This window comes from Enterobacter sp. BNK-14, assembly GCF_047456095.1.
Lineage (GTDB): Bacteria > Pseudomonadota > Gammaproteobacteria > Enterobacterales > Enterobacteriaceae > Enterobacter > Enterobacter kobei.
In genome coordinates this window covers 919070-976740 of record NZ_CP179897.1, presented here as the reverse complement: position 1 = coordinate 976740, position 57671 = coordinate 919070, and the positions used below count along the sequence as shown (strand labels likewise).

Below are 57671 nucleotides of genomic sequence, written 5' to 3'. Positions count from 1 at the left end.
CGGCATCCGCGTCAGGCGGTGCTTGATATAGAGCACCAGCATTACCACCAGAAACAGCACCGTATAGATAAAGATAAACTTCATGTTCGGGTTATAGGTGAGGTGGAAAAACTCGTGAAAAGGCACGCCGCCTTCTTTTGCGCGTCGTCCAAACTCAAGGCCGAAAAAGGTAGGAGGAGGGGCCGACACGCCATTAGGCCCGCCGGTGAACGTCAGCCAGTTGTTCAGGATCAGGCGAATGATCTCCCCGAACCCGAGGGTGACAATGGCCAGATAGTCACCGTGCATGCGCAGTACCGGAAAACCGAGCAGGGCGCCCGCGGCAGCGGCCATAATGGCCGCCAGCGGCAGCATGCTCCAGAAGCCTAAGCCGAGATACTGATACCCCAGCGCCAGGCCGTACGCACCAATCGCATAGAAAGCGACATACCCCAGATCCAGCAAACCCGCCAGACCCACGACGATGTTCAGCCCCAGCCCGAGAAGCACGTAGATCAGTCCGAGAATGGCGACGGTCAGCACATATTTGGTGGCGACAAACGGGAAGCAAATGGCAACGGCAATCACCAGGGGAATAATCCAGCGCATGCGGCTTTTGTATTCCGGTGGCCGGACATAAACACCTGCGCTGTCGGCTTCAAAACGTGCCTGAAAACGTGCACCTGGGGCGGTACTTAAAAAAGCGCTCAGCAGAAAACGACCCAGCATAACGATGCCGACTATCCATGCGAGTCGCTGCCCGGCGAAGTTAAAGCTGTATCCGTCCAGCACCACGCCGGCAATCGGGCCAAAAATGATTAACGCAATCAGGCCGGAAAAAATGGCGTCCAGAATACAGCGCTTAAGCGAAAAGCCGTGAGAGGTCATCGTATTCTCCTTCACACTTTGGCGACAATCGGGCGGCCAAGCAGACCCTGAGGGCGAAAAATCAGGATCAAGACCAGCAAGCCAAACGAGAACACATCTTTATAATCGGAGTTCACCATGCCGGAAAATTGCGCCTCGGCGACGCCCAGAATCAACCCACCGAGCATCGCGCCCGGCAGGGAGCCAATCCCGCCGAGCACCGCTGCGGTAAACGCCTTAATGCCAATCACAAACCCGACGTAGAAATCAAAGGTGCCGTAATTCATGGTGATGAGCACACCTGCCAGGCCCGCCATGGCCGCACCAATGACAAAGACCAGGGAGATAATCCGGTCGGTGTTGATCCCCAGAATGGAGGCCATTTTACGGTCCTGCTGTACCGCGCGGCACATCCGCCCCAGCCGGGTATGGTTGATTATCCAGGTCAGCACCAGCATGCCGGCAAACGAGGCGACCAGGATAAATACTTTGGTATAAGTTATTTGCACAAAACCTTCGCCCAGATGCAGACGAAGTACGCCGTCGAGCATGGTTGGCACCCCTTGCTGGCGCGGCCCCTGGCTCAGCTGCGCGTAGTTTTGCAGGATAAGCGACATCCCGATGGCAGAGATAAGCGGCGCCAGGCGCGTAGAATTCCGCAACGGCTTATAAGCAATACGCTCGATGGTCCAGCCGTACACCCCCGTAACGACAATGGTGAATACCAGCGTTCCCAGTATCAGCAGGGGGAATGACTGCAGGCCGAAGAAAGAGAGTAGCGCCAGGCCAATGGCGCAGAGGTAAGCGGAAATCATATACACTTCGCCGTGGGCGAAATTGATCATCCCGATAATGCCATACACCATGGTGTAGCCGATGGCGATGAGGCCGTAGACGGAGCCCAGCGTTAAGCCATTGATTAACTGCTGCAGGAAGAATGTACTCATCTTAGCGCGCTCGTTTTATAGGCTGCACATGGTGTGCAGCCTGATGTTTATTACGCGCCGGCAGGCAGGCCCGCCGACGTTGAGCGTGATTCCGTCCCGTTACTGCACTTCCTTATATTTTCCTTTGTCGTCCCACTGGTAAACCACGTAGTCGGAGACTTTCAGATCGCCCTTGCTGTCCCAGGCTTTTTTACCCATCACCGTGTCGACCGTATTCGCTTTTAGCCACTCGCTGGCTTTGGCGGAGTCCTTGCCGCCCGTGGCTTTAAACGCAGCAGCAATGGCCTGCACGGAAGCATAGGAGTAGAGGGTGTAACCTTCCGGTTCAAATTTAGCGGCGCGGAATTTCTCAATCACTGCTTTACCGTCCGGGATCAGGCGAGGATCTTTACCGAAAGTCATATAAATGCCGTTGGTATACTGTGGACCGCCCGCCGCCGTCACCATCTCTTCATTAACAATGCAGTCGCCGGAGAAGAATTTCGCCTGCACGCCCTGTTCACGCATCTGGCGAACCAGCGGACCGGCTTCCGGGTGACAGCCACCGAAGAACACCACGTCCGGTTTTTGCGCGCCAATCTTCGTCACCAGCGCGTTAAAGTCTTTTTCACCGCGCGATAACCCCTCGTACATCACATCCTTGATCCCGCGTTTCGCCAGTGCCGCTTTGGTGGCGTCTGCCAGCCCCTGCCCATAGGTGTCTTTATCGTGAATGATCGCCACGCGTTTGGCTTTCAGCTTATCAATGATGAAGTCGCTGGCAACCTGGCCCTGCTGGTCATCGCGGCCGCACATGCGGAACATATCGCTCATACCGCGTTCGGTGATCAGCGGGTTCGTCGAGCCGGGGGTAATGGAAATGATCCCCGCATCGCTATACACCTCAGAGGCGGGCATGGTCGATGAGGAGCAGAAATGGCCGACAACGGCGTTGACTTTATCCTGGTCGACTAAGCGGTTGGCGACAGCCACGGCCTGTTTAGGCTCGCACGCATCATCACCCTGAACCAGCTTGATTTTCTCACCGTTAATCCCGCCGGCAGCGTTAATATCTTCAGCGGCCTGCGTTGCGCCGTGCCAGTACTGATCGCCATAGGTGGCATTGGGTCCCGTAAACGGCCCGGCGACACCAATCACGATATCTGCCCGGGCGGAAAACGCCGTCACCAGACAACCAGCTAACACAAGAGACAGGGGAGTTCTGATTAATTTCAGCGACATTATTATGTTCCTTAGCAAAGAGGTTTTTGCACCACGGCGTAAACCTGAACGCCCAGGGCGCAGCCAATCCAAAACACGGGCAAGAACAAAATGCACTAAACGAACGGCATCCTGCATGATACGGCGAGGTTTCCATGCGCAGCGTCGCGCGAAGAACAGCAAGCAAAAACGTTGCCAGAATGGTTAACCCCTTGACGGGGTTATGACATCTTTGAGTATAGAGCGCCGCGTTCTGCCGCCCTGCGGCAGGAGAAGAAATTACAGCGGAGATCACATATCGTTAACATTAAAGCCCATAAGTTGTGCAAGGGTCACGATTTGCACACTTTTGCAGCAATAAAGACCTAAACTTCAGCCGGGAACGGCGTAAGAACTGTGTTAGGATCTTTTCCTTTTTATCAGGAGTGTCCGCGATGACGGAAGGTCCATTAAATGAAAGCGAAATGGCATGGCTGGAAGAGACTCTCATGTCTTACGGCCATGACGATGCGTCCGTGATTGATGTATCCGAACTGGACGGCATGCTTACCGCAGTGCTTTCCGGCCCTGTTGTCGTTGAGCCAGATACCTGGCTGGTGGCCGTGTGGGGCGGGGAGAAATACATTCCGCGCTGGAAAAACGATCGTGAAATGAACCGTTTTATCGATCTCTGCTTTAAGCATATGAACGACATTGCTGAGCGGCTGAGCGAATACCCGGACCAGTTTGAGCCGATGTTTGGATATAACGACGTCGACGGTGAGAGCTACACCGTGGTGGAAGAGTGGTGCTATGGCTATATGCGCGGCGTGGCGTTGACGGACTGGTCAGCCTTGCCGGAGTCTCTGAAGGCCGATCTCGAGGTGATTGCCCTGCACGGTACGGAAGAGAACAGCGAGAAGCTTGATGAACTGAGCGAAGAAGACTATATCGCCAGCATTGAGCGCATCCAGCCAGCGGCACTGCGTTTATATCAATACTGGGTAGATAACCCGCAGCAGCCGGAAGCAAAGAAGCCGATTGTGAACGGCACGAAGGTCGGGCGTAACGATCCGTGTCCTTGCGGCAGCGGGAAGAAGTTTAAGAGCTGCTGTTTGCATTGATAAAAAAGGGGCTAAAGATAGCCCCTTTTTTTATTTAACCCACTTCCGGCAACATGCCGGCGGCAATCAATACCTGCACCAGAATAATCACCACCCCACAGCTAAACACAATGCCCAGCAGCGGTTTTCCTCCCGCCACGCGGTACCCCTGCTGAGGATGCTGCTGGCGGCTCTTCCATGCCAGCAGGGAAGGGAGTAACAGTGCCAGGATCGACAGCGCCACGCCGGCGTAACCCAGCGCCATCACAAACCCGCGTGGGTAAAACAGCGCAAACGCGAGCGGCGGCAGGAAAGTAATTACCCCCGTCTGCAACCGCCCGCTAACCGTATTGCGACGCTGGAACAGGTCGGCCAGGTAATCAAACAGGCCGAGCGCCACGCCCAGGAACGAGGTCGCCAGCGCCAGGTCGGCAAACAGGTGGACCGCCAGCTCCACGTGAGGAGACGTGACGACCTCGCGAAGTGCCAGCAGAAAACCATTCAGGCCAGCGTGCTGCGCCATGAGTCCAATAAAGGTTGAAGAGTCAATGCTGCCCAGCGTCACCAGTTGCCAGAAAATATAGGCGATGAGCGGGATCGCGCTGCCGATAACAAACACGCGGCGCAGCTTGCGAATATCACCGTTCATATAGCTGACAATACTCGGTACGCTGCCGTGGAAGCCAAACGAGGTGAAAATCACCGGGATAGCGGAAAGCGCGAGCCCTTTTTCCAGCGGCAACGTCAGCAGATTAACCTTGTGCACATGCGGTGCCAGCAGGACCAGCATGACAATCAGAAACAGAATTTTGGCGCTGAAGAGAAAACGATTGAACAGATCGACCAGCGAGGTCCCCACGCAGACCACGCCGCCGCCGATGAGCGCAAAGAAGATTGCCCCCGTCGCCGGGGTAATGTCAGAGCCAAACCAGTCATTGACGCTGGAGGCGATGAGCTCCCCGGCCCCGCTAATATACGCGGCAGTCAGGGCGTACATCAGGAACATCATGCTAAAGCCGGTTATCCACTGACCGTAGCGTCCCAGGTAGCGCGCCGCCAGTGAACCCAGACCGGTGTCGGCGGGCACGTGCTGGTAAACCTCAAGCAATAGCAGCGCGGTGTAACACATCAGCGCCCAGAGTGTGCCAAGAAGCAGCAGCGTCATCCCGAATCCCACACCTGCAGCAGCCAGGGGCATTGCCAGCATTCCTGCGCCAATCGTCGTTCCGGCGACGATAAAAATACTTCCCAGGGTTCTGTTTTTCACGCTTTCCTCTACAACGATGGTGAATCGCGACAATTTCTGCGGCGCAGAGTAAGGGAAAAGCCGTAATTCGTCAAATCACCGTTACAAGGTGTGTAATTAAATATTTACAGGTTTGGCGTACTGTGATCCTTAATGGGGCGATGCCTACTTCATAAGAGCAATGTCACGGCGCAAATTTCAGGCGTAACGTAAACAACTCGTGCAAATAATAAAATAATGTGAGGATTTTTTATGGCGGGGGAGAATCCATTTACGGCGGCATGGAGCCGGGGAGGCAATCTGTTGTGCCATGGACACTGGATAATAAGCTGGCAGAACCAGCCTCTGACGCTGCCTGAGTCCCGCCGTGAAAAGGATATGGGCACCTGGGCAATCTATTCGGTTATTGATCCTGAAGATGAAACCTTTGCACAAGGCTTACAGGAAGATGAGTGGATTATCGAAAACGTTGACTGGCTGACAGACCTGTTTTTCGAGGTGGGTATTCCGCTTGAGACGGCCAGCTACCGCTATTTTTATCAGGCCGTCAATCCCCATGACTGGCGCTGTACCAGCTGCGCAGGATGTATGTAAATTAACGCGGTGCAGGAAACCCGCACCGCGTTGAAATTAATTCTGTGTATCGAGAGTGGAAAGTTCTTTATCAATAAAGTAAAGACCTTCACCTGATTTACCCACCAGGGATAATTTATCCAGCACGGATTTAAACAGCTTCTCTTCTTCATGCTGTTCTGCCACATACCATTGCAGGAAATTAAAGGTTGGATAATCCTGGCTGGTCATTGCCGCATGAACCAGTTCGTTAATTTTCTGCGTGATCAGCTGTTCGTGCTCGTAGGTGGCGCGGAACAGTTCATCGAGAGAATTATACTCGGCAAAAGGCGAGGCCACGGTCTCAATGCGCGGCAGGCTGCCGGTGTCGGTCAGATAATCAAACAGGCGCTGCATGTGGGTCATCTCTTCCTGCGCATGGCGACGCAGAAACGCGGCCGCACCTTCAAAGCTGTGGTAGCTGCACCAGGCGCTCATCTGCTGGTAGAGAAGGGATGAAAAGAGCTCAAGGTTCATTTGCGCATTGAGCTTGTCGATCATTTCAGTTTTCAGCATGGTGACGCTCCGGGTTATTATTACTGGTTCACAATGAGCGACACTATAATTTGTTATTTAATTATTTGCAAAACGTAAAATAAATATTCATTACTTCAAAATACGAATGGGAATAAAACGCATTGTCGGTTTTATATTAATGCGAATTGTTTTTGTTCTTAGTTAAATAAAGTGCCAGCAAACGCTGGCAGCTTGGATTAATACCAGGGATTATTTGACTTAGGGTTAACGGCATAACCCATGCATTTATACTGAATGGTCACGCTTTCGTTAAGACACAAAGAGCCGCTTATCAGCGTACAGGTTTTGACGGGTTGCCCGTAGGCAGAGGCGGTGGCATACCCCATACCCTGGCAGGCTTTCACTGCGGTGCCGTTATTTACATATTCGTCAGACCAGGCATTTTGCAGCACGGCCTGACCGTAATCGAGGCGGACAATGCCGTTTGGCGCGTCGAGGCTACTGATTTCCGCCTGACGGTTAACGCTGCATCCCGCGAGCAGCAGGATCGTACCGGCTACGATGACTCTTTTCATGGTTCGCTCTGAGTGGATGGAGATACGTTATCGTACCCGCAGAGACGTAGCCCAATGCCAGGAATAGCCGGACGATCTGCCTTCTCTCTTTGATTTTGTTCGCGGTTTTGCTGGCTAACAGGTGTTGCAGTAAATTGAATTGTGATGCACATCACAAAAACATTGATTTTTGTGATGGTGGTCATATTATAGGCGCATTGACGATAAAGCTGTATGACAAGTTAATGGAGCATCACAATGAAACTGCGCAAAATCCTCAAAAGTATGTGGGCCAATTACTGCCGCACCTTTAAAGACGTGCCGCCGGGCGCCATGTTCTGATAAAAAAAACCTGCTTCGGCGGGTTTTTTTGTCCCTGCTGGTGACGAAGGGGAGATGTCAGGGGCTGCGTTTTGATACTATGGCGGCCTTTAAATAAGGAGAAGCCCCATGTCACAAAACCTGAGCGCCGATCAGGAACTGGTCTCTGACGTTGTTGCCTGTCAGCTGGTTATTAAGCAAATCCTTGATGTTCTGGATGTCATTGCCCCGGTTGAAGTCCGCGAGAAGATGTCCACGCAGCTGAGAAACATTGATTTCACCAGCCATCCTGCCGCCGCTGACCCGGTGACGCTTCGTGCGATCCAGAAAGCCATCGCGCTGATTGAGCTGCGCTTCACCCCGCAGGGCGAGTCGCATTAATATCTGCACACGGGCGACCGCGTAAGTCGCCCGTTGATGCCTTTAAAAGAAAGTCTGTACCAGCAGGTAGCTCGCCGCACACGCGCAGCTCACACCGATTAACCCAGGCAGAATGAAGCTGTGGTTAATGATGAATTTGCCGATGCGGGTGGTTCCTGAGCGATCGAAGCCGATGCAGGCTAAATCACTGGGATAGGTCGGCAGAACAAAATAGCCGTATGACGCCGGGAAAAAGGCGATCAGCATTTTTGGATCGATCCCCAGCATCAGCCCCATTGGCGCCACGGCCGTCAGGGCAGCCGCCTGGCTGTTCACCAGCTTCGACACCAGGAAAAGCACGATGGCATACGTCCACGGATGGCTTTTCACCACGCCTTCCAGCGCCAGTTTTAACTCGTCGAGATGCGCCTGGAAAAAGGTATCGCTCATCCACGCCACCCCGAACACCGAGAAAATCGCCACCATACCGGCCTTAAATACCGCGCCGTTAGAAATGGCTGAGGCATTGACCTTGCAGGCCATCAGCATCACGGCACCGGCAATGAGCATCATCATCTGAATGACCAGGTTCATCGACAGCGCCGTCATTTTGCCTTTCAGCTCGAAGGCGGGGCGCAGTTCGGGGAAGGCCCCGAGCAGGACAACCACGGCAATACCGGCAAAGAAAATCCAGGTCGACCAGTAAGCCTGCTTCGGAAAACGTTGATTCATTAACGTCTCCGTACCGCCATAGATAAACTCACGCTGCTTTGGATCTTTTAGTTTTTCCTGAAACTCCCTGTCGTCAGACAAATCTTTCCCGCGGCGTAAACTCCACAGGGCAGCAATGGCGACACCAAAAAGTGAAGCGGGAACCGACACGGCGAGTATTTCCAGGATCCCCCACGCGTGACCGATCCCATGCTGGGCGGCCAGGATGGAGACCAGCGACACGACGGCGACGGAAACCGGTGATGCCGTGATTGCCATCTGCGATGCTACCGATGCCACGGCCATTGGGCGCTCGGGTCGGATCCCTTTTTTCAGGGCGATATCCGCAATGATGGGGAACATGGTGTAGACAACATGGCCGGTACCGCAGAGAAAGGTCAGCATCCAGGTGGTAAACGGGGCGAGAAGCGTGATGTGCTGCGGATGTTTGCGCAGGAGGCGTTCGGCAAATTGCATCATGACATTGAGCCCACCGGCAGTTTGCAGGGTGGCTGCACAACCAATCACGGCGAGAATGGTCAACATCACGTCAACCGGCGGCTTGCCGGGCTGGAGACCAAAGACAAAACACAAAATAAAAAGGCCAATCCCGCTGATTAACCCAAGCCCCATGCCGCCGAAACGTGTACCCGTCAGCAGGCAGAGAAGAATGACAATAAACTCAATGGTGATCATGCTGCTCCCTCGTCAATGATTATGTAATTAAATAAATCATTACATGTTGTGTGGTTAATCATTGGGAGCGAGATCTGATTTGTTAAATCTCAGCAAAAGCAGAAGGTTGGCGCAGGGAAGGTAACCTGCTCCGAACGGGAGCAGGTCAAAAGCGTCAGTGATGCTGCACTGTGACAATGTCGAGCAGGTGGCGATCGGTTTGTTCCGGGCACAAACCTGCCTGTTGCGCATTATGGATCTCGTCCGCAAGGGTTTTCAGCAGCATTCCGTCCTGCTGCTGCTCTTTATCCATATCGCGCAGGAATTTCAGCGTGGTCATGTCATGCTGCGCTCTGGCTTCATCGGCCAGCTTGTTGAGCGTCGTGCAACGCTGTTCATACTCTTCCAGCGTCTTTTCAAACAATTCTTCCAGAGAAGAGTAATTATCGTTGATCCCCTCCAGGGCTTTAACAACCGGGTTTGCCCCCGCCGCTTTCAGGAAATTAAAGACGCGCATCATGTGGGTGACGTTGCTTTGGGCCTGTGAACGAAAGAACGTGGCAGAGCCCGTAAGGCTTTTCTCGGAACACCACGCACTGAGGTAAAGGTGCAGATTTGAGGCGTAAAACTCAAGGTTCATCTGCGCGTTAAGTTTTTGCATCATCGTTTGGGTAGCCATACTCATATCCTTATAGACTGTGGGACGTGATGTCCGTTGCTTAACCTGAGCGCCAGGCAAATACGAAGAAATAGAGCAGAAAAAGAGATTCTGCAGAGCCAAAGCTGACCGAAATTCACTTCCTGTGTTCGATATAAATAAGCATACCGTTGTCTTTAATTTAAGAAAAGTCTTAATCCCGCTGTTTTTACCATACATTACAAAATTTAATATAGTACAAATATGCAAATAGATTCCCATGAAATGAAATCTCACTATCTTACTGATAATAAAAAGATAGTCTGTTTTTAGTGCTGCGGTTTGTGTTTCGGGTGTATTGCGCCGGAATAATTATCTGGGAAAGCAATAAATACAGATAATTCATTTCGCATATATGATGTTTCATTAAAATTGCGCTAAATCAATTTTTGCCGGAAAATATATTTTCAGCGCGAGTGTGTTTTTTTGATGGAAAGCAGGATGTTCCTTTCAACCCTTAGCCCCGGCGTGACCGGTCTAATGGCATCGGGGACTTCTTAGCTAATCTTATGGATAATTCTGCTCACCCCTCTTTTATTTGTCTGACAAATCCTGCCTTTTTTATGTCATTTTTCGCTGAATTTATGTACGCAATTACTGTAATTCTGCGGTGTGATGGGGCTCTCTTATGGATGATTAATTTCCCGCTAAAACTATCACCAGCAATAACGCTTATGACGAGGTAAGCGCTAATGCCTTGTTTTAAGTCCGATTAAATAAGAAGCACGCAAATATTCCCTACAGAAAAGAATGCTAAAGCTGGAGTTAACCATGCACAAATTTACTAAAGCGCTGGCGGCCATCGGTCTGGCTGCCGTTATGTCACAATCCGCTATCGCTGAGAATTTAAAACTCGGTTTTCTGGTAAAACAGCCCGAAGAACCCTGGTTCCAGACCGAGTGGAAATTCGCAGATAAAGCCGGGAAAGATTTAGGTTTTGAAGTGATTAAAATCGCCGTGCCCGACGGTGAGAAAACGCTGAACGCCATCGACAGCCTGGCGGCCAGCGGTGCAAAAGGTTTTGTTATCTGTACACCGGATCCGAAACTGGGGTCCGCCATTGCGGCGAAAGCCCGCGGTTACGACATGAAAGTCATTGCCGTTGACGATCAGTTCGTGAATGCCAAAGGCAAACCGATGGACAGCGTGCCGCTGGTCATGATGGCGGCGACCAAAATCGGCGAACGTCAGGGTCAGGAACTCTATAAAGAAATGCAGAAACGCGGCTGGGATGTGAAAGAGACCGCCGTCATGGCCATTACCGCTGATGAGCTGGACACAGCACGTCGTCGCACGACGGGCTCAATGGACGCGCTGAAAGCGGCCGGTTTCCCGGAGAAACAGATCTATAAAGTCCCGACCAAATCCAACGATATCCCAGGGGCATTTGACGCCGCGAACTCCATGCTGGTTCAGCACCCGGAAGTGAAGCACTGGCTGGTGGTCGGTATGAACGATAACACCGTGCTGGGTGGGGTCCGTGCGACAGAAGGCCAGGGCTTTAAAGCGCCCGATGTGATCGGAATTGGCATCAACGGCGTTGACGCCGTCAGTGAGCTTTCCAAAGCGCAGGCCACCGGCTTCTACGGTTCTCTGCTGCCAAGCCCGGATGTCCACGGCTACAAATCCAGCGAAATGCTCTACAACTGGGTAACCAAAGGCGCTGAACCGCCGAAATTTACCGAAGTGACCGACGTGGTGCTGATCACCCGCGACAACTTCAAAGAGGAACTGGCGAAAAAAGGACTGGGCGGTAAGTAATACGCTGTGATTGTGCCCCTTACTCGCCGTAAGGGGCCAGACGTACAGACTACAGGAATCACGGAGTCGTTATGCAACAGTCTCATCCCTATCTCTCTTTTCGCGGCATCGGGAAAACGTTCCCCGGTGTTAATGCGCTGACCGATATCAGCTTTGACTGCTATGCCGGACAGGTTCACGCCCTGATGGGGGAAAACGGAGCGGGGAAATCCACGCTGTTAAAAATCCTCAGCGGCAACTACGCGCCAACAACCGGCACGCTGGCTATTCGCGGCGAAGAGATGGCCTTTGCCGATACCACGGCGGCGCTTAATGCCGGGGTGGCCATTATCTATCAGGAATTGCACCTTATTCCCGAGATGACCGTGGCGGAAAATATCTATTTAGGCCAGCTTCCGCACAAAGGCGGCGTGGTGAACCGTTCGCTACTTAATTATGAAGCGGGGCTGCAGCTTAAACATCTTGGTCTGGATGTCGATCCCCAGACGCCGCTGAAATATCTCTCCATCGGCCAGTGGCAGATGGTTGAAATTGCCAAGGCGCTGGCGCGCAACGCCAAAATTATTGCTTTCGATGAACCCACCAGCTCGCTCTCCAAGCGTGAAATCGAAAACCTGTTCCGCGTGATCCGCGAGTTGCGACAGGAAGGACGCACCATTTTGTATGTCTCGCACCGCATGGAAGAGATATTTGCCCTGAGCGATGCCATTACCGTTTTTAAAGATGGGCGCTATGTGCGCACCTTTAGCGATATGCAGCAGGTTAACCATGACCAGCTTGTTCAGGCGATGGTCGGGCGCGATCTGGGCGATATCTATCACTGGAAGCCGCGCGAGTATGGCCCTGAACGCCTGCGGCTGGAAAACGTGAAAGCGCCAGGCGTGAGAACACCGGTTTCATTATCCGTCCGCAGCGGCGAGATCGTCGGGCTGTTTGGCCTGGTAGGGGCTGGGCGCAGCGAATTAATGAAAGGCTTGTTCGGGGGTACCCGCATTTCCGCAGGGCGGGTCTCCATCGACGGTGAGCAGGTTGATATCCAGAAACCCGCCCACGCAATCAGGGCAGGAATGATGCTCTGTCCGGAAGACCGCAAAGCGGAAGGGATCATTCCGGTGCATTCGGTGCGTGACAACATCAATATTTCCGCCCGCCGTAAGTTTATTCGCGCGGGTTGCCTGATAAACGACAGCTGGGAGTCGAGCAATGCCGACCACCATATTCGCTCGCTGAATATTAAAACACCCGGCCCGGAACAGCTGATTATGAATTTGTCAGGGGGGAACCAGCAGAAGGCCATTTTAGGCCGCTGGTTGTCGGAAGACATGAAGGTCATTTTGCTGGATGAGCCGACGCGCGGTATCGATGTGGGCGCAAAACACGAGATTTATAACGTGATCTATGAACTGGCAAAACGCGGCGTGGCGGTACTTTTCGCCTCCAGCGATCTGCCGGAGGTGCTTGGCGTTGCCGACCGCATTGTGGTGATGCGTGAAGGCGAAATCGCCGGTGAATTACTTCATGAACAGGCGAATGAACAACAGGCGTTGAACCTCGCCATGCCTAAAGTCAGCCAGGCAGTCGCCTGAGTAAGGAGTTAATGATGTCCTCTGTTACTACATCCGGAGCGCCGAAGTCGGCTTTTAGTTTTGGTCGTATCTGGGATCAGTACGGCATGCTGGTGGTCTTTGCCGCACTTTTCGTCGCCTGTGCGATCTTCGTCCCTAACTTTGCCACTTTCATTAATATGAAAGGATTGGGCCTGGCCATTTCCATGTCCGGCATGGTGGCCTGCGGTATGCTGTTCTGTCTGGCCTCCGGTGATTTCGACCTGTCGGTGGCCTCTGTTATCGCCTGTGCGGGCGTGACCACCGCCGTGGTGATCAACATGACAGAAAGCCTGTGGATTGGCGTGCTGGCGGGTCTGTTACTCGGCGTGCTTAGCGGCCTGGTGAACGGTTTTGTCATTGCTCGTCTGAAGATTAACGCCCTGATAACCACGCTTGCGACGATGCAAATTGTGCGAGGTCTGGCCTATATCATCTCCGACGGTAAAGCGGTCGGGATTGAAGACGAGCGCTTCTTTACGCTGGGTTACGCTAACTGGCTGGGCCTGCCTGCGCCAATCTGGCTCACCGTGGCCTGCCTGATCCTGTTCGGCTTCCTGCTCAACCGGACCACGTTTGGCCGCAATACTCTGGCGATCGGGGGCAATGAAGAAGCCGCACGTCTGGCCGGTGTGCCGGTGGTGCGCACCAAGATTATTATCTTTGTCCTCTCGGGACTGGTTTCTGCCGCCGCCGGGATTATTCTGGCCTCGCGTATGACCAGCGGCCAGCCAATGACCTCGATTGGTTATGAGCTGATCGTCATTTCTGCCTGCGTTTTAGGGGGTGTTTCCCTCAAGGGCGGCATCGGAAAAATCTCATATGTGGTGGCTGGTATCCTGATTTTAGGGACGGTAGAGAACGCCATGAACCTGCTGAATATTTCGCCGTTCTCTCAGTACGTGGTGCGTGGTCTGATCCTGCTGGCGGCGGTGATATTCGACCGTTACAAGCAAAAAGCAAAGCGTACCGTGTAACCCCGACGCTGACTTTTTATTGCTCAACTTATAACCATAGTTGACCCCTGAACCGCCTCGCCAGTTTTGCTGGCGGGGCGGTTGTCAAATGGCGAGCCCCATCACACTGTCTATACTTACATGGCTATGAAAGAGGTAAAGGCGTTTACCTCTCATCAACTGTAAGGAGGAAAAGGGTGGCTGACTCGTTAACCGCACCGCCTGTACTGCCCGGAAAATATGCTTTCTTTTTTGACCTCGACGGGACGCTCGCCGGGATCCAGCCGCATCCTGACGACGTGGTCGTACCGGATACGGTGTTAGAGAATTTGCAGCAGCTCTCTCGACTGAACGAGGGCGCATTGGCATTGATTTCAGGGCGCTCAATGGCCGAGCTGGATGTGCTCGCCAGTCCTTACCACTTTCCGCTAGCCGGTGTACACGGAGCGGAGCGCCGCGATATCCATGATCAACTGCATGTTGTATCACTCCCCGATACCTTAATTCAGGCGTTACACACTGAACTCTCCTCGGCGCTGGCGTCACTCCCGGGTACGGAACTGGAAGCGAAAGGCATGGCATTCGCCTTGCACTATCGGCAGGCACCGCATCACGAAGCAGCGATATTTGCGATTGCCCGTAGCGTGGCCGATGCACACCCGCAGCTCGCGCTGCAGCCGGGGAAGTGTGTCGTTGAGATAAAACCTGAGGGCATTAATAAAGGTGCTGCTATTGCGGCGTTTATGGCGGAACCGCCATTTAAGGGACGTATACCGGTATTTTTAGGCGATGATCTGACCGACGAGGCCGGATTTCGCGTGGTGAATCAGGCCGGAGGGATCGCCGTTAAGGTGGGGCCTGGTAACACTGTCGCAGAATGGCGTCTGGCAAATGTCGACGCCGTCTGGCAGTGGATATCTGATATCGCTAACCAGCAACAACAACAAATAGCGCAAAACAAAGGGGGAAACCATTATGGGTCGCTTAGTCGTCGTCTCTAACCGAATTGCACCGCCTGATGATAAAAAATCCAGTGCAGGTGGCCTGGCGGTAGGGGTGTTAGGTGCCTTGAAAGCTGCTGGTGGGCTGTGGTTTGGCTGGAGTGGTGAAATCAGTGAAGAAGAGAAACCGCTTAACAAAGTGACGCGTGGGAATATCACGTGGGCATCCTTTGCGCTGAAAGAGAAAGACTATGACGAGTATTACTCGCAATTCTCCAACGCCGTGCTGTGGCCTGCGTTTCATTATCGTCTTGACCTGGTCAAATTCCAGCGTGAATCCTTCGAAGGCTACTCGCGCGTCAACGCGCTGCTGGCGGATAAACTGCTGCCTCTTATAGAGGAAGACGATATTTTATGGATCCACGATTACCACCTGCTGCCCTTCGCCCGAGAGCTGCGTAAAAGGGGAGTAAACAACCGGATTGGCTTCTTCCTGCACATACCGTTCCCGACGCCGGAGATCTTTACCGCACTGCCGCCGCATGAAGCGCTGCTGGAGGGGCTGTGTGATTACGATTTATTGGGCTTCCAGACCGAAAATGACCGCCTCGCGTTCCTGGATTCGGTGTCAGGTAAAACGCGACTGATGACAAAAGGCGGCAAGACCCATACGGCGTGGGGGAAAACCTTCCACACCGAAGTGTATCCGATTGGGATTGAACCCGACGAGATTGCGGATCAGGCTTCCGGCCCGCTGCCGCCGAAGCTGGCGCAGCTGAAGAATGAACTCAAGCATGTGAAGAATATCTTCTCGGTAGAGCGTCTGGATTATTCCAAAGGGCTACCGGAACGCTTCCTGGCCTATGAAACGCTGCTGGATAAATACCCTCAGCACCACGGTAAAATTCGTTATACCCAGATAGCGCCAACGTCGCGCGGTGAAGTTCAGGCCTACCAGGATATTCGTCACCAGCTGGAAACGGAAGCGGGGCGCATCAATGGTCGCTATGGTCAGCTTGGCTGGACGCCGCTCTTTTACCTGAATCAGCATTTTGACCGCAAAATCCTGATGAAAGTCTTCCGCTATGCAGACGTGGGGCTGGTCACCCCGTTACGTGACGGGATGAACCTGGTGGCAAAAGAGTATGTGGCGGCTCAGGACCCGGCGGACCCGGGGGTACTGGTGCTTTCCCAGTTTGCCGGGGCGGCGAATGAGCTCACGTCAGCGCTTATCGTGAACCCTTACGATAGGGATGACGTGGCTAATGCCCTCAACCGCGCGTTGACCATGCCGCTGACGGAGCGCATTTCACGCCATGCTGAGATGATGGAAACGATCCGTAAGAACGATATTAATCACTGGCAGGCGCGTTTTATTCAGGATCTCCGCGAAATAACGCCGCAAAGCCATGAAGGCGATCTGCAAAAAAAGATCGCAACATTCCCTAAACTCGCCTGATATTCCTCCGGGGGGTTTACGACCCCCCAAGCGGCACTAACAGCACATCAACCTGGCTTGACGCGACAATCGATTTTGCCGCGCAAGCTGCGCGAGATAAAAAGCTGTGGTTATGGTTCCCGCAAATTACTAAATCAATATTCTGTTTGCGACACATGTCGAGAATATGAGCATTAAGTTCACCGGTCGCAATTACGGTCTCGTAAACAGGATATTGTGCCTTTTCTACCAACTCTCGCAGAAATTGCTGTGTTTCTTCCTGCAATACCTCACGAATATCTTCCAGCATGGGGGCTGCCAGCTGATTATACATCTCGGGTTCGGCTGCAAGCGTGATGAGGCTAATGCGCGCATTGCTGGGCCTGGCGATGGACACGGCCCGGGAAACAAGCAGATGGCTTTCGGGAGAAACAGCAACAGATACAAGCAGATGGGAGTAACTCATGTCGCACTCCTTAGATGTCTGAAAGACAGCGTGTGATCACCATTACCGCGAATGACCAGGATCTGCAAGAGGGGATTACGACATTAGTGTGAAGCTTATCATAATTATTCATTAATTATTCTTATAAGAAGAATAACTGAAAAACGCGTCTAAATGAAAAAAATTAACAACTTAACGTAAATCACACAATTTCCCTCTTTTGCCGTTAAATCGTTTTAACCCGTTATAAACATATTTCGAATGATCACGCTCTGAAACAATTTTTATGGGCGGCTTGCATAACTCTATGTTTTTTCACGGTAAGAAAAATGTTTCCTTAAGATGAGCATCTTGTGAAGGATTCCGGGGCGCGCTCACGGCAGGAAAAGCACGATACATGCCAGTTCGCTTCACCCTTCTGCATGACTATTCGTCGATTAAGAATACAAAACTGTGCCAAATGGGCAAAAAATGAACAAACTACAAGTCATACTGATGGATTTATGGAGGATATTCACTTAAATTGTGTGACGTGGATCACATTTTTTTTAAATTTGAGGGTGGCTGCATTGTATGTGGCAAATCTGACGAGTAGAGTTTGCGTCGAATTAGGAAAAATCTTAGTTATTTGTAAGAAATGATAAACCACGTAAGAGACGTTACTGCGTTTCGACTCTTGCGCGTTTCGATGAATACAAACCTAGATTCAACTATGCATTTAGCCTTTTCTTTTTATACCGGGTGATTTCCCGGCGACATCACGGGGTGCGGTCTTTCCGCATAAAAATAATAGTTGGTTATTCGGGATGGGAACAATGCATACATCCGAGTTGCTAAAACATATCTATGACATCAATTTGTCATATTTACTGCTCGCGCAGCGTTTAATTAGTCAGGACAAAGCGTCCGCGATGTTTCGTCTGGGTATTAACGAAGAAATGGCAACCATGCTGGGTGGTTTAACCCTCCCGCAGATGGTAAAACTGGCCGAAACGAATCAACTGGTTTGCCAGTTCCGTTTTGACAATCCGCAGACGATCACGCGTCTGACGCAGGAATCCCGTGTTGACGATCTGCAACAGATCCATACCGGTATTCTTCTCTCCACTCGCTTGCTTAACGAAATCAGCCAGCCTGATGACGCAGCCCGTAAGAAAAGGGCCTAGCAATGAGCGAGAAAAGCATTGTTCAGGAAGCGCGTGACATACAGCTTGCCATGGAGCTGATTACGCTGGGTGCTCGTTTACAAATGCTGGAAAGCGAGACTCAGCTGAGCCGTGGTCGCCTCATTAAACTGTATAAAGAGTTACGTGGTAGTCCCCCGCCGAAAGGCATGTTGCCGTTTTCGACAGACTGGTTTATGACGTGGGAGCAAAATATCCACGCATCGATGTTCTGTAACGCCTGGCAATACCTTCTGAAAACCGGTTTGTGTAGCGGCGTCGACGCCGTGATCAAAGCGTATAAACTTTACCTTGAACAATGCCCGCAGCAGGACGAAGGCCCCCTGCTGGCACTGACCCGAGCATGGACGCTGGTACGTTTTGTTGAGAGCGGAATGCTTGAATTGTCGCGCTGCAATTGCTGCGATGGCAATTTTATTACCCATGCTCATCAGCCTGTTGGCAGCTTCGCCTGTAGTTTATGCCAGCCTCCATCCCGCGCAGTAAAAAGACGTAAACTTTCCCGGGATGCTGCCGATATTATTCCACAACTGCTGGATGAACAGATCGAACAAGCTGTTTAACCCGAACGTGTGGGCAAGATTCCAGCAGCGGTAAGTCATTACCGCTGCTTTTTTTTACCCCTCAAACGGTAAACGCTACGAACTGAACGTCCTTGCCATAGTCACTAGCGGAAGGATGATGTCGTGCTTATCTTATTAGGTTACCTGGTAGTTCTCGGTACAGTTTTCGGCGGTTACATGATGACCGGCGGGCACCTTGGAGCACTCTATCAACCGGCTGAACTTATTATCATCGGCGGCGCAGGGGTAGGGGCTTTTATCGTTGGTAACAACGGCAAATCCATCAAGGGCACGTTGAAAGCCATTCCATTGCTGTTCCGTCGCTCGAAATATACCAAAAGCATGTATATGGATCTGCTGGCGCTGCTCTATCGCCTGATGGCGAAGTCACGTCAGCAGGGGATGTTCTCTCTTGAGCGGGATATTGAAAACCCGAAAGAGAGCGAAATTTTTGCCAGCTATCCGCGCATTCTGGCTGATGCCATGATGCTGGATTTCATCGTCGATTATCTGCGACTCATCATCAGCGGCAATATGAATACCTTCGAAATCGAAGCGCTGATGGATGAAGAGATCGAAACCCACGAAAGCGAATCTGAAGTGCCTGCCAACAGCCTGGCGCTGGTGGGTGACTCGCTTCCGGCTTTCGGTATCGTTGCGGCGGTGATGGGGGTGGTACATGCCCTGGCCTCGGCGGATCGTCCGGCGGCCGAACTGGGCGCGCTGATTGCCCATGCGATGGTAGGGACCTTCCTCGGTATTTTGCTGGCTTATGGTTTTATCTCTCCGCTGGCCAGCGTCCTGCGCCAGAAGAGCGCGGAAACCACAAAAATGATGCAGTGCGTGAAGATCACGCTGCTCTCAAACCTCAACGGTTATGCGCCGCCGATCGCGGTTGAATTTGGCCGTAAAACGCTTTACTCCAGCGAGCGTCCGTCGTTTATCGAACTTGAAGAACACGTGCGCGCGGTGAAAAACCCAAACCAACAGACGACAACTGAGGACGCATGAAAAATCAGTCCCATCCGATCGTCATCGTAAAAAAACGCAAGCACAAGGGCGGTGGGCATGGCGCGCACGGCTCGTGGAAAATCGCGTACGCCGACTTTATGACTGCAATGATGGCGTTCTTTCTGGTGATGTGGCTGATCTCCATCTCCAGCCCGAAAGAACTGATCCAGATTGCCGAATATTTCCGTACGCCGCTGGCGACGGCAGTGACCGGTGGGCCGCGTATCTCTAACAGCGACAGCCCCATTCCTGGCGGCGGTGATGATTACACCCAGCAGAAGGGTGAGGTGAAAAAAGAGCCGAACATCGACGAGCTGAAGAGGAAGATGGAACAGGCGCGTCTGAAAAAACTGCGTGGCGATCTCGATCAGCTGATTGAGGCTGACCCCAAACTGCGTGCGTTGCGACCGCACCTGAAAATCGATCTGGTGCAGGAAGGGTTGCGTATTCAGATCATTGATAGCCAGAACCGTCCGATGTTTAAAACCGGCAGCGCTGAGGTTGAGCCGTACATGCGCGATATTCTGCGCGCTATTGCACCGGTGCTGAACGGCATTCCTAACCGAATCAGCCTGTCAGGCCACACGGATGATTTCCCGTACGCCAGTGGGGAGAAGGGATACAGCAACTGGGAGCTTTCTGCCGATCGTGCCAACGCCTCGCGTCGCGAGCTGGTGGCCGGTGGGCTTGATGATGGCAAGGTACTGCGCGTGGTCGGCATGGCAGCAACCATGCGCGTCTCCGACCGCGGGCCGGATGACGCCATCAACCGTCGTATCAGTCTTTTAGTGCTGAACCAGCAGGCGGAGCAGGCCATCCTGCATGAAAACGCCGAAAGTCAGAATGAGTCACTGGACGATTTAAAACAGCCTGGGGCCGTTCCTTCGGCTGCCGTTCCAACATCGCCACCAGCCAATCCGAGGTGATAGCGTGAGCATGGATATTAGCGATTTTTACCAGACATTCTTTGATGAAGCCGACGAATTGTTGGCCGATATGGAGCAACATTTGCTCGACCTGGTGCCCGAAGCACCGGACTCCGAGCAGCTCAATGCCATCTTCCGTGCGGCGCATTCCATTAAGGGCGGAGCCGGAACGTTTGGATTTACCATCCTGCAGGAAACAACCCATTTAATGGAAAACCTGCTGGATGAAGCACGACGCGGTGAGATGCAGCTCAATACCGACATTATCAACCTGTTTTTGGAAACCAAAGATATTATGCAGGAACAGCTCGACGCCTATAAAAGTTCGGCAGAGCCTGATGCCGCCAGCTTTGAATATATCTGCAATGCGCTTCGCCAGCTCGCTCTGGAAGCAAAAGGTGAGGTCGCAGCAGCCGTTGTCCCTGCTGCAAAACTGAGCGTTGTCGATGCGGTTGGTGCCGGTGAAACCGCGCCAGCCGCTGCGCAAGCGGGCAAATTGCGTGTTGTGCTTTCACGCCTGAAAGAGAATGAGGTTAACCTGCTGGAAGAAGAGCTGGGTAACCTGGCGACGTTAAGCAATGTCGTGAAAGGCAAAGACAGCCTCGCCGCTACGCTTGATGACGGGATTGGTCAGGACGATATCGTGGCGGTGCTGTGCTTTGTGATTGAAGCCGACCAGATTGCCTTCGAAACCGAAACCGAAACCGCCGAAGCGGAAGCTCCAGTAGCGCAGGAAGAGGTGGCCGTCATCGCTCAGGCTCCGACCCCGGCTGTCGCGCCTGCGGCCCCGGCGCTGAAAGCGGTGCCAAAAGACGCTGCTGCACCTGCACGTGGTGAAAAACCGGCCGCGCGCTCCAGCGAATCCACCAGTATTCGCGTTGCCGTTGAGAAGGTTGACCAGCTGATCAACCTGGTGGGCGAACTGGTGATCACCCAGTCGATGCTGGCACAACGTTCTAATGAACTGGACCCGGTTACCCATGGCGATCTGATCACCAGCATGGGTCAGTTACAACGTAACGCCCGCGATCTGCAGGAATCGGTCATGTCCATCCGTATGATGCCGATGGAATATGTCTTCAGCCGCTTCCCGCGCCTGGTACGCGATCTCGCGAGCAAACTGAATAAACAGATTGAACTGACGCTGATGGGTAGCTCCACCGAGCTGGATAAGAGCCTGATCGAGCGCATTATCGACCCGTTAACGCACCTCGTGCGTAACAGCCTCGACCACGGTATTGAACTGCCGGAAAACCGCATTGCTGCCGGAAAATCGCCGGTGGGCAATTTGATTCTCTCTGCGGAACATCAGGGCGGGAATATTTGCATCGAAGTGACCGATGACGGCGCGGGTCTTAACCGCGAGCGTATTCTGGCGAAGGCGATTTCGCAGGGCATGGCGGTCAACGAAAACATGACCGATGAAGAAGTGGGGATGCTGATCTTCGCGCCCGGCTTCTCTACCGCAGAGCAGGTGACTGACGTTTCCGGGCGCGGCGTCGGCATGGACGTGGTGAAACGTAACATCCAGGAGATGGGCGGCCACGTTGAGATCCAGTCTAAGCAGGGTTCCGGCACCACCATTCGCATCCTGCTTCCGCTGACGCTGGCGATCCTCGACGGGATGTCCGTGAAAGTGGCAGACGAAGTGTTCATTCTTCCGCTGAACGCGGTGATGGAATCCCTGCAGCCACGTGAAGAAGATCTGCATCCGCTGGCGGGCGGTGAGCGCGTGCTCGAAGTGCGCGGGGAATATCTGCCGCTGGTGGAACTGTGGAAAGTGTTCGAAGTGGACGGCGCGAAGACCGAGGCCACGCAGGGCATCGTTGTGATCCTGCAAAGTGCGGGCCGTCGCTATGCGCTGCTGGTTGATCAGCTGATTGGTCAGCATCAGGTGGTGGTGAAGAACCTCGAAAGCAACTACCGCAAAGTGCCTGGTATTTCTGCTGCGACCATTCTGGGTGATGGTAGCGTGGCGCTGATCGTCGATGTGTCGGCGCTTCAGGGATTAAATCGTGAACAACGTGTGGCGTACACAGCCGCCTGATTAAGTAGAAGGTAAAAACATGACCGGTATGAGTAATGTAACGAAACTGGCGGGCGAGCCATCAGGACAGGAATTCCTGGTATTCACTTTAGGCGATGAGGAGTACGGCATCGATATCCTTAAAGTGCAGGAAATTCGTGGTTACGATCAGGTTACCCGCATCGCTAACACGCCCGCTTTTATTAAAGGTGTCACCAACCTGCGCGGCGTCATTGTGCCCATCGTCGATCTGCGCGTGAAGTTCAGCCAGGGCGACGTTGACTACAATGACAACACCGTGGTGATCGTCCTGAACCTGGGGCAGCGCGTGGTGGGTATCGTGGTGGATGGCGTATCTGACGTGCTCTCTCTGACCTCTGACCAGATTCGCCCTGCGCCGGAGTTTGCGGTCACCCTGTCGACCGAATACCTGACCGGTCTGGGTGCGCTCGGCGAGCGTATGCTGATTCTGGTGAACATTGAGAAGCTGCTGAACAGCGAAGAGATGGCGCTGCTGGATATCGCGGCGAATCACGTAGCGTAGGTAAAAGCAAAACGGCAACCCGGTTGCCGTTTTTTATGTTTGCTCCCTCTCCCTGTGGGAGAGGGTCGGGGTGAGGGCATCAGGCCTCACCCCTTTCATATCCTTACGCTTCCTGCTTTACCAGCTCAGCTTCCGCTTCCCGCGCCCCTTCATTCTGCGACAGCATCGCGGTCGCAATCCCGTTCCCCAGCACGTTAATGGCTGAACGCCCCATATCCAGGAAGTGGTCAATCCCCATCAGCAGCAGAATGCCCGCTACCGGGATATTAAAACTTGGAATGGTCGCAGCCAGCACCACCAGGGACGAACGCGGTACGCCCGCAATCCCCTTTGACGCCAGCATCAGGGTTAACATCAGTACCGTTACCTCTGAGAAACTCAGGTGAATGTTATACGCCTGGGCGATAAACATCGACGCGAACGAGCAGTACACCATCGACCCCACCAGGTTGAAGGAGTAGCCAATTGGCAGAACAAAAGAGGCGATATTGCGTGAGCAGCCAAAACGCTCCAGTTGCTCCAGCGTTTTAGGGTAGGCGGCTTCAGAACTGCTGGTGGTGAACGCCACCAGTACCGGGTCTTTCAACATGCTGACCAGGCGAAACACCTCTTTTTTCAAAACCATATAGCCCACGGCGAGCAATACCAGGCAGGTGAGAAGGATGGCAACATAGTAACCGCCAATAAAGGAGGCATAGTTCAACAGAATGCCTAAGCCCTGAGTGGCAATGACGGAGGAGATCGCCGCAAAGATGGCCAGCGGCGCAACGTACATCACGTAACCGGTTACCTTCAGCATGATATGGGAAACCACATCCAGCGCGGCAACCAGCGGCGCGTTGAATTTCTGCCCCAGCGACGCACCGCCGATACCGAAGAACATTGAGAACACTACAATCTGCAGGATCTCATTGTTCGACATCGCGCCTGCGATACTGGTTGGAATAGTGTGAGACAGAAACGCTTTCAGCGTCATGCCTCCAACGGCCAGACCGGTATCTACCGCCTCGGTTGGGATCGTCAGGTTCAGACCACTTCCCGGATGCTCCAGCGTGACGATAAACAGTCCGACCAGAATGGAGAGCACCGATGAGCTGATAAACCACACCATCGCTTTACCGCCAACGCGGCCAATGGTGGAGGTTTCGCCCAGTTTCATAATGCCGACGGTCAGCGTACTGAAGACCAAGGGTGCAATAACCATTTTGATCAGACGAAGGAAGATGTCGGTCAGCAGGGTAATATTATCCGACCAGGCTTTAATGGCATCCGCAGATGCGTATTCATGAATTGCTGCCCCTGAAAGAATACCCGCCAGCATGAATATCACGATGAAGAGTGTGAGTTTGTTTGCACTTGCCACGAAAAAAGACCCTCTATGCGCTTTAGATGTCGCCCGCGCCGATACATATAGATTTTTTATTACTGCGCGGGAAATTATTCGGCACATAAATTGACGCAAAGCGTAGGGGGATACAACAAGTTTTTAAGTTTTATTAATTTTGTTGTTACTGTGCAGACGATATATTGTGACGCTTATCACACTTTTGCGGATATATCCTCAGGCTTCGCGCCCGAATATTCTTTTATTTCGGTTTAACTTTCTGTTTTTAAAAAATAAATGCTGTCAATAAGACATAGGTTGTGACTACCCTGCGTCGGGTGGTCGAAGCGATATCCGTAAACTAAATTCTCAATAACCCCCTCAGAGGAACGTTAAGCGGGGCTAACATCTTGAACGTTAAAAATAAAATGTTGCAAGGGAACGGAGACGTCTTCTGGAGGGTGGTAAATGAAAAGAAAACTCCTTTTGATCTGTGCAGGCACATTACTGACTACGACCGTAGTCCATCAGGCACTGGCCGTTACCAGCAGCGGCACCATCGGGGCGACGCTGACGCTGACAAACGGCTGCCTGATAAACGGATCGCCCACGCAAAGTGGTATTAACTTCGGGACGCTCGATTTTGGTACCCATCCCGCAACGTTTTCCACCCTTACGACGCAGTTGAGCGGCGCCAGCGGCGGAAACACCTTTACCGTCCAGTGTACGACCGCCAGCTATACGGTCGCGATAACCGGCAATACCCATTCCACCGCCCCTGGCTCCGTGGTGGGGTCGCCAGGGACGCCTGAGCGCTACCTGGTCAATACGGCCAACGCGGCACAGGGCGTGGCGTATAGCCTGTACAGCGACAGCGGGTTCAACTCTGTGATTGCCAATAACACCGCGTTGCCGATCGCGTCTACGGCAGGTGGGGTCGACAGTTATACCCTGTACGGCCGCATTACCGGAGGCGGGAACAGCGTAACGGTGGTACCCGGCACCTATACCGACACGATTAACGTCAGCGTGACCTATTAGATCTGCCCTGCCATGAAGGCCCCTTTTACAGGTCTGCGCAAACGCGCAGAGGGAAGCGTGCAGCCTTTTTTCGCGCTGATCGTCGGGCTGTTGCTGATACCTGCTGCGGGGGCGGTGACATCGCAGTCCTTTAAGGTCAGCGCGACCATTGTACCGGGTTGCGCGGTGGCCACCGGTAGCGGGGGGCTTCTCGGTACGCTGGATTTTGGCACCCATAACGGGGTGGAAAGCGCGCCAGTCAGTACCAGCTTTGTGCCAAACGGGGCGTTGTCTATCGCCTGTACGCCTGGCGTGGCGCTGAGCATGAGCATTAATGGCGGTCAAAATTATTCATCCGTCCGTCGGATGAAGCGGTCCGGAGGAACAGAACTGGTGCCGTACCGGCTCTACAGCAGCAGCTCGCTGGCCGCCAACAGCGAAATTGGCGTTAACCAGGCAATACCGGTGACCTATACCAACAGTAATAACATCGCGCTGCCGCTGTTTGGCGTGGCGCTACTGACCGGCTTTAGCCCGGCAGGAACCTATACCGATCAGCTCACCGTGACCTTGTCATGGTAATAAAGGGAGAGAGTCGATGAAGCCATTGTTCCGGCAGTTGTGTCTGGCGGGTGTTTTATCAGGCGTCGCGGCCACAGGCGAGGCGCAGGCGGCGGCCACCATTCTGCTCTGGCCCATCGATCCCTGGCTTGCCGCAGATGCCAACGCCACGGAGCTTTGGATCCAGAACCAGGGAAACAGCGCAACGACGATGCAGGTGCGTATTGTGCGCTGGAAGCAGGAAGGGGGATACGAACGCTACAGCGCGCAGCAGGACGTGGTCGCCAGCCCGCCCATTGTCACCATTCAGAAAGGCAATAAACAGCTGATTCGCCTTATCAAACAGAGCGCAGTCCCTGTCGGGGTCGAACAAGCCTACCGCATTATTGTTGATGAAATTCCCCAGCCCGACGCGAAAGCCGAACCCTCCATCGGCCTTAAATTACAGATGCGCTATTCCATTCCGCTGTTTGTCTACGGACAGGGTATCCCGACCCTTAAAGAGGGGGCGCATCATGCCCTGGCCGAGACCCGAAACCTGAGCTGGCGCGTGACCCACGAGGGAGGACAGCCTGCATTACAGGTACGTAATCAGGGGGATGTGCACGTCAGATTAAGCCAGGTGTCACTGGAGCAGGGCGGACAGAAACGCACCGTAGCGGAGGGATTACTGGGTTACGTCCTCCCGGGTAGCACCCGCAGCTGGCCAATACCCGCTGGCGTTCGTCAGCCGGACCGGATGAGCGCGCAGATTAATGCCAGGGATGAACAATGGCAGTCGACGCCCGTCAACTGAAGCCGGCAATGATGCTACTGCTTTGCGTCAGCACCACAACCTGGGCCGATCCCGGTGACGACAGTTTACCGCCGCCTCCTCAGGCGCAGGCGGTAAATGATGAGGCGGTTTTCCAGCTTGCCCTCGTGCTCAACCACTACGACACCGGTCTGGTGGTACCCGTGACGCAACGTAACGGCGCTTTCTTTATCTCCAGCGCCGATTTGCTGCGCGCGGGGCTCCCCCCGGAGCATGTGCCCGCCGGCGAGGTGAATCTCGCCTCACTGAGTCAGGTTCGTGTGGCGTATGACAGTGCCGCACAGCGCCTGTTGCTGACCGTTCCCCGCGACTGGATCAGTGCCCGGGTGACGCCTTTCAGTGCCCAAACGGCGCAGACCAAACCGCACTATGGGCGCGGGGCGCTGCTGAATTACGATCTGTATACCAACCACACGGAACATATCGGCGGTCAGGCGTCGCTCTGGCATGAATTCCGCTACTTCAACGAGAACGGCTCGTTCTCCTCCACCGGCTACGCCCGGAAAAATTTCACCGGAAACGACGGTCAACAGGAAGGGTATGTTCGCTATGACACGACGCTGCTGATAACCCGTGAGGATGACGCGACCACCTTGAGCGCGGGGGACGTGATCAGCAATGCCCTGAGCTGGACCTCCAGCGTGCGGATGGGCGGTATTAGCTACGGACGTGATTTCTCCCTGCGCCCGGACCTGGTGACATGGCCGCTGCCGGAGTTTTCGGGTGAAGCCGCGGTGCCTACCTCGGTGGATCTGTTTATCAACGGCTATCGCTCTGGCTCAACCCAGCTTCAGCCTGGCCCCTTCACCCTGACCAATCTGCCCTATATCAACGGTGCCGGGGATGCGGTGCTGGTCACCACCGATGCGCTGGGCCGTCAGGTGAGTACCACGCTACCGTTTTATGTCACCAGCGATTTGCTCAAACAAGGGCTGAGTGACGGCGCCGTGACGCTCGGCAGCCTGCGCCGTAACTATGGCATCAGGAATTTTGACTACGGTCCTGCTGCCGGTAGCGGCTCGTATCGCTACGGGGTGACCGACTGGCTGACGCTGGAGGGCCATGCGGAAGGGGCGCAGGAGCTGGCGCTGGGCGGGGCAGGGACGGTGATCAAACTCGGCCAGTTTGGCGTAGTGAACACCTCTTACTCACAAAGCCGCATGCGCGGAGACAACGGCGGGCAAATCAACTGGGGTTACCAGTACAATACCAGCGAGTTCAGCGTGGCCACCCAGCACACGCGTCGCGATCGCGGTTTTGGCAATCTTGCCCTTTATGACCAGCCGACGGTCTATGACGAAAACGACAAACCCATCGCCAGCTTTAGCCGCAATACGGACCAGTATTCCCTGACGTTTAATATGGGGCAGTACGGCAATATTGGCGCGGCCTGGATCGGCGTAGAGAGCTTTGACGGCCAAAAAACGGAGCTGCTGAATCTCTCGTGGAGCCGAAATCTGTGGGGCGCAAGCAGTATTTACCTGGCCGGCAGCCGGGACCAGCAGCGGGGGGACTGGACGGTTGCGCTCTCGCTGCAGGTGCCGCTGGGCGCACGCGACAGCGCTGCCGTCACCGTTGAGAACACCCCGGATGCGGGCAGCACGCAGCGGATTAACTATAACCACTCCATGCCTTCTGACGGTGGTTTTAGCTGGAACATGGCCTGGGCAAATCAGTCAAAATCCAGTGATTATCAGCAGGGTACGCTGGGCTGGCGCAATAACAACATCGAACTGCAGGGCGGTGGCTACGGCGAAAGAGACACCATGACCTGGTGGGGCGAGGCAATGGGCGCGATTGTCCTGATGGACGGAGAGCTGTTTGCGGCGAACAAAATCAACGATGCGTTTGTGGTGATCAGCACCGACGGTCATCCGGACGTGCCCGTCAGCTATGAGAACCAGCCCGTGGGTAAAACGAATAACAACGGTTACCTGCTGGTCAGCGGGGTGTCGGCGTATTACCCGGCAAGCTACCGGATTGATACGCTGAATCTGCCTGCGGATACCCGGCTGAAAGAGACAGAGCGGCGGATTGCCATCCGTCGTCACAGCGGTTATCTGGTGGATTTCCCGATGGAGCAGGAGAGAGTGGCAAGCGTCATTCTACATGATGCGCGCGGGCAAGCGATTCCGGTTGGAAGCCAGGTGCGGCGAGCCTCGCGCAGTAATGCGGTGGTGGGCTATGACGGGATCGCCTGGCTGGAGAATCTCAGCGACGTCAATCCGCTTGAGGTGATCACGCCTGCCGGGAAGCGCTGCACGGCGACCCTGAACGTGGGGCCTAATCCGCAGCATAAGCTGCAAACCTACGGTCCGCTGGTGTGTCGGGAGGGCCCGTGAAACGCTGGCTGCTGTTGATGCTGCTGCTGTTCTCCTGCGGGGGCTGGGCGGCGTGTACCATCAGTACGGTCAATGCCTCGTTTGGTAGCGTCACGTCGTTTGCGCTTAGCGGCACCGGGGAGGTGGAGACCACCGGTACGCTGGTGGTGGCATGCGATGCGGTACTGAATGTTCTGACCAACGATTCGGTGACGTTGAATTACACCGCGGCGTCGGTTTCGGGCAACAGCCGCGCCAACCTGAAACGCACCGACGACACGAGTATTACGGATGTGATCCCCACCCGGCTGTGTGGATTATCGGGTTGTGCGAGCAGTAGCGAAGTGCAGATAAGTAAATCGTATACCTGGAGCGGTAACACCCTGCTGGGGTTGCTTGGCTCAAAGCGGTACAACATACCGCTCTATTTTCGCACCGTCGCCGGGCAAAACGTGACGGCCGGGCCTTACCAGGTGCTGTTGACCTTCAGCATCAATTACAACGTCTGTGCCGTCGGTCTTGGAAGCCTTTGTACGTCTCCCCAGTCGGGAACCGCAACAACCAGTATTCTGCTGAACATGACCGTCACCAATGACTGCAGCGCCATGACCACGCCGGACGTGAACTTTAACAGCGCGCCGCTGGTGCAAAGTTTCCCCACCGTCTCGCAGGCCATTGCCGTGACCTGTACTAAAGGCAGCACCTACACCATTGGCATTAATAATGGTGCCAACGCCCTGAACAACGTACGGCGTATGGTGAGCGGCAGCAACTTCCTCAGTTATGACATTTATAAAGAAGCCACCACCAACCGCTGGGGCGGCAGCGGTGCCGAACGCTGGACCAGCGCGACCGCGTCCCAGGTCAGCACCGACGGTTTACTGCGCACCTACAACTACACCGCGAAGGTCCTGACCAGTCAGACTACGCCGCCCGCTGGCACCTACACCGATACGCTGATTGTTGACGTCGCGTTTTAGTCCACGCTTTTCCCTTTCGCAAATGTAAAGTTCCTGTGGCCTGTGCCGATAACACCGTTAATAAATCTATGAGAAGGTGTTGTATGTTGAACCGTATCCGCGTTGTCACAATGCTTATGATGGTGCTGGTCATTTTCGCACTACTTCAGCTTATCTCCGGCGGGCTTTTTTTCTCGTCATTAAAACAGAACCAGGACAGTTTCGCCGCCTCGAACGATCTTCGCCTGCAGCAGAGTGAACTCACCTCGACGTGGGATCTGATGCTGCAAACGCGTATCAACCTGAGCCGCTCGTCCGCGCGCATGATGATGGACCCTAACAATCAGCAGAGCAGCGCGAAGACCGATCTGTTGAAAAATGCCCGCGCCACCCTGGCTGACGCCGCAAAACACTACGCCGCCTTCAAACAGATCGCGCCGCAGCCTGCTATGGCGCAGGTTAGCCAGAATATTGATGAAAAATACACTGCCTACTTTGCTGGCCTGACGGAGCTGATCCAGTTCCTGGAGAGCGGCAACATGGACGCCTATTTCGCACAGCCCACGCAGGGGATGCAAAACGCACTCGGCGCCGCGCTCGGGGAATATGCGAAGGCCAGTGGCGATCTGTATCACTCGGCCTTTACGGAAAGCCAGAATGACTACCGCTTTGCGAAATGGCAGATGGCGGCGATGGCGCTGGCGCTGGTTATTGTCCTGGTCGCGGTGTGGTACGGCATTCGCCACATCCTGCTGAATCCTCTCGGTCGCGTCATTGCCCACATTCGTGAAATTGCCAGTGGCGATCTAACCAAAACGCTGGCCGTTTCCGGGCGCAATGAGATTACCGAACTGGCTAACAGCGTTGACCATATGCAGCGTTCGCTCATCGATACCGTCGCCAACGTGCGTAGCGGCACGGATGCCATCTATACCGGCACCAGCGAAATTGCGATGGGGAATAACGATCTCTCATCCCGTACCGAGCAGCAGGCGTCCGCGCTGGAAGAGACCGCTGCCAGCATGGAGCAGCTCACCGCAACCGTGAAGCAGAACGCCGATAACGCCCGTCAGGCCTCTCAGCTGGCTGAAAGCGCCTCCGAGACGGCGCAGCGCGGCGGCCGCGTGGTGGATGGCGTGGTGAAAACCATGCACGAAATTGCCGACAGCTCGAAGAAAATCGCCGACATCATCAGCGTCATCGACGGCATCGCCTTCCAGACCAATATTCTGGCGCTGAACGCCGCCGTGGAAGCGGCGAGGGCGGGTGAGCAGGGTCGCGGGTTTGCGGTGGTTGCCGGGGAAGTGCGCAACCTGGCCAGCCGCAGCGCCAACGCGGCGAAAGAGATTAAGGCCCTGATTGAAGACTCCGTCTCCCGCGTGGATACCGGCTCGGTACTGGTGGAAAGCGCCGGGGAGACCATGAATGACATCGTGAATGCTGTTACCCGCGTAACGGACATCATGGGTGAAATCGCCTCTGCATCTGATGAGCAGAGTCGTGGTATCGACCAGGTTGCCCTGGCGGTATCGGAAATGGATCGCGTGACACAACAAAACGCCGCGCTGGTGCAGGAGTCCGCGGCCGCGGCCGCTGCACTTGAAGACCAGGCGAGCCGTCTGAAGATGGCCGTCTCGGCGTTTCGTCTCGCTTCACTCGCTGGAAATACGGTCACTGCGCAAGCCACGTATAAAGCGCCTGCCGCCGAATCGACGGCAACTCGCCTGCGTGCTGCACCGACCGGACAAGATGAAAACTGGGAAACATTTTGACTGACAATTAAACCGCGGCTGCTTGCCGCTTGATGGGAGCGTGGATGTTAAATCGTATTCGTATCTCGACCACACTGTTTTTGATTCTGATCCTTTGCGGTGTGTTGCAGGTTGGCAGTAACGGGTTGTCTTTTTGGGCGTTTCGCGATGGCTATCAGAATTTGCAGGAAGTTGAGGCGAGTAATCAGCAGCGCTCCGCACTGGCACAAACGCGTGCCGTGCTGTTGCAGGCAAGCACTGCGCTGAACAAGGCAGGCACCTTAACCGCGCTGAGCTATCCGCCGGATGACATTAAAGCGCTGATGGCCACCGCGCGAAGCAGCCTGAAACAGGCTGGCGCACAGTTTAACGCTTTCACGGCGCAGGCGGCGGGCAGCGAGAAAGAGCACGCGCTGAAAGCCGCCATGAAGAAGAACTTTGAACAGTGGTACAGCGATCTGGACCACCAGGCGACCTGGCTTGAGAACAACCAGCTCTCGGACTTTATGACCGCGCCGGTGCAGGCCTCACAGGATGCGTTCGACGGCAGCTTTAACGCGTGGCAGCAGGATATTAACCAGTCTGTTCAACGTGCAGAGGAAGACAGCCGTATCAGCTATCACATGTCGGGTGTGATCTTTGGCGTCGTCGTGATTCTGGCGGGGCTACTGACCGGTGGGGCACTGCTCTGGTCACGCAAAATGATTGTGCAGCCGCTGGCGATTATCAGCAGCCACTTCGACAGTATTGCGAAGGGCGATCTGGCGCGTCCGGTGGCGGTGTTCGGTAAGAACGAAATTTCGGCGATCTTTGCCAGCCTGAAGGCGATGCAGGGTGCCCTGCGGGAAACCGTCTCCGATGTGCGTCAGGGCAGTTATGCCATGCACACCGGGATCTCAGAGATTGCGGCAGGCAACAACGATCTCTCTTCCCGCACCGAGCAGCAGGCGGCCTCGCTGGCGCAGACGGCGGCCAGCATGGAGCAGCTGACCGCGACGGTCAGCCAGAACGCCGATAACGCGCGTCAGGCGTCTGACCTGTCAAAACAGGCGGCAATGACGGCGAAAAAAGGGGGCGATCAGGCCTCTCACGTTGCCAGCACCATGCAGGAGATTGCCACCAGCTCGCAAAAGATTGGTGACATCATCAGCGTGATCGACGGTATCGCGTTCCAGACCAACATTCTGGCGCTGAATGCCGCGGTAGAAGCGGCGCGCGCCGGTGAGCAGGGGCGTGGGTTTGCGGTCGTGGCGGGGGAAGTGCGTAACCTGGCCAGCCGCAGCGCCAACGCGGCGAAAGAGATTAAGGTCCTGATTGAAGAGTCGGTATCACGCGTCCAGCAAGGCTCAGCCCTGGTGGATACGGCGGCGCATACCATGCATGAGATCGTCACCTCCGTCACGCGGGTTAACGACATCATGGGCGAGATTGCGTCTGCGTCGGACGAACAGCGTCGCGGCATTGAGCAGGTAGCTCAGGCCGTCAGCCAGATGGATCAGGTGACGCAACAGAATGCCTCGTTAGTTGAGGAAGCGGCAGCGGCAACCGATCAGCTGGCCAGCCAGGCGGATCGTCTCACCGGACTGGTCGCGGTATTTAATGTGAAAGAGCACGTTGAAGCAGTAACAGAAGTCGGGCGGTCGCAGGCCGTGCCAGTTGTATCCTGAATGTAATTAAGAAGGCGCTATGACATCACCAATGCCCCCTGGGCAAACGTCATTATTGTTGCAGATGACACAGCGCCTCGCGCTGTCCGACGCGCATTTTCGTCGGATATGTCAGTTAATCTACCAGCGTGCAGGGATCGTGCTTGCGGATCATAAGCGGGACATGGTCTACAACCGTCTGGTGCGGCGCTTGCGTACGCTGGGGCTGGATGATTTTGGTCGCTATCTGAGCATGCTCGAAGCCAACCAGAACAGCGCAGAGTGGCAGGCTTTTATCAACTCGTTAACCACTAACCTGACGGCCTTTTTCCGCGAAGCCCACCACTTCCCGGTACTGGCCGAGCACGCGCGGCGTCGTATCGGGGAGTATCGCGTCTGGAGTGCGGCCGCCTCGACCGGTGAAGAACCGTACTCGCTGGCAATCACACTTGCCGACACGCTTGGGATGGCGCCCGGGCGCTGGAAGGTTTACGCCAGCGATATCGACACCGAGGTGCTGGAGAAGGCGCGCAACGGCGTGTATCGCCAGGACGAACTGAAAACGCTGTCGCCGCAGCAGTTGCAGCGATATTTCATGCGTGGGACAGGCCCGCATGAAGGCCTGGTACGCGTACGCCAGGAGCTGGCGAATTGCGTCGAATTCGCGCCCGTTAACCTGCTGGACAAGCAGTACAACGTGCCGGGGCCATTCGACGCCATTTTTTGCCGTAACGTCATGATCTATTTTGATAAAACGACGCAACAGGACATTCTGCGTCGGTTTGTTCCGTTGCTCAAGCCTGACGGTTTACTGTTTGCCGGGCACTCGGAAAACTTCAGCAACCTCGCGCGAGAGTTTAGCCTGCGTGGGCAAACGGTATATGCGCTGAGTAAGGAAAAAGCATGAGTAAAATCAGGGTATTGTCTGTCGACGATTCAGCGCTGATGCGTCAGATCATGACTGAAATCATCAATAGCCACAGCGACATGGAGATGGTAGCAACGGCGCCCGATCCGCTGGTCGCGCGGGATTTAATTAAAAAATATAACCCCGACGTGCTCACGCTGGATGTCGAGATGCCGCGCATGGATGGCATCGATTTCCTGGAGAAATTGATGCGGCTGCGGCCGATGCCGGTGGTGATGGTCTCCTCCCTGACCGGGAAAGGATCGGAAATCACCCTGCGCGCGCTGGAGCTGGGGGCGGTAGATTTTGTCACCAAACCGCAGCTCGGTATTCGCGAGGGGATGCTGGCGTATAGCGAGATGATCGCGGAGAAAATTCGTACCGCATCGCGGGCAAAACTGGCGGCCCATAAGCCAATGGCCGCCCCGGCAACCCTGAAGGCCGGCCCGTTACTCAGCTCGGAAAAACTGCTGGTGATTGGGGCGTCAACCGGAGGAACAGAGGCAATTCGTCATGTACTCCAGCCATTGCCGCTTTCAAGTCCGGGTATTCTGATTACCCAGCATATGCCGCCAGGCTTTACCCGCTCGTTCGCCGAACGCCTGAATAAGCTGTGTCAGATCAGCGTGAAAGAGGCGGAAGACGGCGAGCGAGTGCTCCCGGGACATGCCTATATCGCCCCGGGTGATAAGCATATGGAGCTGGCGCGCAGCGGTGCAAACTATCAAATCAAAATTCATGACGGACCGCCGGTCAACCGGCACCGTCCGTCGGTGGATGTGCTGTTTCATTCGGTGGCGAAACATGCGGGGCGCAACGCCGTTGGGGTGATCCTGACGGGGATGGGCAACGATGGTGCCGCCGGAATGCTTGCAATGCACCAGGCTGGCGCCTGGACGATTGCGCAGAATGAAGCAAGTTGTGTGGTGTTCGGCATGCCGCGCGAGGCCATCAATATGGGTGGCGTGAGCGAAGTGGTCGATCTTAGCCAGGTAAGCCAGCAGATGCTGGCGAAAATCAGTGCCGGACAGGCAATACGTATTTGACTCAGGAGTATTATTTTATGGCGGATAAAGAGCTTAAGTTTTTGGTTGTGGATGACTTTTCCACCATGCGTCGCATTGTGCGCAACCTGCTGAAAGAGCTGGGCTTCAACAACGTTGAAGAAGCAGAAGACGGCGTTGATGCGCTGAACAAACTGCAGGCGGGTGGGTTTGGTTTTGTTATCTCCGACTGGAACATGCCAAACATGGACGGTCTGGAGCTGCTGAAAACCATTCGTGCCGATGCGGGAATGGCGTCCTTGCCGGTTCTGATGGTCACCGCAGAAGCGAAAAAAGAGAACATCATTGCTGCTGCACAGGCGGGCGCAAGCGGCTATGTGGTGAAGCCATTCACCGCGGCAACCCTGGAAGAGAAGCTCGGTAAGATCTTCGAGAAACTCGGCATGTGAGGTGATGGAAATGTTGCAACCTGCTATGAAACCCGTTGAAGAACACTCGCCGAGCGATATCATCGTCCGTATTGGCAGTCTGACGCGCATGCTGCGTGACAGCCTGCGTGAGCTGGGTCTGGATCAGGCGATTGCGGAAGCGGCGGAAGCGATTCCTGACGCGCGAGATCGTCTGGACTACGTTGTGCAGATGACCGCCCAGGCGGCAGAACGTGCGCTGAACAGCGTTGAAGCGTCGCAGCCCCATCAGGATGCGATGGAAAAAGGCGCGAAAGCGCTGACCCAACGCTGGGACGAGTGGTTCGAGAACCCGATCGAGCTGGCGAATGCCCGTGAGCTGGTGACCGATACCCGTCAGTTCCTGGGGGATGTGCCGGGCCACACCAGCTTCACCAACGCCCAACTGCTGGATATCATGATGGCGCAAGATTTCCAGGACCTGACGGGTCAGGTGATCAAGCGCATGATGGATGTGATTCAGGAGATTGAACGCCAGCTGCTGATGGTTCTGCTGGAGAACATCCCGGAACCGGCAGCCCGTCCAAAACGCGAGAACGAAAGCCTGCTCAATGGCCCACAGCTCGACGCCAGCAAAGCGGGCGTGGTGGCAAGCCAGGATCAGGTTGACGATCTGCTGGACAGCCTCGGCTTCTGATTGGTGCCGTTACCCTCAGGTTGCCTGCGTAACCTGAGGGTCTGTTCTAGCGCAGATCCATCTTCACCGTGACGTTTCCTTCGAAGCTCCCCGGTGCGGGCGTGGCATCCGTGGTGCTGACGGGAACCGCCTGTATTTTAACGCTGCCGTTTCCCTGCTCGTCCAGATTTACTGGAAATGCATAAGTCCCATCCAGCGCCACGTTCTGGCTATTTTCGTCGTACACCCGCACGCCCAGATCGTCCCTTTCAAGCAGCTTAGCAATGTAGGGCGTACTGCTATCCACTATGCCCTGGTCGGCCGTCAGGGTGAGCTTTATCCGGTCATTATTACCAACGGCGTTATCGTCACAGTGGTAGTTAATATCGACGCTTTTTAGGGCATAGCCCTGAGGCGGTTGCCCTTTGCGGGTAAACTGTTTACTGACGATGCTGCCAAACTGGACTTCAATCGTGCTGCCTGCGTTGATGGTGCAGCTCAGCGGTGCAGAAAGGGTGCCGCCAAACCAGATATCAGAGACATGTTCTGCCTGAGTGGCGTCGCAGCTTCCACCGGTGCCAATATAAAGGCAGGCGTAGTTTTGGGCGATGAGCGTCGCCGGGATCACCTCTTCACCCAGTATCGGTTTTTTTATGTGCAGCAGCACGGCCACGACGTTCCAGCGAAACTTGCGTTTCGATGCGGCACCACCGTCAGGCCGGGAGTCATTGCTGCATACGTCGCTTTCTTCTTCTGTTTTGGACAGGCTCGATTCGAGCACGGTAAGCATATTTCCCCGCGGGGTCGGGTACTCATTGATCGGGATTGGGGTGAGCGAGCTGCCGTCCGGGGAGTTAATCGCATCCGCATAGCCAGTAATGTGGGCATCAATTTTATCCGTAAGATAGCCAGTACCGCTGGTGCCGGGGTTAAGGGGGCTGCCAGCCAGGGTTTTTTCGTAGACGGTGCTTGACGAAAACATGTTTCCCGGGCACGTGCAGTTTGCTTCCAGGTCGGCACCTGCGCCGACCAGGTGACCCGGAATATCATAATCGTTGTTTGCAACGTTTTCCGTCGATGTAAATTCATGATGGTAATCAATGGAATACGTCTGTGGGGCTCCGAAACAATTTTTGAGTACCGTGACGGCGCCGAAAGACCCCGTCGATACCAGCATCAGCGTGCTGGTCAGAGAAACCGTAAGGGTCCGTCTTTTCATTTTAGTGAGCATAAGCTGTTTCCTGCTGACAAAGCGCGCGGGTTGAACGGATACCGTTAGGGCTCTCCGTGTATCCCTCTGCCTGCTGTAAAATATGGGCGACGCACTGTTGGTCTGGCGCTTTTCCCCATTTCACCGTGAGCTGTGTGGGCTCGCCGACGCCGGCCAGGTATACCGTGCTGGTATCGTCCACGATGCCGCTCAGGTCCGCGTTCGCGCTGGTGACGATTGCGCCAAAGGGGACGCGTTGATTGCCGGGGCGGGTTAACGCGATCAGCATCCGATAACCAACGTGCGCATCGAACCGGCTTTCAACGGCGGCATTACGTGAAGGGATCACCCGGATTGACGTATCGCTGCTCTCCACGTTTTCGGGCAGGCTTGCGGTGTCGATACGAATCGCATTTTCCTGATACGGCGTCAGGGACGGGATAACGGCGTTACCCAGCCAGTCTGTCTGAATACCCTGCTGGTTCTGGAAGCGTACACCGGAGGCGCCGTTGGCATTGACAATGGCAAACTGGCTCCCTAACGGCTGCGCCAGCGTAACGCCGCGCGGGTGTGCAACAATGGCCCCGCTGATCCCGTAGTTCATCTGCTCCGCGCTGCCGGAAGAGGCGTAATAACCGGCATTCAGGTTGGCGTATTGAGAACGATAGGTACCATATACGCTGCTGGTATCCTCCCCATCGTGATTAGAATGGCTTTGCTGCAGCGAATAGCTTAAACGTTCGTCGTCCAGCAGCGTTCCGTTGACGCCGATATTGTGTCGGGTGTAGCCATTTTTGGTGTTGCTGATGTTATAGCTACTCCACGCGCGGGGGAGCCAGCGAGTTAGCGGCACGCTAAAGCCGAAGGAGACCATCCGGTCTGCCTCCTCGTCGTTCGTTTTACTGTAGGTATATGCCAGGTGATAACTCACCCCAGACAGAACGGTGTTAAAACCTAACGACAGGCTGCGTTCTTTTTTCGACGTCCCCCAGTAGTCCTGCTGGTAGCCGTTAAGATAGAGACTGACGCCAGCAAGGTTCTGGCTGATACTGGCCTGAACGCGGTTGCGTTTGTTATAGCGGAAGAGCAAATCGTTATCGTGTCCGTCCTGCTTCTGATTAGCGTCAGCAAAGCTGTAATACCCGCGACTCGAGTAGCGATAACTGCCAAGCGTGAAATTGGTATCGGTGGCGTCAATTTTCCCCGAATAGAGTACGCGCCAGGACTGGCCGACATGCTTGCTGCCGTCGTCAAGCGTGGTATCGGCGGCGGTGACGTCTGTAGAGAGCGAACCCAGCGGCCCCAGCGCGATGCCAGCGCCCGTATTGAGGGCATTATAGTCTTGCGAAAGGGTTAGCCCGCCAAACCAGGTCAGCAGATTGTTGACGCCGTAGATGACGCTCCCCTGAAGGAAGTCGGGCTCCTTTTGGTCACTCCCGCTGTCTGCGCGATAACGGCCCGCCGTCAATTCATACTTCATGTGCCCCGGGCGCTGCATAATGGCGATGCTTGAGTAGGGTTGAGTAAAGTGATGTTCGGTGCCGTCGGCCTCTTTCACCGTCACTTCCAGGTCGCCGCTGTTGGTGGTGGAGTAAAGGTCGTTGATCTCAAACGCCCCGGGGGCAACGTTCTGCTGGTAGATGAGATATCCGTTCTGGCGCACCGAGACGACCGCATTCGAGCTGGCGACGCCGCGAATGACCGGTGCATAGCCGCGTTGGCTATAGGGCAACATTTCTTCGTCCGTGGCGAGATTGACGCCCCGATACTGCAGGCTGTCGAACACTTCGCCGCGCGTGCTGCTCTCGCCCGCGGTGAACTGCGCTCTCAGCGCGTCGATGTCGTGCTGCAGGAACGTGTTGATGTTATCCCACTGTGAATCGCCGTCCGATTTGCTCCACGTTGAGTAGTTTCGAAGACGCCAGCCGCCCAGGTTCGCCCCGGTACGCAAATTCAGATAGCGGCTTTCTGTGCTGTCCTCGCGATCTTCTTTGCTTTGCGAGCCCGACAGCGAATAATCGCTGAACAGGACGGGAACACCATCGTCCCAGCGCGAGGGATCGATAAAATCGCGACCGTTATCAGCCAGCGCGGCCTGGGGGATGCTCAACCTAAGCGTCATTGTTGAGAAATCAAGCTCTGCAGACGCCTGTGGAATATAGTTATCCAGCGACTCTGGGAGCGTTTCCTCCGCCGGACGCTTCAGCAACGGAGGATAACGGTCGATATTAATGCCCCAGGCGCGCAGCATCGCGGGGCTCAATTGGGGGATCAGGCGCCCGTCAGATCTGCTGACGTAGCGAATGTTGGCATCCTTCAGCCTGCGATCGTTGATTGTGATGACGGAAGAGTAGGTGCCGGGCAACTGGGCATTCGATTTTGTAAAAAGCGAGAGGTCGATATCCTGCTGCATCAGCATGTCCCCTTCGAGTGAGGAAGGGGAAAAGAGATACTCCCGGGCATCTGCGGAAAAAATCATTAACATCAGGGTACTCGCCAGACAGCGGGTAACCGAATTCAGCCGAAAGGTTCCGCCAACAGGCAAGAAATTACGTCCTGCAATCATTCTGTCGTTTATCCCCTGGTCAGATTGAACGTGTATTTTTCGGAGGCATTGCCGTAATCGGTAATGCACCGCCAACTGACGTCATTCGCCGATGCAGCGTCGGGAAGAGGGATATCAACGCGTGATGCTGGCCCCACCATATCGGCGCTTTCGAGCTTCTGCGAGCCTAGCGAGAGAGAGTCAAAAACGGTGTAAAACGCACTGTCGTTTATCACCGTCAGCTGCTGTCCCTGGCGAACGAAGCGCAGATTCTTGCAGGACTCGCCTGGCGTCCCGTTGAGCCCCACGGGACGCCAGAACAGCTTCAGTCGCGTTTTGTAGATGAGTCGTAGCACGTTTTTATCGGCATCCTCTGCGGCGGTTGCGGGCACCGTGCGGACATTCAAATAAAACAGCGACTCTTTGTCTTTCGGTAACGGGCTGCCGTTCCAGGTGATTCGCAGGCTTTGCTCTTTTTGAGGATCGAGACGAAAGAGGGGGGGCGTGACAATAAAGGGCCCACGCGTTTTGCCATCGCCAGTGTCGGTCCAGGTCTGGATCAGCCAGGGCAATTCTTTTTCACTGTTCGTAAGCGGCAGGGCAACTTCCTTTTTTGCAGCATCGTAAATTATGCGGGTGCGGCCGATTTGTATTCCCGCGGCGTGACAAAACGAACTTGTTATGACGGGAAGGCATAATAAAAACAGCAGGGATGTGCGCACGGGAAACCCTTATTGGAGCAGGTTGAAATAATGATAATAGTCCGCTTTCGGACTATTATCGGAGCATGACGCATTACGTGTCATTATCTAATCAGTGGCATGCTGAATATTAGATAAACAGGTATTAACGATATAAAATATTCACCGTCATATCCGCATCGGCAGGGCCAGCGGTCACCGTTGCGGCAAATGACTTATAGCGGGCGTTAAAGTCGGCTTTAATGGTATCGGTAGTACGGGTGGCCAGTTGAATATAAACCTGTCCTTCTGCCCCATCCATGGTGATAAGTTGAGTGTCTTTGCCCGCCGGGCTAACGGCGACGCCGATACCTGTGGCGGCGGTCTCACCGGTGGTGGTGATTTTGCTGACATCCAGCAGCGTAGAGGTATTGGTAAGGGTCGTCGTACCGTTAAAGGTGAGTTGTACTGCCGGCAGCCCATCGCTCTTTACCGGGCAGTTTGCGAGCGTAATCGAGAACGGGGTCAGGGAAGATTCAGTTCCGACCGCCTTAAAAAGAGATTTAGGGTACGTCCCCAGAGGGACCGTACTGTCCGTGCCGCTATCACCCTGAATGGTGCAGCTCGGTTCAATAATTTCTCCCGTAAAGTGGACCGTCCCCGCATTCATTTCGGCAGCAAAACTGCCCATCGAAATGGCCGCAAGTACTGCGCCAGCCATAAAGTTATTTTTGAAATCCATCTGCAAAAACTCCTGAGTTTAAAAACATGTTAGGTATTCAATTTAATATTTTGGCTCAATTGACACCGTGCAGAAGTATAGCGGGTAATTTCCTTCAAGTAATTGCGGGTCAAGATTAATATTAATTATTATAACCGTCATGAAAAATATTTTAATACTGGAGAAAAACCATCATTGATATAAATCAATTATAATTTTTTCGATTTAATATTATCCATAAGTATATTTTGATCAAAAAATAGACGTATTTTGATGATGAAACAGGCCAACTCAGTTTTTAAAAATTTTATATTTATTTTTATTAAAAACACTTTTAAAAAATAATCAGTATTAAAAAGTGATTGCCAAACTTGAGTTGTGCGTTTTTTGAACGGCAAACGGCCTCGCTACAGCGTTTAATCGTTAAAGTGGTTAACAGGGCATGATTATAGGGGTTTATCTACCCATTGGCGATAACCTCCCGTGGCAAGATAACCGTGACGTAATGGGCTGAGCATGCACTGTGGCAGAAGAGAACGACGACAAAACGGAAGCCCCCACACCCCACCGACTTGAAAAAGCGCGTGAGGAAGGGCAGATCCCCCGATCCCGAGAATTGACCTCCCTGCTGATCCTTGTCGTAGGGGTGTGCATTATCTGGTGGGGTGGGGAGTCGCTCGCCCGCAAGCTGGCGGGAATGCTCTCAACTGGCTTACGTTTTGACCACAGTATGGTCAATGACCCGAATCTGATCCTCAGCCAGATTATTCAGTTAATAAAAGGGGCCATGGTTGCGCTGCTGCCCTTAATTACCGGCGTGGTGCTGGTGGCGCTAGTCTCTCCAGTCATGCTGGGCGGTCTGGTGTTTAGCGGAAAATCACTGCAGCCCAAATTTTCGAAGCTGAACCCACTGCCGGGCATTGCGAAAATGTTTTCGGCGCAGACCGGGGCCGAGCTGCTCAAGGCTATTCTCAAATCGGTGCTGATGGGCAGTTCTGCCGGGTTCTTCCTCTGGTATCACTGGCCCGAAATGATGCGCCTCATCAGCGAGTCGCCCCTTACTGCCATGAGTAACGCCCTGAATCTGGTTGGGCTCTGCGCGCTGCTGGTGGTGCTCAGCATTATCCCGATGGTCGGTTTTGACGTTATCTTCCAGCTTTATAGCCATTTCAAGAAACTGCGGATGTCACGTCAGGATATCCGTGACGAATATAAGCAGATGGAAGGTGACCCGCACGTTAAAGGGCGTATCCGTCAGATGCAGCGTGCTGCCGCTCGTCGGCGCATGATGGAGGATGTGCCGAAGGCGGATGTCATCGTCACCAACCCGACACACTATTCCGTTGCCTTGCGCTACGACGAAAATAAGATGAGCGCGCCGAAAGTGGTGGCGAAAGGGGCGGGGCTGATCGCACTTCGTATCCGGGAAATTGGCACCGAAAACCGCGTGCCGATCCTGGAAGCTCCACCGCTGGCGCGTGCCTTATACCGCCATGCGGAAATCGGACAACAGATCCCGGGACAACTCTACGCCGCGGTGGCGGAAGTGCTGGCCTGGGTATGGCAGTTGAAACGCTGGCGTCTGGCCGGGGGTCAACGGCCTGTGAAACCTGAGAACCTTCCGGTGCCTGCCGCGCTGGATTTTATGAACGAGAAGGACACTGATGGCTAATCTGGTGGCAATGTTGCGCCTGCCCGGCAACCTGAAATCGACCCAATGGCAGATCCTCGCCGGGCCGATTCTCATCCTGTTAATTTTGTCGATGATGGTTCTGCCGCTCCCGGCATTCATCCTCGATCTGCTGTTCACGTTTAATATTGCGCTCTCCATTATGGTGCTGCTGGTGGCGATGTTCACTCAGCGGACCCTGGAGTTTGCCGCGTTCCCGACCATTCTGCTGTTTACCACTCTGCTGCGACTGGCGCTGAACGTGGCGTCCACGCGTATCATTCTGATGGAAGGACACACCGGCGCGGCAGCAGCAGGTAAAGTGGTGGAGGCCTTCGGCCACTTCCTGGTCGGCGGTAATTTCGCTATCGGTATCGTGGTATTCGTTATCCTCGTGATCATCAACTTTATGGTTATCACCAAAGGTGCCGGACGTATTGCGGAAGTGGGCGCCCGTTTTGTGCTGGACGGGATGCCGGGCAAGCAGATGGCGATCGACGCCGATCTGAATGCCGGGTTAATCGCGGAAGATGAAGCCAAAAAACGCCGTGCGGAAGTCACTCAGGAAGCGGACTTCTACGGATCCATGGACGGTGCGAGTAAGTTTGTGCGCGGTGACGCCATCGCGGGCATTCTGATCATGGTGATTAACGTAGTGGGCGGCCTTCTGGTGGGGGTATTGCAGCACGGCATGGACATGGGCCACGCGGCGGAAAGCTACACGCTGCTGACTATTGGTGATGGTCTGGTCGCGCAGATCCCGGCGCTGGTCATCTCCACGGCGGCGGGCGTGATTGTCACCCGCGTGAGTACCGATCAGGACGTTGGCGAGCAGATGGTTGGCCAGCTCTTCAGTAACCCGCGCGTAATGCTGCTGGCCGCTGCCGTTCTGGGTCTGCTTGGTCTGGTACCGGGCATGCCAAACCTCGTCTTCCTGCTGTTTACGGCGGGTCTGCTGGGCCTAGCCTGGTGGATGCGTGGCCGTGAAACCCAACCGGCGGCGGATCCGGTTCCGGTGAAAATGCCGGAGAATACTCAGGCCGTCGAGGCGACGTGGAACGACGTGCAGCTGGAAGATTCCCTGGGAATGGAAGTGGGGTATCGCCTGATCCCGATGGTGGATTTTCAGCAGGATGGCGAGCTGCTTGGCCGTATCCGCAGTATCCGTAAAAAATTCGCTCAGGATATGGGCTTCCTGCCGCCGGTGGTTCACATCCGTGACAATATGGATCTGCCGCCTGCGCGCTACCGTATTCTGATGAAAGGGGTCGAAATTGGCAGCGGCGATGCCTACCCGGGGCGCTGGCTGGCCATTAACCCTGGCACCGCGGCAGGCACGCTGCCGGGCGAGCAAACCGTCGATCCGGCCTTTGGTCTGGCGGCCATCTGGATTGAAAGTGCGCTGAAAGAGCAGGCGCAAATCCAGGGGTATACGGTGGTCGAAGCCAGTACCGTGGTGGCAACCCATCTTAATCATCTGATTGGGCAATTCTCGGCAGAGCTGTTTGGTCGTCAGGAAGCGCAGCAGCTTCTCGACCGCGTGACGCAGGAGATGCCGAAGCTGACGGAAGATCTGGTCCCGGGCGTGCTGACGTTAACCACGCTGCACAAGGTGCTGCAAAACCTGCTCGAGGAAAAAGTGCCGATCCGCGATATGCGAACCATTCTGGAAACCCTTGCCGAGCATGCGCCGCTGCAAAGCGATCCGCACGAGCTGACGGCGGTGGTGCGCGTGGCGCTGGGGCGCGCAATCACGCAGCAGTGGTTCCCGGGAACCGGAGAAGTGCAGGTGATTGGCCTCGACACGCCGCTTGAACGTCTGCTGCTGCAGGCTCTGCAGGGCGGGGGCGGCCTGGAGCCAGGTCTGGCGGATCGCCTGCTGGAGCAGACCCAGGAGGCGCTGGCACGTCAGGAGATGCTGGGGGCGCCACCGGTGCTGCTGGTCAACCATGCGCTGCGTCCGCTGCTGTCGCGCTTCCTGCGTCGCAGCCTGAACCAGCTGGTGGTGCTGTCGAATATGGAGTTGTCGGATAACCGTCATATCCGCATGACGGCGACGATTGGAGGAAAATAATGGCTAAATGGCTTTGGATTATGCTCTTCCCGCTGGCGGCACAGGCGGCCGGGGAAGGCGCCTGGCAGGCAAGCAGCATGGGCGTGACCCTGAGCAACCGGGGTGTCGCCATGTCTTCTACTCCGCTGTCGCCCTCTGAAGCGGTTTCCGGTCTGATGGGGATGGTGGTCTGGAATTACAGACTGATTGGCCCAACGCCAGCCGGACTGCGGGTGCGGCTCTGCTCCCAGAGTCGCTGTACGGAAATCGACGGAGAGAATGGCACGACGCAGGCGTTCAACGGCGTGCCCGCCATTGAACCTTTGCGTTTTATCTGGGAAGTGCCGGGCGGGGGACGTTTGATCCCGGCGCTAAAAGTGCAGAGCAATTCTGTCATTGTAAACTACCGCTAACTGCCCGCTTTTTCACCAGCCATCAGGGAATACTGATGGCTGGCTCGCAAAACTGACCTCACTTTTTGATGAAAAAGAAACGCTGTTTTATAAATCAGTGACACGCGTGACGATACTCTTTGCATTTTTGCCATTCACCCCCTGCGTGATGGCAGAAACAGAAAGGTATCAGGAAGTCGATGCCTTTACTGTAGCCGTGTAAAAGCTCCCGGACGAGGTTTGCTTACAGGGAGTCTCCCAACATTGATTAGGGTTGACGGCAATGAAAACACGTAAAATTGGACTCGCAAATTATCTTGCATACGGGTCAGGCGATTTCCTCGGGGCGGGTACCACCGCCCTGACGGCGGCCTGGCTTTTGTATTTTTACACCACCTTCTGTGGACTCACACCGATTGAAGCAACGTTCATTTTTGCCGCGGCACGGGTACTGGATGCCGTTGTCAGTCCGTTAATGGGGTTTTTGACGGACAACTTCGGTACGACCTGGCTCGGAAGGCGCTTTGGTCGCCGTAAATTCTTTATTCTGCTGGGGATCCCGTGCGTGTTCAGCTACTCGCTGATGTGGGTGGGGGACATGAATTTCTGGTATTACCTGCTGACTTATCTGGTGTTTGATATCGTCTACACCATGATTCTGGTGCCGTACGAGACGCTGGTGCCGGAAATGACCGATGACTTCAAACAGAAAACCAAGTTCTCCGGGGCGCGTATTTCCATGGCGCAGATGTCCGCCATTCTGGCCTCCTTTCTGCCAGGGATATTGCTCACGCATTTCGGTAAAGACAATGCGGTCTCCTTCTTCTATGCAAGCCTGGTTTTCTCCGTTCTGTGCGCCCTGATGCTCATTTTCGTCTGGTGCTTTACCTGGGAACGTCCGCGTGAGGAATGGTCCGAAGCGGCGCTGCGGGCTGAAGAAGAGAAGAAGAAGCTGACGCTGGGCCAGAGCCTCAATCGTCTGTTCGTGGAATTGAGTTCTACGCTGCGAATAAAAATTTTCCGCCAGCATCTGGGCATGTATCTCGGCGGCTACATTGCGCAGGATGTATTTAACGCGGTCTTCACCTACTACGTGGTGTTTGTGCTGATGCAGGAAGCCTCAATGGCCTCTAACCTGCTCGGTACGATGGCCATCTTCCAGTTTCTCGCCGTGCTCGGGATGATCCCGCTGTGCATTCGCTTTGGTCCTGCACCGTCCTACCGCATGGTGGTGGTACTGTTTGGCCTGGCCTCTCTTTCTTACGCCGTCCTCTATTATGCCGGGCTGAGCGACATCTATTCTCTGCTGCTGCTGGTTTCTGCCATTGCCGGTCTTGGCCGCGGCGGTATCAACTACGTGCCGTGGAATACCTATACCTACATCGCTGATGTGGACGAAGTGATCACCGGTCAGCGCCGCGAAGGGATCTTCGCCGGCATCATGACCCTCACCCGTAAAGCCTCTCAGGCCGGTGCGGTGATGCTGGTGGGCATCGTGATGCAGATGTCCGGCTTTGTCAGCGGTCAGAAAGTGCAGCCTGCGGAAGTGAGCCATACCATTTTGATGATCCTGAGTGTGGGCACCCTCCTGGTGCTGTTCTGCGGATTCCTCGTTTCTCTGCGCTTCAGACTGAATTTACAGACCCACAGCACGCTGCGCGAGGAGACCGCGAAAATGCGTGCGTGTGGTCATGCGATACCGGAATCAGCGACGCCGCACGCCCGCGCCACTGTCGAGATGCTGGCCGGTATGCCATATGCGTCACTGTGGGGTAATAACAACATCGGTTATCTGAATCGCAATAAGCCAGCCGCACCTTCGCTGAAGGATCGTGCAGTACTGAATTCGACATACAACAGAGGTTAAGATGATGAAAGTTTGGCCTGTCAAACATAGCCCGTTATTGCGTCAACCTGAACGCTTTATCGCCAGAGATGAGCTGAAAGCACTGATTCAAAAGGTGACGCATAACCTGGTCAATATCCACGACAAGACGGGTGAGTTTTTGCTGCGGCTGGACGACGGGCGCGTGATCGACACCAAAGGCTGGGCCGGATGGGAATGGACGCACGGCGTCGGTTTGTACGGTATCTGGCAGTATTACTGCCAGACCGGTGACACAGGCATGCGCGACATTATCGACAGCTGGTTTGCTGACCGTTTTGCTGAAGGTGCCACTACCAAAAACGTCAATACGATGTCGCCGTTCCTGACGCTGGCCTGTCGTTATGAAGAGACCAAAAACCCGGCCTGGCTGCCGTGGCTGGAAAGCTGGGCGGAATGGGCGATGACCGAGATGCCGCGCACCGATCACGGTGGCATGCAGCACATCACCCTGGCGGAAGAGAATCATCAGCAGATGTGGGATGACACGCTGATGATGACGGTGTTGCCGCTGGCGAAAATCGGCAAACTGCTCAACAAACCGGAGTACGTTGAAGAGGCGGTGTATCAGTTCCTGCTGCACGTGCAGAACCTGATGGACCGGGAGACGGGCCTGTGGTTCCACGGCTGGAGTTACGACGGCAACCATAACTTTGCTCATGCCCGCTGGGCGAGGGGCAACAGCTGGCTCACCATCGTGATTCCGGATTTCCTCGAACTGATTGATTTGCCGGAAAACAACGCCGTGCGCCGTTATCTGGTGCAGGTATTGAATGCGCAAATTGCCGCGCTGGCAAAGTGTCAGGACGAGAGCGGCTTGTGGCATACCCTGCTGGACGATCCGGGCTCGTACCTGGAGGCGTCCGCGACGGCCGGGTTTGCCTACGGGATCCTGAAAGCGGTGCGTAAGCGCTATGTTGCGCCTGCGTATGCTGACGTTGCTGAAAAAGCGATTCGCGGCATCGTGAAAAATATCTCGCCGGAAGGGGAGTTATTGCAAACGTCGTTCGGCACGGGGATGGGCAGCGACCTGGCGTTTTATCGCCAAATCCCGCTGACGTCGATGCCCTATGGACAGGCCATGGCGATTCTGTCTCTGACGGAGTATTTGCGGAAGTATTTCTGATAATAAAAAACCCGGCAGCTGCCGGGTTTTTTGTATTACATACGCTCTACGGTTTCGATACCCAGGGTATCCAGACCCAGCTTCAGGGTCTTCGCCGTCAGCTGCGCCAGCTTCAGGCGGCTGTTGCGGACCGATTCATTTTCCGCAGACAGAATAGGGCAGTGCTCGTAGAAGCCGGAGAACAGACCCGCCAGATCGTACAGGTAAGCGCACATAACGTGCGGCGTACCGTCACGGGCGACAACCGTCAGCGTCTCTTCAAACTGCAGCAGACGCGCCGCCAGCTGGGCTTCACGATCTTCCGTGATGGTCACGGTCGCATTCGCCAGCACGTTTTCATCAATGTTCGCTTTACGGAACACCGAGAGCACGCGGGTGTAAGCATATTGCATGTAAGGCGCCGTGTTGCCTTCAAACGCCAGCATGTTATCCCAGTCGAAGATATAGTCGGTGGTACGGTTTTTAGAGAGATCCGCGTATTTCACCGCGCCGATACCGACGGCGTTAGCCAGTTTTTCCAGCTCGTCGGCAGGCATGTCCGGGTTCTTCTCTGCCACCAGACGACGGGCGCGCTCCAGCGCTTCATCCAGCAGGTCAGACAGCTTCACGGTACCACCCGCACGGGTTTTGAACGGCTTGCCGTCTTTACCGAGCATCATGCCGAACATGTGGTGTTCCAGCGGAACGCAATCCGGTACGTAACCGGCTTTACGCACGATAGTCCATGCCTGCATCAGGTGCTGGTGCTGACGGGAGTCGATGTAGTACAGCACACGGTCAGCATGCAGGGTTTCGTAACGGTACTTCGCGCAGGCGATATCGGTGGTGGTGTAGAGATAGCCGCCATCCTTTTTCTGGATGATCACGCCCATCGGTTCACCTTCCTTGTTTTTGTACTCATCAAGGAACACGACCGTTGCACCTTCGCTCTCAACCGCCAGGTTTTTCGCTTTCAGGTCCGCCACAATGCCCGGCAGCATTGGGTTGTACAGGCTTTCACCCATGACATCATCACGGGTCAGGGTCACGTTCAGACGGTTATAGGTAAGCTGGTTCTGGGACATGGTGATGTCCACCAGCTTGCGCCACATCTCGAGGAAGTATTGATCCCCGCCCTGCAGCTTGACGACGTAGCTGCGCGCGCGCTCGGCAAAGGCTTCGTCTTCGTCGTAATGCTTTTTCGCTTCGCGGTAGAACCCTTCCAGGTCCGCCAGCGCCATTTCGCCCGCGTTTTCCTGCTGCTGTTTTTCCAGGTAAGCAATTAGCATGCCGAACTGGGTACCCCAGTCGCCAACGTGGTTTGCGCGGATTACCTTGTGACCGAGAAACTCAAGCGTGCGCACCGCGGCATCACCAATGATGGTGGAACGCAGGTGGCCAACGTGCATCTCTTTCGCCACGTTCGGGGCAGAGTAGTCGATCACCACCGTCTGCGCTTGTGGTCGGGAGACACCCAGACGGTCTGATTTCAGCGCCGCGTCAACGTGGCTTGCCAGGAATGCAGGCTCCAGGAAAATGTTGATAAAGCCCGGGCCAGCGATTTCGGTTTTGCTGGCGATACCGGTGAGATCCAGATGCGTCAATACCTGCTCAGCGAGCTGTCGCGGCGGCATGCCCAGTTTTTTAGCCACTGCCATCACGCCATTAGCCTGATAGTCGCCAAACTGTACTTTTGCTGACTGACGAACCTGTGGTTCGCAATCCGCAGGCGCACCTGCGGCAATCAGTGCCTGACTGACTTTTTCGGAGAGAAGAGCCTGAATATTCACCTGGATACCTTACGTTTTTGATGCGGGCCTACAACCGCCCGCGCCAGTTAAAGAATTTAGGGCGGGAGTATACTGCAAATGCCTTCTGCCGTCAGCATTGCGGGGCCCGAAGATTGCTCAGAATCCAGCCAGAGAAGAGGTGCATAAACATGCAGTCGTAAAAACCGCGATTCAGAGGTTGGTCGAAATAGGGCAACAGAGTAAATTAGCGGCTTTGCGACATGAAAAGAGACTGACGTATGGCGAACTGGCAATCCATTGACGAACTGCATGATATTTCCGCAGATTTACCGCGCTTCACCCAGGCGTTCACAGAACTTGCCACCCGTCTTGGTCTGGATATCGCGCCGCTTGAGGCCGATCACATCTCTTTGCGCTGCCATCAAAACGCGACTGCCGAGCGCTGGCGTCGCGGGTTTGAACAGTGTGGTGAGTTGCTTTCTGAGAACATGATTAATGGTCGTCCCATTTGTCTGTTCAAACTGCATGAACCGGTCTGCGTGGCGCACTGGCAATTCACCGTTGTAGAACTGCCATGGCCTGGTGAAAAACGTTACCCGCACGAAGGCTGGGAGCATATCGAAATCGTCCTGCCGGGTGAGCCGGAAACGTTGAACGCGCGCGCGCTGGCCCTGCTCTCAGACGAGGGATTAAGCCAGCCGGGCATTTTTGTGAAGACAAGTTCGCCCAAAGGCGAGCGTGAGCGTCTGCCTAATCCGACGCTGGCCGTGACTGACGGACAGGTGACGGTGAAATTTCATCCGTGGACCATTGAGCAGATCGTTGCCAGCGAAGCCTGAGAGTTGTGACTCGTCGCTGAGACCCAAAACAAGAGGCGTGCCATGATGGCGCGTTAAGCCGATTTTAAGGAGGAGTCGATGGCGCTGCTGGAGATTTGTTGTTATAGCGTGGAGTGTGCCGTCACCGCGCAACGGAAAGGGGCCGATCGCATTGAACTGTGCGCCGCCCCGAAAGAAGGAGGGTTAACGCCCTCATACGGCGTGCTGACGTCGGCCCGTAATGCCGTCACCCTTCCGGTACACCCCATTATTCGTCCTCGCGGCGGTGATTTTTGTTATACGTCGGGTGAGTTCAGTGCCATGCTTGAAGATATCGCCCTTGTTCGTGACCTCGGGTTCCCCGGGCTGGTGACCGGCCTGCTTGATGAAGACGGTGAGGTCGATCTGCCGCGTATGCGTCAGGTGATGGACGCCGCAAAAGGAATGGCCGTGACGTTTCATCGTGCGTTTGATATGTGCAAAAACCCACTGCAAGCGTTTGATACCCTTGCCGAACTGGGTGTGGCGCGCGTTCTGACATCAGGGCAACAGTCTTCTGCTGAAAAAGGTCTGCAATTAATTACGGAACTAAAAGCCCATTCCGGTGTTCCAATAATAATGGCGGGTGCGGGAGTCCGTGCCGGCAATCTGGAACGGTTTTTAAACGCCGGGGTGAAAGAGCTTCACAGCTCTGCGGGGAAATGGATACCTTCACCCATGCGTTATCGCAATACAGGGCTGTCAATGTCGACGGATGCTGAAGCGGATGAGTATTCACGCTACGGTGTAGATGGAGAGTCGGTTGCGGAAATGAAGTCGCTGATTGAGCGCTATCACGTGTAGCAACGTACCGATTTTTACCGCGCATCATGTCGCCCAATATGATGCTTGCTTGTACCAGGCCCCTGCAATTTCAACAGGGGCCTTTTTTTCTCCTTCATATTTCAAGCCGCAGCCGCGTTGGCCGCCTCGCTCACCCCGGTCACTTACTGATGTAAGCTCCCGGGGATTCGCTGCGTTGCCGCTTTGCTGCAACTTGAACTATTTTGGAGAAAACGTGCGACGCGTAGGCCGGGTAAGGCGTAGCCGCCACCCGGCTAAAGGGTTACGGCTTCGTCGCGATCAATACCGCACGCATCGGCGCCGGATAGCCTTCGATGGTTTTGCTGTGGTCGGCCGGGTCAAGGAACTGCTCCAGCGACTCGGTGATCATCCAGTCGGTGCGGCGCTGCTCCTCGAGTGACGTCACGCTGACATCGGCAATCCGCACATCCACAAAACCGCACTTCTCCAGCCAGTTCTTCAATGCCAGCGCGGACGGGATAAAGTAGACGTTACGCATCTGGGCGTAGCGATCGCCCGGCACCAGAACAGCATGTTCGTCACCTTCGATCACCAGCGTTTCCAGTACCAGTTCGCCGCCGCTGACCAGCTGATCTTTAAGCTGCCACAGATGTTCAAGCGGGGAGCGACGATGATAGAGCACGCCCATGGAGAACACGGTATCAAACGCTTTCAGGGCAGGAAGTTGCTCAATTCCCAGCGGCAGCAGGTGGGCGCGCTGGTCGTTGCCCAGCAGTTTACGCACTGCTTCAAACTGGCACAGGAACAGTTGCATTGGGTCGATACCGACCGCCAGATGCGCGCCTGCGCCAATCATGCGCCACATGTGGTAACCGCTGCCGCAGCCCACGTCCAGAATAGTGCGCCCGGTCAGGTCAGACAGATGAGGCAGAACGCGATCCCATTTCCAGTCGGAGCGCCATTCGGTGTTGATGTTCACCCCGTAGAGCGAGAAAGGCCCTTTGCGCCACGGCATCAGGTTACGCATCAGCGTTTCGATGCGGTTGATCTGCCCGGCCGGGAGCGGTGCTTCGCTTTCTGCGGTGACGCTGTGAAGCAGGTCCAGACGATGCGGGGTCAGCTCTGGCAGATACTCCACCGCATTTGACCACTGCTTTAACAGGCCGTGCTGCTGATCGCGCTGCCAGGCGGCAATCTGCGCGGGCAGAGTTTCCAGCCAGTGAGACAGATGGTTTTTAGCTATCAGCTGATAGAAATTACTGAACTCAATCATGCTGCATCTCCGGCTTTTAGCGCCACCAGTGAGCCAAAGTTAAAGCACTGGAACCACAGTTCGCTATGCTCAAATCCGGCTTTGCGCAGGCGCGCTTTGTGGGTTTCTACGGAGTCTGTCAGCATCACGTTTTCCAGCATGCTGCGCTTCTGGCTGATCTCCAGCTCGCTGTAACCGTTCGCACGTTTAAAATCGTGGTGCATATTGAACAGCAGTTCGCCAACGTCGGCATCCTCAAAGCTGAATTTCTCGGAAAGCACCAGCGCGCCGCCGGGATTTAGCCCCTGGTAAATTTTGTCCAGCAGCAGCTGACGGTCTTCAGGCACCAGGAACTGCAGGGTAAAATTCAGGATGACCATCGACGCGTTGTGAATTTCAATCTCACGAATATCGCCTTCGACGACGTCCACCGGTACAGGGGCTTTATACGCATCAATATGGCGACGGCAGCGTTCTACCATCGCCGGGGAGTTGTCGACGGCAATGATTCGGCAATCTTCATGATGAACGTTACGACGTACCGACAGCGTTGCCGCGCCGAGCGAGCAGCCCAGGTCATAGACCTGCGTGCCGGGTTGAACGAAGCGCTCAGCCAGCATACCGATCATAGAGATAATATTGGAATAACCGGGAACAGAGCGCTGGATCATATCCGGGAAGACTTCGGCTACCCGTTCATCGAAGGTCCAGTCGCCCAGGCTGGCGATAGGCGCGGAAAAAAGCGTGTCGCGATCTGACATAACGTAAAAATCCGGGAAAAATAAAGTGGCGTATTGTGCGCTAATGGAGGGAGAAAACCAACTCCCACGGCATATACCAAAGGTTAGCCAGCACCATCAGCAAAAGCGAACACCAGGTCGCGCTCATGCCGGAACGACGCCAGCGGAATAAGCGGTGGTGAAAGCCATAATAATGCATAAGCCGGCCAGCAATCAGAAGCAGGCCACAGACGTGAACCATCCAGGTTTCTGCGCCATTCATCTCCATAAACAGCAGTAAAATCAAGGCGACGGGGATGTATTCGACCGCATTACCGTGAATGCGGATAGCGCTTTGCAGTTCCGAAAAACCGCCGTCACCATAAGAAACGCGGTACTGCATTCTCAGACGCACAACATTAAATGAAAACTTAATCAGCAGTAATGCACCTAACACCGCATACAGCGCGCTGACCATACAAACTCCCTGTTTTTGGCAGATGGCACTTCACTATGATAGGGGGTGATATCAGAAAAGAGAAGATTGTTGTGGAATGGAGGGGGCGTTGCCCACGGTGGGAACCGCAGCCTGCAAGGCCTGCCAGAGAGCATCGACCAGTTCGGGTGCCTGCGCAATATCCGGTGTGTGCAAAAAGAGATAGGGCGTAGTGGTTTGCTCCCACTTTGCTAATTTTTGCAGCCAGACGGCGAACATCGCCTGATTTTGCAGCATGTTGTCGCTACCGATGAACCTGACCATCGGGTTTTGCGCGGTGACGATGGCGTGGACCGGCACTTTCGGTTTTTTGCGTTGCGCATCCACAATCGCTTCACTGTGCGGGATTGCACTGTGGACGGGGCGACTGTCAAGAATGACACGGTTGACCGCACGTTCCAGCAGGCCGCGGTTGAGCGCTATTTCTGCTTCACCTTTGGCAAAAAATTCAGCATGCCTGACCTCCACGCCGTAGGTAAACTCGCGGGGCAGGCTATCCAGAAACTGCCACAGGGCAGGCAGATCGCGCGGGCCGAACGTAGCGGGAAGCTGGAGCCAGTATTGCCCAATCCGGTTCGCCAGTGGCGACATGCGCGTAAAGAACTCTTCGGTTAAATCCCCGCAGTTGCGCAGCGCGGCGTTGTGGGAGATGGTCGCCGGAAACTTAAAACAGAACCGGAAATCGTCGGTCGTTTGCTCCCGCCAGCGTTCAACAATCTCCGCTTTAGGCAGCGCGTAGAGGGTCGTGTTGCCCTCGACACAGTTGAAGTGTCGGGCATATTCTTCCAGGCCGGTGATGCCCAGGCGCACCCATTTCGGGTGCGACCACTGGGGTAACCCCACATACATCATAGCGCGCTGAGGATCTCGTCCGTGCTGCGCACGCGTCCGATACGCGGGAAGATATGGGTCATGCTGCCCTGATGCTGTTCCGCGGAAGCCGCGCTGCAGGCATCTTCCGCAATGACCAGGTTAAAGCCCAGCTCCCAGGCGTTACGGGCGGTAGACTCCACGCCGATGTTGGTGGAAATGCCGCACAGGATAAGGGTGTCGATACCACGACGGCGGAGCTGCAGTTCCAGATCGGTTCCGTAGAATGCGCCCCATTGACGTTTGGTCACTTCGATATCGCTGTCGCGTTTGCCCAGCGACACCGGATACGTCCACCAGTTTTCCGGCAGGGCATGGGCGGGCGCCTGTGCATCAACGGGCTGTTTTAACGCCTCGGCGAAATCAGCGGACCAGCCGACGCGCACCATGACTACAGGGGCACCGCTGGCACGGCATTTTTCCGCCAGACGAGCGGCGCGGCTAACCACATCATCCGCAGCGTGCGGGCCACCGGCAAAGGGCAGGATCCCTTCCTGTAAATCAATCACCACAAGCGCGGTTTTGCTGGCATCCAGTGTTAACATCGTTACTCCCGTTAAATGAATCACTTCCGTAACACCATACGACGTGATGACCTGTAATGGGTCGGATAATTTTGTTAATTTTTGTGAGAATGCGCAATAAGAGTGCAGCAAACGACCGTCAGGCCGTGGTTCGCTCTTATCGTCCGGCGGAATTTCCAGTATAATAGCCGCCTTTTTTCATCCAGTTGTGACATACAGAAAGCTGCGACATAGTAGCCTGCATTCCAGGCGACATTTAGCCTGCGGCTAATTAAGGGATATCTCATGCGTACAGAATATTGCGGGCAGCTGCGTCAGTCCCACGTCGGACAGCAGGTCACCCTGTGTGGTTGGGTCAACCGTCGTCGTGATCTTGGTAGCCTTATTTTCATCGATATGCGCGACCGTGAAGGTATCGTTCAGGTGTTCTTCGACCCGGATCGTGCGGATGCGTTGAAGCTGGCTTCTGAGCTGCGTAATGAGTTCTGCATTCAGGTCACCGGTACCGTGCGTGCGCGTGACGAGAAAAACGTCAACGCAGACATGGCGACGGGTGCCATTGAAGTACTGGCGTCCGATCTGGTTATCATTAACCGTGCTGAAGCGCTGCCGCTGGACTCCAACCACGTCAACACGGAAGAAGCGCGTCTGAAATACCGCTACCTGGATCTGCGTCGTCCGGAGATGGCCCAGCGCCTGAAAACCCGTGCGAAAATCACCAGCCTGGTGCGCCGTTTTATGGATGACCACGGTTTCCTCGATATCGAAACCCCGATGCTGACCAAAGCCACACCGGAAGGTGCGCGCGATTATCTGGTCCCATCCCGCGTACATAAAGGCAAATTCTACGCGCTGCCACAGTCTCCACAGCTGTTCAAACAGCTGCTGATGATGTCCGGTTTCGATCGCTACTATCAGATCGTCAAATGTTTCCGCGACGAAGACCTGCGTGCTGACCGTCAGCCAGAATTCACCCAGATCGATGTGGAAACCTCCTTCATGACCGCCGAGCAGGTGCGTGAAGTGATGGAAGCGCTGGTGCGTAGCCTGTGGAATGACGTGAAAGGCGTCGAGCTGGGCGATTTCCCGATCATGACCTTCGCCGAAGCCGAGCGTCGTTACGGTTCCGACAAACCAGACCTGCGTAACCCGATGGAGCTGGTGGATGTTGCAGACCTGGTGAAATCCGTTGAGTTCGCGGTATTCGCCGGCCCGGCTAACGATCCGAAAGGCCGTGTTGCAGCCCTGCGCGTACCGGGCGGTGCGGCACTGAGCCGTAAGCAGATCGACGACTACGGCAACTTCATTAAGATCTACGGCGCGAAAGGTCTGGCCTATATTAAAGTAACCGAGCGTGCGAAAGGTCTGGAAGGGATCACCAGCCCGGTTGCGAAGTTCCTGAATGCGGACATCGTGGAAGCGATCCTTGAGCGCACCGGCGCGCAGGATGGCGACATGATCTTCTTCGGCGCAGACAACAAGAAAGTGGTTGCCGATGCGATGGGCGCGTTGCGTCTGAAGCTGGGCAAAGACCTCAGCCTGACCGACGAAACCAAATGGGCACCGCTGTGGGTTATCGACTTCCCGATGTTTGAAGACGACGGTGAAGGCGGCTTGACCGCGATGCACCACCCGTTCACCTCGCCAAAAGACATGACGG

54 protein-coding genes (2 of these 54 running past the window's edge) are annotated in these 57671 nt (G+C 54.8%); 34 read left to right on the top strand and 20 right to left on the bottom strand.

Translation table 11 applies throughout. The annotated features are described in order from the left end of the window. The 3 genes from livM to ACMGGM_RS04695 form a co-directional block, all read right to left on the bottom strand. Window positions 1–867, bottom strand: partial view of a high-affinity branched-chain amino acid ABC transporter permease LivM gene (livM, locus tag ACMGGM_RS04705; RefSeq protein WP_023337448.1) — the 5' portion only. It extends 408 nt beyond the left edge of the window; 867 of the gene's 1275 nt are visible here — the first part of the coding sequence; the start codon lies at window positions 865–867; its stop codon lies off the left edge, out of view. Between the two features lie 11 nt (window positions 868–878). Further along, window positions 879–1793 (bottom strand): ABC transporter permease subunit, encoded by a 915-nt coding sequence (locus ACMGGM_RS04700; RefSeq protein ID WP_014884371.1) that lies wholly within the window; start codon window positions 1791–1793, stop codon window positions 879–881. Between the two features lie 99 nt (window positions 1794–1892). After that, window positions 1893–3014: a branched-chain amino acid ABC transporter substrate-binding protein gene (locus ACMGGM_RS04695; protein ID WP_023337447.1), complete on the bottom strand. Its 1122-nt coding sequence runs from the start codon at window positions 3012–3014 to the stop codon at window positions 1893–1895. A gap of 413 nt (window positions 3015–3427) precedes the next feature. On the opposite strand from ACMGGM_RS04695, the gene ACMGGM_RS04690 reads away from it, so the two are divergent. Next, complete coding sequence (locus ACMGGM_RS04690) at window positions 3428–4096, top strand: YecA family protein (RefSeq protein ID WP_014884369.1); 669 nt, start codon at window positions 3428–3430, stop codon at window positions 4094–4096. A 34-nt stretch (window positions 4097–4130) separates the two neighbouring features. Here ACMGGM_RS04690 and tyrP read toward each other — a convergent pair whose 3' ends face one another. After that, complete coding sequence (gene tyrP, locus ACMGGM_RS04685) at window positions 4131–5342, bottom strand: tyrosine transporter TyrP (RefSeq protein ID WP_023338447.1); 1212 nt, start codon at window positions 5340–5342, stop codon at window positions 4131–4133. Window positions 5343–5573: 231 nt separating this feature from the next. Here tyrP and ACMGGM_RS04680 point away from each other — a divergent pair, with 231 nt between their 5' ends. Continuing rightward, complete coding sequence (locus tag ACMGGM_RS04680; protein WP_023338446.1) at window positions 5574–5915, top strand: hypothetical protein; 342 nt, start codon at window positions 5574–5576, stop codon at window positions 5913–5915. Window positions 5916–5951: 36 nt separating this feature from the next. Here ACMGGM_RS04680 and ftnA read toward each other — a convergent pair whose 3' ends face one another. Then, window positions 5952–6449 carry a non-heme ferritin gene (ftnA, locus tag ACMGGM_RS04675; protein WP_014884366.1) on the bottom strand — a complete coding sequence of 166 codons (498 nt, stop codon included), beginning with the start codon at window positions 6447–6449 and terminating at the stop codon, window positions 5952–5954. Window positions 6450–6646: 197 nt separating this feature from the next. Next, window positions 6647–6985 (bottom strand): YecR family lipoprotein, encoded by a 339-nt coding sequence (yecR, locus tag ACMGGM_RS04670; RefSeq protein ID WP_014884365.1) that lies wholly within the window; start codon window positions 6983–6985, stop codon window positions 6647–6649. Between the two features lie 237 nt (window positions 6986–7222). Here yecR and azuC point away from each other — a divergent pair, with 237 nt between their 5' ends. After that, entirely contained in the window at window positions 7223–7306 is an 84-nt protein-coding gene (gene azuC / locus ACMGGM_RS04665; RefSeq protein ID WP_014884364.1) for a stress response protein AzuC, read from the top strand. A 108-nt stretch (window positions 7307–7414) separates the two neighbouring features. Continuing rightward, complete coding sequence (locus tag ACMGGM_RS04660; RefSeq protein ID WP_014884363.1) at window positions 7415–7666, top strand: DUF2766 family protein; 252 nt, start codon at window positions 7415–7417, stop codon at window positions 7664–7666. A 42-nt stretch (window positions 7667–7708) separates the two neighbouring features. Here ACMGGM_RS04660 and ACMGGM_RS04655 read toward each other — a convergent pair whose 3' ends face one another. Together ACMGGM_RS04655 and ACMGGM_RS04650 are read right to left on the bottom strand one after the other, a co-directional pair. Beyond that, window positions 7709–9052: an anaerobic C4-dicarboxylate transporter gene (locus ACMGGM_RS04655; protein ID WP_014884362.1), complete on the bottom strand. Its 1344-nt coding sequence runs from the start codon at window positions 9050–9052 to the stop codon at window positions 7709–7711. A 154-nt stretch (window positions 9053–9206) separates the two neighbouring features. Continuing rightward, window positions 9207–9710: a non-heme ferritin-like protein gene (locus ACMGGM_RS04650; RefSeq protein ID WP_014884361.1), complete on the bottom strand. Its 504-nt coding sequence runs from the start codon at window positions 9708–9710 to the stop codon at window positions 9207–9209. A gap of 789 nt (window positions 9711–10499) precedes the next feature. Here ACMGGM_RS04650 and araF point away from each other — a divergent pair. The 5 genes from araF to otsA all read left to right on the top strand — a co-directional run bounded on the left by araF (window position 10500) and on the right by otsA (window position 16449). After that, complete coding sequence (araF, locus tag ACMGGM_RS04645; RefSeq protein WP_008500409.1) at window positions 10500–11489, top strand: arabinose ABC transporter substrate-binding protein AraF; 990 nt, start codon at window positions 10500–10502, stop codon at window positions 11487–11489. A 71-nt stretch (window positions 11490–11560) separates the two neighbouring features. Further along, complete coding sequence (araG, locus tag ACMGGM_RS04640) at window positions 11561–13075, top strand: L-arabinose ABC transporter ATP-binding protein AraG (protein ID WP_014884359.1); 1515 nt, start codon at window positions 11561–11563, stop codon at window positions 13073–13075. 14 nt (window positions 13076–13089) lie between these two features. Next, entirely contained in the window at window positions 13090–14070 is a 981-nt protein-coding gene (gene araH / locus ACMGGM_RS04635) for an arabinose ABC transporter permease AraH (protein ID WP_014884358.1), read from the top strand. A gap of 176 nt (window positions 14071–14246) precedes the next feature. Further along, on the top strand, window positions 14247–15050 hold the full coding sequence (gene otsB / locus ACMGGM_RS04630; RefSeq protein ID WP_023337445.1) for a trehalose-phosphatase: 804 nt from the start codon (window positions 14247–14249) through the stop codon (window positions 15048–15050). Beyond that, a complete protein-coding gene (gene otsA, locus ACMGGM_RS04625; RefSeq protein ID WP_014884356.1) occupies window positions 15025–16449 on the top strand; it encodes an alpha,alpha-trehalose-phosphate synthase in 1425 nt (474 codons plus the stop codon). Before otsB ends, otsA begins: the two co-directional genes overlap by 26 nt. A 16-nt stretch (window positions 16450–16465) precedes the next feature. Here otsA and uspC read toward each other — a convergent pair whose 3' ends face one another. Continuing rightward, a complete protein-coding gene (gene uspC / locus ACMGGM_RS04620; RefSeq protein WP_014884355.1) occupies window positions 16466–16894 on the bottom strand; it encodes a universal stress protein UspC in 429 nt (142 codons plus the stop codon). A gap of 794 nt (window positions 16895–17688) precedes the next feature. Here uspC and flhD point away from each other — a divergent pair. The 6 genes from flhD (at window position 17689) to cheW (ending at window position 23127) form a co-directional block, all read left to right on the top strand. Then, window positions 17689–18039: a flagellar transcriptional regulator FlhD gene (gene flhD / locus ACMGGM_RS04615; protein ID WP_013096050.1), complete on the top strand. Its 351-nt coding sequence runs from the start codon at window positions 17689–17691 to the stop codon at window positions 18037–18039. A 2-nt stretch (window positions 18040–18041) separates the two neighbouring features. Further along, window positions 18042–18620: a flagellar transcriptional regulator FlhC gene (gene flhC, locus ACMGGM_RS04610; RefSeq protein WP_014884354.1), complete on the top strand. Its 579-nt coding sequence runs from the start codon at window positions 18042–18044 to the stop codon at window positions 18618–18620. Window positions 18621–18743: 123 nt separating this feature from the next. Next, window positions 18744–19631: a flagellar motor stator protein MotA gene (motA, locus tag ACMGGM_RS04605; protein WP_008500417.1), complete on the top strand. Its 888-nt coding sequence runs from the start codon at window positions 18744–18746 to the stop codon at window positions 19629–19631. Beyond that, on the top strand, window positions 19628–20557 hold the full coding sequence (gene motB, locus ACMGGM_RS04600) for a flagellar motor protein MotB (protein ID WP_014884353.1): 930 nt from the start codon (window positions 19628–19630) through the stop codon (window positions 20555–20557). The genes motA and motB overlap by 4 nt, the downstream gene beginning before the upstream one ends. Window positions 20558–20561: 4 nt before the next feature. After that, entirely contained in the window at window positions 20562–22604 is a 2043-nt protein-coding gene (cheA, locus tag ACMGGM_RS04595) for a chemotaxis protein CheA (RefSeq protein ID WP_058690997.1), read from the top strand. A 19-nt stretch (window positions 22605–22623) separates the two neighbouring features. Further along, window positions 22624–23127: a chemotaxis protein CheW gene (cheW, locus tag ACMGGM_RS04590; protein ID WP_014884351.1), complete on the top strand. Its 504-nt coding sequence runs from the start codon at window positions 22624–22626 to the stop codon at window positions 23125–23127. A 103-nt stretch (window positions 23128–23230) separates the two neighbouring features. Here cheW and ACMGGM_RS04585 read toward each other — a convergent pair whose 3' ends face one another. Then, entirely contained in the window at window positions 23231–24490 is a 1260-nt protein-coding gene (locus tag ACMGGM_RS04585) for a dicarboxylate/amino acid:cation symporter (protein WP_014884350.1), read from the bottom strand. A 429-nt stretch (window positions 24491–24919) separates the two neighbouring features. Here ACMGGM_RS04585 and ACMGGM_RS04580 point away from each other — a divergent pair, with 429 nt between their 5' ends. The 11 genes from ACMGGM_RS04580 to cheZ all read left to right on the top strand — a co-directional run bounded on the left by ACMGGM_RS04580 (window position 24920) and on the right by cheZ (window position 36538). Beyond that, entirely contained in the window at window positions 24920–25492 is a 573-nt protein-coding gene (locus tag ACMGGM_RS04580; protein ID WP_014884349.1) for a spore coat U domain-containing protein, read from the top strand. A 12-nt stretch (window positions 25493–25504) separates the two neighbouring features. Further along, a complete protein-coding gene (locus tag ACMGGM_RS04575) occupies window positions 25505–26053 on the top strand; it encodes a spore coat U domain-containing protein (RefSeq protein WP_032636170.1) in 549 nt (182 codons plus the stop codon). Window positions 26054–26069: 16 nt separating this feature from the next. Beyond that, entirely contained in the window at window positions 26070–26828 is a 759-nt protein-coding gene (locus tag ACMGGM_RS04570; RefSeq protein WP_014884347.1) for a molecular chaperone, read from the top strand. Continuing rightward, window positions 26804–29188 carry a fimbria/pilus outer membrane usher protein gene (locus tag ACMGGM_RS04565; protein ID WP_414149122.1) on the top strand — a complete coding sequence of 795 codons (2385 nt, stop codon included), beginning with the start codon at window positions 26804–26806 and terminating at the stop codon, window positions 29186–29188. Before ACMGGM_RS04570 ends, ACMGGM_RS04565 begins: the two co-directional genes overlap by 25 nt. After that, window positions 29185–30147, top strand: a complete 963-nt coding sequence (locus ACMGGM_RS04560; RefSeq protein WP_014884345.1) for a spore coat protein U domain-containing protein — start codon at window positions 29185–29187, stop codon at window positions 30145–30147. Before ACMGGM_RS04565 ends, ACMGGM_RS04560 begins: the two co-directional genes overlap by 4 nt. An 83-nt stretch (window positions 30148–30230) precedes the next feature. Next, window positions 30231–31898, top strand: coding sequence for a methyl-accepting chemotaxis protein II (gene tar, locus ACMGGM_RS04555; RefSeq protein WP_063943289.1), 1668 nt, complete (start codon window positions 30231–30233; stop codon window positions 31896–31898). A gap of 44 nt (window positions 31899–31942) precedes the next feature. Continuing rightward, a complete protein-coding gene (tap, locus tag ACMGGM_RS04550; protein ID WP_063943287.1) occupies window positions 31943–33544 on the top strand; it encodes a methyl-accepting chemotaxis protein IV in 1602 nt (533 codons plus the stop codon). A 19-nt stretch (window positions 33545–33563) separates the two neighbouring features. After that, window positions 33564–34430: a protein-glutamate O-methyltransferase CheR gene (gene cheR / locus ACMGGM_RS04545; RefSeq protein WP_045135366.1), complete on the top strand. Its 867-nt coding sequence runs from the start codon at window positions 33564–33566 to the stop codon at window positions 34428–34430. Then, the gene (locus tag ACMGGM_RS04540) at window positions 34427–35476 is read left to right on the top strand and encodes a protein-glutamate methylesterase/protein-glutamine glutaminase (protein ID WP_014884341.1); all 1050 of its coding nucleotides are present in this window, start codon (window positions 34427–34429) and stop codon (window positions 35474–35476) included. Before cheR ends, ACMGGM_RS04540 begins: the two co-directional genes overlap by 4 nt. Before the next feature lie 17 nt (window positions 35477–35493). Further along, window positions 35494–35883 (top strand): chemotaxis response regulator CheY, encoded by a 390-nt coding sequence (cheY, locus tag ACMGGM_RS04535; RefSeq protein WP_000763862.1) that lies wholly within the window; start codon window positions 35494–35496, stop codon window positions 35881–35883. Window positions 35884–35893: 10 nt separating this feature from the next. Continuing rightward, window positions 35894–36538: a protein phosphatase CheZ gene (gene cheZ, locus ACMGGM_RS04530; RefSeq protein ID WP_014884340.1), complete on the top strand. Its 645-nt coding sequence runs from the start codon at window positions 35894–35896 to the stop codon at window positions 36536–36538. Between the two features lie 46 nt (window positions 36539–36584). Here cheZ and ACMGGM_RS04525 read toward each other — a convergent pair whose 3' ends face one another. From ACMGGM_RS04525 to ACMGGM_RS04510, 4 genes are all read right to left on the bottom strand, one after another. Next, the gene (locus tag ACMGGM_RS04525; protein ID WP_226856234.1) at window positions 36585–37499 is read right to left on the bottom strand and encodes a fimbrial protein; all 915 of its coding nucleotides are present in this window, start codon (window positions 37497–37499) and stop codon (window positions 36585–36587) included. Window positions 37500–37737: 238 nt separating this feature from the next. Then, the gene (locus tag ACMGGM_RS04520; RefSeq protein ID WP_154816819.1) at window positions 37738–40212 is read right to left on the bottom strand and encodes a fimbria/pilus outer membrane usher protein; all 2475 of its coding nucleotides are present in this window, start codon (window positions 40210–40212) and stop codon (window positions 37738–37740) included. A gap of 89 nt (window positions 40213–40301) precedes the next feature. Beyond that, window positions 40302–40994, bottom strand: a complete 693-nt coding sequence (locus ACMGGM_RS04515; RefSeq protein ID WP_063943284.1) for a molecular chaperone — start codon at window positions 40992–40994, stop codon at window positions 40302–40304. 124 nt (window positions 40995–41118) lie between these two features. Beyond that, complete coding sequence (locus ACMGGM_RS04510) at window positions 41119–41694, bottom strand: fimbrial protein (RefSeq protein WP_014884336.1); 576 nt, start codon at window positions 41692–41694, stop codon at window positions 41119–41121. Between the two features lie 502 nt (window positions 41695–42196). On the opposite strand from ACMGGM_RS04510, the gene flhB reads away from it, so the two are divergent. The 5 genes from flhB to ACMGGM_RS04485 all read left to right on the top strand — a co-directional run bounded on the left by flhB (window position 42197) and on the right by ACMGGM_RS04485 (window position 48798). Continuing rightward, entirely contained in the window at window positions 42197–43345 is a 1149-nt protein-coding gene (flhB, locus tag ACMGGM_RS04505; protein WP_023330732.1) for a flagellar biosynthesis protein FlhB, read from the top strand. Beyond that, window positions 43338–45416 carry a flagellar biosynthesis protein FlhA gene (gene flhA, locus ACMGGM_RS04500; RefSeq protein WP_014884334.1) on the top strand — a complete coding sequence of 693 codons (2079 nt, stop codon included), beginning with the start codon at window positions 43338–43340 and terminating at the stop codon, window positions 45414–45416. The genes flhB and flhA overlap by 8 nt, the downstream gene beginning before the upstream one ends. Next, window positions 45416–45808, top strand: a complete 393-nt coding sequence (gene flhE / locus ACMGGM_RS04495; protein ID WP_014884333.1) for a flagellar protein FlhE — start codon at window positions 45416–45418, stop codon at window positions 45806–45808. The genes flhA and flhE overlap by 1 nt, the downstream gene beginning before the upstream one ends. Before the next feature lie 262 nt (window positions 45809–46070). Continuing rightward, window positions 46071–47654: an MFS transporter gene (locus tag ACMGGM_RS04490; protein WP_045281173.1), complete on the top strand. Its 1584-nt coding sequence runs from the start codon at window positions 46071–46073 to the stop codon at window positions 47652–47654. A 4-nt stretch (window positions 47655–47658) separates the two neighbouring features. Then, window positions 47659–48798 carry a glycoside hydrolase family 105 protein gene (locus ACMGGM_RS04485; protein WP_063943347.1) on the top strand — a complete coding sequence of 380 codons (1140 nt, stop codon included), beginning with the start codon at window positions 47659–47661 and terminating at the stop codon, window positions 48796–48798. 35 nt (window positions 48799–48833) lie between these two features. On the opposite strand, the gene argS is transcribed toward ACMGGM_RS04485, so the two are convergent. After that, the gene (gene argS / locus ACMGGM_RS04480) at window positions 48834–50567 is read right to left on the bottom strand and encodes an arginine--tRNA ligase (protein WP_014884330.1); all 1734 of its coding nucleotides are present in this window, start codon (window positions 50565–50567) and stop codon (window positions 48834–48836) included. A 239-nt stretch (window positions 50568–50806) separates the two neighbouring features. Between argS and ACMGGM_RS04475 the strand changes: the two genes are divergently transcribed. After that, window positions 50807–51367, top strand: coding sequence for a VOC family protein (locus ACMGGM_RS04475; protein WP_014884329.1), 561 nt, complete (start codon window positions 50807–50809; stop codon window positions 51365–51367). 78 nt (window positions 51368–51445) lie between these two features. Further along, window positions 51446–52189 (top strand): copper homeostasis protein CutC, encoded by a 744-nt coding sequence (gene cutC / locus ACMGGM_RS04470; protein ID WP_032636192.1) that lies wholly within the window; start codon window positions 51446–51448, stop codon window positions 52187–52189. 262 nt (window positions 52190–52451) lie between these two features. On the opposite strand, the gene cmoB is transcribed toward cutC, so the two are convergent. The 5 genes from cmoB to ACMGGM_RS04445 are packed head-to-tail and all read right to left on the bottom strand — an operon-like array spanning window position 52452 to window position 56032. Further along, complete coding sequence (cmoB, locus tag ACMGGM_RS04465; protein WP_014884327.1) at window positions 52452–53423, bottom strand: tRNA 5-methoxyuridine(34)/uridine 5-oxyacetic acid(34) synthase CmoB; 972 nt, start codon at window positions 53421–53423, stop codon at window positions 52452–52454. Continuing rightward, window positions 53420–54163, bottom strand: coding sequence for a carboxy-S-adenosyl-L-methionine synthase CmoA (cmoA, locus tag ACMGGM_RS04460; protein ID WP_014884326.1), 744 nt, complete (start codon window positions 54161–54163; stop codon window positions 53420–53422). The genes cmoB and cmoA overlap by 4 nt, the downstream gene beginning before the upstream one ends. A 40-nt stretch (window positions 54164–54203) precedes the next feature. Then, window positions 54204–54599 carry an MAPEG family protein gene (locus ACMGGM_RS04455; RefSeq protein ID WP_063943282.1) on the bottom strand — a complete coding sequence of 132 codons (396 nt, stop codon included), beginning with the start codon at window positions 54597–54599 and terminating at the stop codon, window positions 54204–54206. A 51-nt stretch (window positions 54600–54650) separates the two neighbouring features. Then, window positions 54651–55469 (bottom strand): DUF72 domain-containing protein, encoded by an 819-nt coding sequence (locus ACMGGM_RS04450; RefSeq protein ID WP_014884324.1) that lies wholly within the window; start codon window positions 55467–55469, stop codon window positions 54651–54653. Continuing rightward, window positions 55466–56032, bottom strand: a complete 567-nt coding sequence (locus ACMGGM_RS04445; RefSeq protein WP_014884323.1) for a hydrolase — start codon at window positions 56030–56032, stop codon at window positions 55466–55468. The genes ACMGGM_RS04450 and ACMGGM_RS04445 overlap by 4 nt, the downstream gene beginning before the upstream one ends. Window positions 56033–56296: 264 nt before the next feature. Between ACMGGM_RS04445 and aspS the strand changes: the two genes are divergently transcribed. After that, window positions 56297–57671: the 5' portion of an aspartate--tRNA ligase gene (gene aspS / locus ACMGGM_RS04440; protein WP_014884322.1), read on the top strand. Its footprint extends 398 nt past the window's final position; only the first 1375 of its 1773 coding nucleotides appear in the window; it begins with the start codon at window positions 56297–56299; its stop codon lies beyond the right edge, outside the window.

Excerpts from the sequence above, each read along its gene's own strand:
- ACMGGM_RS04700 (WP_014884371.1), bottom strand. The coding sequence starts at position 1,793 with ATGAGTACATTCTTCCTGCAGCAGTTAATCAATGGCTTAACGCTGGGC.
- ACMGGM_RS04695 (WP_023337447.1), bottom strand. The coding sequence starts at position 3,014 with ATGTCGCTGAAATTAATCAGAACTCCCCTGTCTCTTGTGTTAGCTGGT.
- ACMGGM_RS04690 (WP_014884369.1), top strand. The coding sequence starts at position 3,428 with ATGACGGAAGGTCCATTAAATGAAAGCGAAATGGCATGGCTGGAAGAG.
- ACMGGM_RS04680 (WP_023338446.1), top strand. The coding sequence starts at position 5,574 with ATGGCGGGGGAGAATCCATTTACGGCGGCATGGAGCCGGGGAGGCAAT.
- ftnA (WP_014884366.1), bottom strand. The coding sequence starts at position 6,449 with ATGCTGAAAACTGAAATGATCGACAAGCTCAATGCGCAAATGAACCTT.
- yecR (WP_014884365.1), bottom strand. The coding sequence starts at position 6,985 with ATGAAAAGAGTCATCGTAGCCGGTACGATCCTGCTGCTCGCGGGATGC.
- azuC (WP_014884364.1), top strand. The coding sequence starts at position 7,223 with ATGAAACTGCGCAAAATCCTCAAAAGTATGTGGGCCAATTACTGCCGC.
- ACMGGM_RS04660 (WP_014884363.1), top strand. The coding sequence starts at position 7,415 with ATGTCACAAAACCTGAGCGCCGATCAGGAACTGGTCTCTGACGTTGTT.
- ACMGGM_RS04655 (WP_014884362.1), bottom strand. The coding sequence starts at position 9,052 with ATGATCACCATTGAGTTTATTGTCATTCTTCTCTGCCTGCTGACGGGT.
- ACMGGM_RS04650 (WP_014884361.1), bottom strand. The coding sequence starts at position 9,710 with ATGGCTACCCAAACGATGATGCAAAAACTTAACGCGCAGATGAACCTT.
- araF (WP_008500409.1), top strand. The coding sequence starts at position 10,500 with ATGCACAAATTTACTAAAGCGCTGGCGGCCATCGGTCTGGCTGCCGTT.
- araG (WP_014884359.1), top strand. The coding sequence starts at position 11,561 with ATGCAACAGTCTCATCCCTATCTCTCTTTTCGCGGCATCGGGAAAACG.
- araH (WP_014884358.1), top strand. The coding sequence starts at position 13,090 with ATGTCCTCTGTTACTACATCCGGAGCGCCGAAGTCGGCTTTTAGTTTT.
- otsA (WP_014884356.1), top strand. The coding sequence starts at position 15,025 with ATGGGTCGCTTAGTCGTCGTCTCTAACCGAATTGCACCGCCTGATGAT.
- uspC (WP_014884355.1), bottom strand. The coding sequence starts at position 16,894 with ATGAGTTACTCCCATCTGCTTGTATCTGTTGCTGTTTCTCCCGAAAGC.
- flhD (WP_013096050.1), top strand. The coding sequence starts at position 17,689 with ATGCATACATCCGAGTTGCTAAAACATATCTATGACATCAATTTGTCA.
- flhC (WP_014884354.1), top strand. The coding sequence starts at position 18,042 with ATGAGCGAGAAAAGCATTGTTCAGGAAGCGCGTGACATACAGCTTGCC.
- motB (WP_014884353.1), top strand. The coding sequence starts at position 19,628 with ATGAAAAATCAGTCCCATCCGATCGTCATCGTAAAAAAACGCAAGCAC.
- cheW (WP_014884351.1), top strand. The coding sequence starts at position 22,624 with ATGACCGGTATGAGTAATGTAACGAAACTGGCGGGCGAGCCATCAGGA.
- ACMGGM_RS04580 (WP_014884349.1), top strand. The coding sequence starts at position 24,920 with ATGAAAAGAAAACTCCTTTTGATCTGTGCAGGCACATTACTGACTACG.
- ACMGGM_RS04575 (WP_032636170.1), top strand. The coding sequence starts at position 25,505 with ATGAAGGCCCCTTTTACAGGTCTGCGCAAACGCGCAGAGGGAAGCGTG.
- ACMGGM_RS04570 (WP_014884347.1), top strand. The coding sequence starts at position 26,070 with ATGAAGCCATTGTTCCGGCAGTTGTGTCTGGCGGGTGTTTTATCAGGC.
- ACMGGM_RS04565 (WP_414149122.1), top strand. The coding sequence starts at position 26,804 with ATGGCAGTCGACGCCCGTCAACTGAAGCCGGCAATGATGCTACTGCTT.
- tar (WP_063943289.1), top strand. The coding sequence starts at position 30,231 with ATGTTGAACCGTATCCGCGTTGTCACAATGCTTATGATGGTGCTGGTC.
- tap (WP_063943287.1), top strand. The coding sequence starts at position 31,943 with ATGTTAAATCGTATTCGTATCTCGACCACACTGTTTTTGATTCTGATC.
- cheR (WP_045135366.1), top strand. The coding sequence starts at position 33,564 with ATGACATCACCAATGCCCCCTGGGCAAACGTCATTATTGTTGCAGATG.
- ACMGGM_RS04540 (WP_014884341.1), top strand. The coding sequence starts at position 34,427 with ATGAGTAAAATCAGGGTATTGTCTGTCGACGATTCAGCGCTGATGCGT.
- cheY (WP_000763862.1), top strand. The coding sequence starts at position 35,494 with ATGGCGGATAAAGAGCTTAAGTTTTTGGTTGTGGATGACTTTTCCACC.
- cheZ (WP_014884340.1), top strand. The coding sequence starts at position 35,894 with ATGTTGCAACCTGCTATGAAACCCGTTGAAGAACACTCGCCGAGCGAT.
- ACMGGM_RS04525 (WP_226856234.1), bottom strand. The coding sequence starts at position 37,499 with ATGTTTTCGTCAAGCACCGTCTACGAAAAAACCCTGGCTGGCAGCCCC.
- ACMGGM_RS04520 (WP_154816819.1), bottom strand. The coding sequence starts at position 40,212 with ATGTTAATGATTTTTTCCGCAGATGCCCGGGAGTATCTCTTTTCCCCT.
- ACMGGM_RS04510 (WP_014884336.1), bottom strand. The coding sequence starts at position 41,694 with ATGGATTTCAAAAATAACTTTATGGCTGGCGCAGTACTTGCGGCCATT.
- flhA (WP_014884334.1), top strand. The coding sequence starts at position 43,338 with ATGGCTAATCTGGTGGCAATGTTGCGCCTGCCCGGCAACCTGAAATCG.
- flhE (WP_014884333.1), top strand. The coding sequence starts at position 45,416 with ATGGCTAAATGGCTTTGGATTATGCTCTTCCCGCTGGCGGCACAGGCG.
- ACMGGM_RS04490 (WP_045281173.1), top strand. The coding sequence starts at position 46,071 with ATGAAAACACGTAAAATTGGACTCGCAAATTATCTTGCATACGGGTCA.
- ACMGGM_RS04485 (WP_063943347.1), top strand. The coding sequence starts at position 47,659 with ATGAAAGTTTGGCCTGTCAAACATAGCCCGTTATTGCGTCAACCTGAA.
- ACMGGM_RS04475 (WP_014884329.1), top strand. The coding sequence starts at position 50,807 with ATGGCGAACTGGCAATCCATTGACGAACTGCATGATATTTCCGCAGAT.
- cutC (WP_032636192.1), top strand. The coding sequence starts at position 51,446 with ATGGCGCTGCTGGAGATTTGTTGTTATAGCGTGGAGTGTGCCGTCACC.
- cmoB (WP_014884327.1), bottom strand. The coding sequence starts at position 53,423 with ATGATTGAGTTCAGTAATTTCTATCAGCTGATAGCTAAAAACCATCTG.
- cmoA (WP_014884326.1), bottom strand. The coding sequence starts at position 54,163 with ATGTCAGATCGCGACACGCTTTTTTCCGCGCCTATCGCCAGCCTGGGC.
- ACMGGM_RS04455 (WP_063943282.1), bottom strand. The coding sequence starts at position 54,599 with ATGGTCAGCGCGCTGTATGCGGTGTTAGGTGCATTACTGCTGATTAAG.
- ACMGGM_RS04450 (WP_014884324.1), bottom strand. The coding sequence starts at position 55,469 with ATGATGTATGTGGGGTTACCCCAGTGGTCGCACCCGAAATGGGTGCGC.
- ACMGGM_RS04445 (WP_014884323.1), bottom strand. The coding sequence starts at position 56,032 with ATGTTAACACTGGATGCCAGCAAAACCGCGCTTGTGGTGATTGATTTA.